This is a genomic window from Rhodococcus ruber (assembly GCF_027270735.1).
In the GTDB taxonomy this organism is placed as follows: domain Bacteria; phylum Actinomycetota; class Actinomycetes; order Mycobacteriales; family Mycobacteriaceae; genus Rhodococcoides; species Rhodococcoides rubrum_A.
Map to the genome: position 1 here is coordinate 113,722 of NZ_JAPWIJ010000009.1, position 57,671 is coordinate 171,392.

Here is a 57,671-nt window from a genome sequence, read left to right on the forward strand (position 1 = left end):
CTGGAACATCGACCCGAAGATGTCGGGGTTGATCTCGCTCCAGTCGAGCGTGCCTAGGGCGATCAGCAAGTCACGCGCGATTTTGGTGAACCTCGGCACTACCTGCTCAGACCCCATAGTGAAGAGACGACCGTTGACGTAAGGGAACGAAGCCAGGTGCGATGCCTTGTCCACCGGATCCTCGGTGTCCAGAGCGGTAAACAGCGACGCCAAGAAGTCGTCCACGTCCGACCCATCAACCTGGGTATGCGAGCCGACTGCATTGGTGAACTGGCTCCTGGCGAATATATCGGTGTCCTCGGCGAAGAAGCAGAACAGCAGCCGCGCGAAGAACACGTTCAGCCCGTGCCGGCCGTGCGTCCCGTCGGTCAGTCCGGGGTTCACGCGCAGCAGCTCGTCGAAGAGCTTGCCCATACGCTCAGCGGCTTTCACGTCGGCGTGGGCCTCGGCGACGTACTGTGCTTTCTCCATGCCTGCCCAGGGGAGGAAAAAGGTGAAGTGCTGATCAATCTCGCGGATCGGGAAACCGATCGTCTCACTTGTCTTTGTGTCCGCGGCGAAGAGATCCACGTAGTCGGTGACGATGACGAATCGGGTGCTGAAGCGCACGACATCCGGTGACGTTTTGAGTTCTTCGAGCACAGCCAGGGGATCGCTGGTCGTCTCTTTGAAGTAGACGACCTTCTTCTGGGCAACCTCGCCCACGGGGTCAGCGGCGACGTTCAGATCGCCATTGCGCAGTCGCGTCATGCTGCTCCGCGGCTTCCCGTAGGCGAGCAGGAGGTCGAAGATGAACTCGCGGTCGTAGGTCTCACGCCCGGCCAGCGGCGCGACGCGTTCTTCGACGGCCCTCAAGTTGCGTCTCGCCATGCCTGTACCTCTCCTCAATCCGCTCGGGCTCCCGCGTGAAATCCTATCCGCACGGTTCGCCCTGGGTTTGGGGCTCGGTTGAAATGTCGCGTGGCCCGGTGTGTATCGAAGCTTTTGCATCGAGCTGAGGGGCACGGGATGTCAATTACGGGGCAGGCTTTGCTACGGGCGTCGAGGACGACCGTGAAGTGACTCGCAGCTACCTCGGCTCAGGACGTCACTCCGCGGGCTCGTAGGTGACGCTCCCCAAGGAAGGGGCCTCGTCCTCGCGAAGCGCCCAAACGGCGATCACGGGAGCCGTCCGATGCGATTCGCCGAGCTTGGGCCGACCAGGATGCATGCTCACCGACGACCTCGTGGCCGCGGTCCCAGCCCCCGGTCTCCGCCATCTTGCGGCGATGGCCGGTCCCGACCAGGCCCTGACAGTGCTCGTCGAGCATGCGTTCCGTTCCAGCCTGTCTGAACCGGGGGATCCGCATCTGCCGCACACACCCGTCGGAGTTACAAAGGTCGACTAGGTGGCGGGTGCTTTGCTCGGTGATGATGCTTAATCTTCAACTCGGCCAAGTGGGTGTGTAAGAGCCGAGCACTGCGTGCTTCGCTACTAGTCCGGTGTCGGCGGTATCCATCTTGGCTACTCTTTGGTCTGCCGCGAAGATTACAGACAACGGAGACGGTTGTTCTCAGGCCGCTATCGCGGACTGCCGTTAACTGAGTGGACATCGTTCGGGGTTCGGCACCCGATCGCCGTGACGGCAGCCTTCGATTCCGTGGCGGACTACCAGCATCGGAAGCGATCGGCCGGTATCGATGCGCGCTCGGCATCGGTTTTCACCCCGCAAGATCGCAGACGAGCGCGAGGGGAGTAGGGGATCTCCTATGGTCCCCCTCGACCCCGCCGGCGATGGTCACCTCGTCATCGAGAGTCCTACCAGGCCACCGATCCGGCGTCGTCGAAGAATCCGCCCCGCGGGCCGTCGTCGGGGAGGGTGGCGAGCTCGAGTGCGATGCGCGCACCTTCCTCCGGCGTGCGAGGGGATGCGAATCCGGTGAAATCCGTTGCCACATAGCCTGGACAGCATGCATTCACGATCACCGCAGTGTTCACGAGTTGCCGTGCGTACTGCACGGTCATCGCGTTCAGCATGGTCTTGGATGGAGCGTATGCCGCCATTATCGGGCCGGTCTGTAGCGCCAGCGAGCCCATGTTGCTCGAGACATTGACAATGCGGGGCGAGGCAGACCGAAGAAGCGTCGGAAGCAACGCGTTCGTCACTCGGATGACCCCGAATACGTTGGTATCCAGCGTAGTCCGCAAAACGTCGATATCCAGCGTCGTCGGATTCTGTTGGTCGCCGCCGGAGATGCCTGCGTTGTTCACCAGTATGTCCAGGTCGTGGATCGAGTCGGCGGCGGCGGCAACGCTGGCGTCGGAGGTGACATCGAGGGGGACTCCGAACGCGTCGATGCCCTCGGCACGAAGCTTGTCGACCGCGTCCTGTCGTCGTGCATCGTTGCGGGCCCCGACTCCCACTCTGATTCCCTGCAGTCCGAGTCCGTGCGCGATGGCAAAGCCGATCCCTTTGTTGGCGCCGGTTACCAGCGCGGTCTTTGTCGTCATGCGATCCATGGTCGGCGTCGAGCGCGGGTGCGTCCAATACCGATCGACCAGCCAGTGATACTCGACGGGTATCACAGCTACGCTGTCGGAGTGGACGATCTCGAAACACGCGAACTCCGGTACTTCATCGCCGTTGCCGAGGAGCTGCACTTCGGACGCGCAGCGCAACGCCTGGGGATCGCCCAGCCACCGCTCTCGCGAGCGATCAGCAGGATGGAGCGCCGACTCGGCGTTGCTCTCCTGGATCGGAATCGCCGCGGAGTCGCACTCACTGCTGCCGGTGCTGTGTTTCTGAGGGACGCTGCGACGGCGCTCGACGCCGTCGCGGCGGCTGCGCAGCGAGCACGAGCCGCCGGTGCCAGAGTCGAGCTGGTGACCAAAGCCGGTGCGTCCCACGAGCTCCTACGCCGCGTTCTCGATGCGTACCCCGCTGACGTGGATGTCATGTTGTGTGAAGTCGGTGAGCAGGCCGAATATCTTCGCCGCGGTGATGCCGACGTGGCGTTGATGCATCGCCCCGTCGATGACCTCGTCGGGTTCGACTCCGAGGACCTTCTCACCGAAGGGCAGGTCGTGATCGTTCCGCGTGATCACCCCTTGGCCTCGAAAGGTGAACTGACCATGGACGATATCCGCGACGTCCCGGATCTGCCGATGGCCCGCTGGCCACAGCTCGACGGAACCTATCCAAAGGGGCCCGGGCCTGAGGTGCGCGCTCAATCGCAGATCGCCCAACTGGTCGCGCTGGGTCAGGCGCTGCTGGTGATCCCGGCGTCGAGTCGCGCGTGGCAGTGGCCCGAGCATGTGGCCGTACCTGTGACCGATGCACCGATGATCACAACGGTCATCGCGTGGCCGGCCGGAGTCCGATCGCCAGCGGTATCGGCACTGGTCCGGTCGGCCGTGGGGATTGCGTTCGAGTGAGGGACCGCAGCCCTCGGCATTCCCGCGGAGTAGCTTGCGCGCGAGGGCTATAGGACCAGAGCGCGGACAGGTGTCGGCTCTCGGCCCAGCAGCGCTGTGGTGACAACGCTACTAGCCAGGAAGTCACGGTCGTTGTAGTACTCGAACATCGCCGAGAGGCGCTGTTGCGCATCGGGACTCAATCCGGTGCCATGAACGCTCATCCACTCGTCGACACCAATGGACTCCATCGACACCGCCCGGCCCGTCATGGCCTCGACCAGACGCACCAGGTCTCGCACGCTCAGCATCTCCGGTCCACCCAGCTCGTATGTTGCCCCGTGATGCCGCTCTGCACCCTCGACCAGAATCCGGGCAGCCACCTCGGCCACATCGTCGAGGCTGACGAAGGAGAACTTGGTGTCGAGGCTATAGGGCACAACGAGACTCGGAGAACCGGTCAGAACTGCCTCGAAGTTCTGCGCATAGGCGCACGGCTGCAGGATGGTCCAGTGCATGCCGCGCTTCGAACCGAAGGCACGCAGCTCGTCTTCGCAACGAGCCTTGTCCATGTGATGCGGCATCCGCGGGCTGTACGGCCAGGCCACCGAGTGGTAGACGACGTGGTCGACGCCTGCCGAAGCCGCTGCTTCCAGCGCCCGCGAAAGTAGAGCGGGCTCATCCGGATGCACGTTGGGTGCAATGAAATACACGCCACGGCACCCGGTGAAGGCCTCGACAAGGCCTGCCCCAGTCTCCAAGTCCACCGGATAGTCCCGCGCAGAACGACTCAGTCGCCGTACGACCGCCACGCCCTCGAGTGCGGCGGCGACGGCTCGTCCGGTCTTGCCCGTGGCACCGACGATCGCGATGTCGGTGCCACGGGAAACATCAAGCTCCATCAGTGAATCTCAGCGATCGATGAAGTCGTACTCGGCGAACTTCGCCCCACCGGAGAGGCGCTCATACCCCGGTCCACGGTCGAAGAACGGCTCGTCGAGTCCGCGTGCATTGCGCATCTCGGCGCGCAGCTTCTCCGATGCCTCGACGTCGGCGCTCGCCGCGGATTCTGCAATGACGACGCCGTAGTCCTTGGCCGCGAACTCGCGAGAGACTTTGCCCCACAGCACGTCCTGCTCGACCGACTCGATCGGGCGTTCCAGGGGATCGCCCCAGCCGCCGCCGCCGGTGGTACGAATGCGGATGGTGTCGCCGGCCAGAATCGGCTCGGCATCGGTCAGTGCGTCGAACTCACGCTCGTTCGGCTGACCCGGATTGAGTGTCACCGAGAAGGATCCGCCGGCCTTGCCGCCCTTGACTCCCCAGCACGCGAGAATCGAACGGTCGGCAATGGACATGAAATGCGCATCCTTGAGCATGCGGATGTGCTTTTCGTAGCCCAGGCCGCCGCGGTAGCGTCCGGCACCACCGGAATCCTTGGCCAGGCCGAGCTTTTCGACGATGAACGGGAAGCGGCTCTCGGTGAACTCGGTGGGCAGGTTCCGGGAATCGGGAACGACGTGAATGGTGTCCTCACCGTCCGCGTAGTGCCGTCCACCCGAGCCGCCACCGAGCACCTCACGCATGAGGTAGGAGTTGCCGTCGAAGTCATCCCCGTACACACCGGTGTAGCGAATGGTCTCCTGATCGGCAGGCATGTTGCCGTCCACAGCCTTTGCCACCACGCCGGCGAGCACACCGAGCAGACGCAGGATGACGAACGTCCGAGCGTTGGTCGGGGCCGGGAAGATCGGAGTGATGAGCGTGCCCTTCTCGGGGAACTTCATCTCGATCAGCGGGATGACGCCCTCGTTGACGTCGAGCTCGGCCATGCGTTCGGGGGAGTCCGCGAGGTTGCGAAGCACCGGCGCAAGCCATTTCGCGAGGAAATTGCCGTCGGCGTAATCACCGCAGTGGTTGATCGGACCCTTGGCCTGCGGTCCGGTTCCGGTGAAGTCGAGGATGAGTCGCTCACCGCGCTCGTCCTCGGGACCGGTCTTGGTGAGCGTGATCCGCTGAACGTGCAACATGGGCTCGTCGACGCCGTCGTGCTCGGCGTAGTCCTCCCAGGTGTATTCACCCTTCGGGATCTTGCTCAGAATCTCACGACGGTAGATCTCGGTGGTCGCATCCATCATGGAGTCGAAGCACGACTCGACGGTATCGATGCCGTACCGCTCGTACAGCTCCGTCATCCGCCGCGCACCCATCAGGCACGCCGAGCACTCGGCATCGAGATCGGCGGCCAGGGCGTCGGGCATCCGGGAATTGCGCGTCATGATGGTCAACGCAGCCTGGTTGGGGACGCCCTGATCCCACAGCTTGATGGGCGGAACCATCAGTCCCTCTTCGTACACGGTGGTCGCACCCGACGGCATCGAGCCGGGGCAGCAGCCACCGATATCGTCGTGATGACCGAATGCCTGAACGAACGCAACAACGCTCGGCTCGGTCTCGCCGGGCTTGGTTGCGAACACCGGCACCGTGACGCACAGGTCGGGCAGGTGGCCGATGCCGCCTTCGGAGAGATAGACGTCGTTGTGGAAGTAGACGTCACCCGGCTTCATGGTCTCGAGCGGGAAGTCGCGGGCAACCGGATGCACCAGTGCTGAGTAGGAACGGCCGGTGAGCTTGCGCAGATTGCGGTCGTGGATGCCGGCGCGGAAATCGTGGGCGTCGCGGATCATCGGTGATCGCGACGTCCGCGAAATCGCCGTCTCCACTTCCATTTCGACACTCGCGAGGTATCCGGCCACGATCTCGACGAGAACGGGATCGGGCGCAGGCGCGTCGACCGGAGACAGTCGGTAGGGCTTGTTGTTCACCTTGTCGATGACGGTCATCAGTTCGCTCCGTTCGAGTCGAGAGTGCGGGTGATGCGGACGTTGCCGAACGTGTCTATGCGGGCCGAGAAGCCCGGATCGATCGGCACGGTGGAGCTGAATTCTTCGATGACGGCCGGTCCGGTGATCGTGTCACCCGCACCGAGATCCGCACGGCTGTATATCGCGGTCTCGTGCCAGCCGTCGAAGTACGCCTGACGCGTTCCGGTTCGGGCACTTTCGGCTCCGGTGCCGGCGGCGATCTCCGACAGCACGGGTCGCTTGATGGGGCCGATACCGCTGACCCGCAGATTGACCCACTCGACGAACTGGCTGTGATCGCCGCGGAAGTCGTAGCCGTACAGCTCGCGGTGTGCTTCGTGGAACGCCTCGGCGGCCTGATCGATGCTCGCCTGGGTGATCTCACCGTCGGCGATCGGGACGCGCACCTCGAAGGCCTGCCCGAAGTAGCGCAGGTCGGCAGAGCGTGCGTAGCGACGATCCTCGGCGGCGAAGCCTTCACCGGCGAGTGCTTCGTCGGCGCGGGCAGCGAGGACAGCAAGTTCCGACTCCAAGTCCTCGGCGCGCAGACGGTCGTGGCGACTGACGTGCGTCTGTACGTAGTCGTTGCGGACATCGACGGTGAGCAGGCCGAATGCCGATACGTTGCCCGGGTTGAGCGGTACCAGAACGTCTTTCAACCCCAGGATGTCCACGAGGCGGCAAGCGAGCAGCGAACCGGAACCACCGAAGGTGACCAGCGTGAAGTCACGAACGTCGAGTCCGCGCTTGACCGAGATCTGGCGCAGCGCATTGGCCTGGTTCCAGGCGGACACTTCGAGGATGCCGGTGCCGCAGGCCTCGACCTCGAGGGACAGCTGGTGCGCCAGATCTTCGATGCCCTTGCGCGCAAGATCGGTATCGAGCGGAATCTCGCCGCCGAGCAGGTGGGGAGGTATCCGTCCGAGCAGAACGTGGGCGTCGGTGATGGTCGGAGCGGAGCCGCCGTTGCCGTAACACATGGGGCCGGGATCGGCTCCGGCCGAATGCGGCCCGACGCGCAGCGTGCCTTCCGGTGTCATCCAGGCGATCGATCCACCGCCTGCGCCGACGGTGACGACGTCGATCATCGGAATCTTCGACGGGTAGTTTCCGACGCGTCCCTCGGTGGTCAGCGCGGGCTCGCCGCGGACCACGACGGTCACGTCGGTGGAGGTGCCTCCGCCGTCGCAGGTGAGGACCTGCTCGACGCCTGCGGCGCTGGCGACCAAGGCCGCGCCGAGGGCACCGGCGGCCGGGCCCGAGAGCACGGTGGTGATGGGCTGGTGCACAACCTCTTTGGCGGACAGAACGCCGCCGTTGGACTTCATCACGTAGAACGGCACGTCGCGGGCGTCGCCGGATTCGGTGGCGAACTCGCGCAGCCGGTTGGCGATGTTGTTGACGTAACTGCGGATATTGGGCTTGACGGCCGCGTCGACCAACGTGGTGATCGCGCGCTCGAATTCGCGGTACTCGCGCAGTACCTCGGTGGAGATGGAGACCGTGGCCTCGGGGTACTCCTCGAGCAGGATGTCGCGGACCCGCTGCTCGTGGTCCGGGTTGGCGTAAGAGTGCACCAGGCACACGCCGAGCGTCTTGACACCTTCGGACTTGAAGAATGCGGCCGCTGCGCGTACGTCGTCATCGTTGAGCGGACGGATCTCGTTGCCGTCGAACGAGAGTCGGCCACGGATGGTGCGGACGCGGTGCGCGGGCACGATGCGATCGGGCTTGACCCAGAAGTACGAGTTGCCGTAGCCGTCGGGTACCGACTGACGCGCGATTTCGAGTACGTGCTCGTAGCCCTCGGTGGTGATGAAACCGAGGTTCTCGACCTTGCCTTCGAGCAGCTTGTTGGTGGCGACGGTGGTGCCGTGGCTGACAGCGCTGAGGGAATCACCCGAGACGCCCAGCTGGCGGAGCACTTTGTCGATGCCTGTCAGAAATCCTTCGGCCGGATCACTGGGAGTCGACGGTGTCTTGGTGGTCACCATGGCACCGGACTCCTCGTCCACTGCCACGACGTCGGTGAATGTGCCACCGGTGTCGATGCCGACCCGAATCTTTCGTGGTTCCACGCTTCCTCCTCAGTATGGTTCGTAGGCCACGCGTCCGAAGCTCGGATCTGCGGGTGCCTGACGTGTACTCATATTCGACCCGTTATGCGCGTCACAATCTTTGGCACAAGGTGCCAAACTCCGACCGCACATTTGAGCTCCGCGCGCCCTGAAGGACCGTCGAATTGGCAGTACTTGCAACGACAAAGGCCGCTCACCCCGCGCTGGGGGTGAGCGGCCTTCTATCTACGAGGCTGCAGCTACCGATTACACGACGAGCGAGTGAGCACGCTGCCCAGGACAACTCCGGCCAAGGCGATGCCCGCGCCCGCCGCGGCGGCGATCAGCGCACCCTTGACCGACGCCGCCGCAGCGGGAGCGCTCGCAGCGCCGGAGTGTCCACCCGACGCGGCGACCGGCAGCGCGATGGAGCCACCCGCTGCGCCGGCGGGGGAGGCCTCGGCCGATGCGGACGCCTCGGGCACCCCGTTGGCGATGACGCCGTCGAGTCCGTTGAAGAACACTCCCGCCATCTTCTTGGCGACACCGGTGATCATGCGCTGCCCGACGCCGCCGACCATTCCGCCGACCACGGCATCGGCGTCGTAGCTGAGGAGTGTGCCGCCGCTCTCGGTCTGCTCGAGCGTGATGGTGACATCGGCGCGCACGGTGCCCGGCGCGCCAGCACCGGAGGCGGTCATGACGAACGACTCGGGCCGATTCTGTTGCGAGAGCAACACTTCACCGTCGTACGTGCCCTTGATCGCTGCGACCCCGGCCGTGATGGAGAGCTTGTAGTGGTCATCGCTCAACTGCTCGAGCGATTGCACACCGGGAATGGTCGCGGCGAGTACTCGGCCGTCCTGCATGCTGTCGTAGACCTCGGCGGGAGGCGCGGTCAGGGTGGCGGTGCCTGCGATTCTCATGAAGTCTCCTGGGATGTCTGGGCGACCGCGTGGATCAGCCGCAGCTCGTAGAGGTCGGACGGGGATATGGGCATCGAGGTGATCGGGAAGCCTTCGGCGTCCTCGACCGCTGCCGCGATGACGGCAGTGGTGGGAATGACGCCGGCTTCACCGGCACCCTTCATTCCCAGCGGGTTGAGTCCGGACGGGGTGACGGTGTGATCCATCTCGATCGTCTCGGGAACCTCGGTCACGAAGGGCATCAGGAAGTCCATGAACGATGCGTTGAGCAGCTGCCCGTGCTCGTCGTACACGATCTTCTCGTAGAGTGCGCCGCCGATTCCCTGCGCGACACCACCGTGGATTTGCCCCTCGACGATTCGAGGATTGATGACGTTGCCGCAGTCATGGACGACGGCGTAGCGCTCGACGTGGATTTCCGCAGTTACCGGGTCGGTCTCGACGATCGCGGCGTGAATGCCCGACGCGAATGTCGACCGCGGGGGCGAGTAGTACCCCGTCGCCTCGAGTCCGGGCTGCTCGCCCTCCGGCACCGGTGGGATGGACATGTCGGTGCCCATCTTCGCGAATCCGGTCGCCTGCCGGGACTCCTTGTCGAACGCGTACCGCAGCGGATTGGACAGCACTGCAACCACTCCGAGGGAGATCGAGGTGCCCTCGGCTCCCGGTTCGGTGCCGATCTTGCTCACGTAGCCACCGCGCAATTCCAGCTCGGCGACGTCCAGGTCCAGAGCGCGGCCGGCGATGATCTTCGCCTTCTCGGCCACCATCTGCGCTGCAACGTGGAATGCCGATCCGGACATGACTGCACCACGAGAGGCGAATGTGCCGACGGCATAACCGAATCGGCGAGTGTCACCGGTGGTGATCTCGATGTCGGCGATCGACACGCCCAGATCATCGGCGACGATCTGCGCGAACGTCGTCTGATGACCCTGTCCCTGGGTGGTCAGGCCCGTTGCGCCCTTGATCTTTCCGGAGTTCTCGATGAGGACGTGCGCACCCTCGTAGGGTCCGGGGCCGGTGCCTTCCACATACGCGCCGACGCCGATGCCGACGGTGCGGCCCTCGGCGGCGGCCTGCTTCTTGTACGCGGGGAAGCCGTCCCAGTCGATGAGCGCCTTGAGCTTGTCGATACCGGCCTGATAGTCGCCGGTGTCGTAGATCAACGGCCGACCGTCCTGGAACATGAGACCGAAGTCGTAGGGCATCTCCTCGGGCCGGATCAGGTTCTTCTCGCGAACTTCGAGCCGATCCTTGCCGAGGTACTGGGCGATGGCGTCCATCGATCGCTCCATCGCGAACACGCCCTGCGGACGGCCGGCCCCACGATAGGGAATGACGATGACGGTGTTGGTGTACAGCGAATAACCGTTGCAGCGGAACGAGACCGGCTTGTACGGCCCGAGCACCTGCGTCGCAGTGTTGATCAGGACGATGATGCCGTACGGGAGGTAGGCGCCGTTGTCGTGCCAGACGGTGAAGTCGAACGCCAGTAGCCGGCCTTCGTCGTCGAACCCTAGCGTGACCTCTTGGACCTGCGCGCGTTCGTGGGCGCTCGAGATGAAATGCTCACGACGGTCTTCGACCCATTTGACCTCGTTGGAGATACCGGCTCGGCCCAACTGCCGCGCGGCCCACGTCACCATGACCTCCTCGGGCCACGGGTGCATGATCTTGACGCCGAAACCGCCACCGACATCCGGTGCGATGCAGTGAATCTTGTTCATTGCCATGCCGAGCCGCGCTGCAACGGCCGCGCGCACCGAGGTGGAGGTCTGCGTCGACGACCAGAAGGTCAGCGTTTCCTCGTCGCTGTCCCACCGCGCATAGACACCCTTGCCCTCCAACGGCATTGCCGCGGAACGCTCCACGTCGAGATTGAGCGTGATTCGGTGCGGTGCCGTCGCCAATTCGCGGTCGATGTCGCCGAAGCTGTGCTGCAGATGCGCAGCAACGTTGTCGGGTACATCGTCGTGCACGTGCCGAGTCGCGGTGCGAGCGGTCTCGATTCCTACGACCGGATCGAGAATGTCGTAGGTGACCTCGATGGCGGCGCAGGCATCTTCGGCCACGTAGCGACTCTGCGCGATGACCATGACGATGGCCTCGCCGACGTGGTTGACCTTGTCCTTGGCCAGTGGAAAACCGTTGCGCGGGGCGATGATTGCTGGGTGCGGAATCAGCAGTGGTAGGCCCTCGGCCATCTCGGGTGAGTCCGCTTCGAGATCGTCGTAGGTGTAGACCGCGTGCACTCCCTGCATGGCGAGCGCGGCGTCGATGTCGATCCCGGTGATCCGCGCGTGTGCGTGCGGAGAGCGAACGAAGGCGGCGATCAGCGCGCCGTGTCCGAGATCGTCGAGATACTTGCCCTTCCCGCTCAGCAACCGCGTGTCCTCGGACCGCGAGAGTGGTTGGCCGAAGAGCGGGGCAGTGTTGGTCGGGGTGTGCGGTGGGGCCGTGCGGGTGGTGCTCATGCTCGGCCCATCCGTCCGCCGACGGGATTGGTGGTTCCCCGTACTTTCCGGTCCAGTGCCGCTCGGCTCGATTCGTCGTCCGGCCCGAGGGGGAATTCGCCCGCTCTCTCGCGCTTGATCTCGGCGGCCCGCAGCACCGAGGCCTTGATGTTCTGATATCCGGTACACCGGCAGATGTTGCCGGCGATGGCCTCGGTGGCTTCTTCCTGCGTCGGAGAGTCGTTCTCCTCGAGGAATGCCGCGATGGTGGTGACGAATCCTGGTGTGCAGAAGCCGCATTGCAGACCGTGGCAGTCCTTGAATGCCTGCTGCACGGGGTGCAACGTGCCGTCCGGCTCGACGAGACCCTCCACCGTGGTGACACTCTGGCCCTCGAGGCTGGCGGCCAACATCAGGCAGGCCCGGACGGGCTTACCGTCGAGCAGAACGGTGCAGGCACCACACACGCCGTGCTCGCACCCTACGTGGGTGCCGGTCTGGCGAAGATTGTGGCGGATGGCATCGGATGCGATCGTTCGGGCCGGAACGACGATCGTTTGTTTGGTCGAGTTGAGCGTGAACGTCACCTGTACGTGTTGTTCGCCGGTCTCGGTCATCAGATCGTCGAGCTGTTGTTCGATATCTGTTGTCGTCATTACTGGTTCACTCCGGAATCGACGTGCAGCGCTGCCTGGTGCGTGGTCAACGAGGATGCGCCGTCGACTGCGGCGGCCATCACCACCCGTGCTGTCAGCGCTGCGACGAGTTGAGATCTGTAGGCGGCTGTGGCGTGAATATCGGGCTCGGTCTCGATGCGATGCCGAGCAGCGTCGGACAGTGCGTTCCACTTCGGATCACGCGCGTCGGATATGCACGCCCCAGCGATGACGTCGGTGAAATCGGTGACTTCACCGAACTCGCCGGCGGAGACATAGGTGACCTGGGCGCTGCGTACCTCGCCGCCCTCGCTCACCTCGGCGCGGGCCACGACTCCGACAAGCGCGTAATCGCCTTGTCTGCGGGCAATTTCGTCGATGGCTGTGCCCACTCCGGGCCGGGCCGCAGGAACGGTCGCCGCGATGGCGATCTCGTCGGTCTCGAGCGAGGACTCCAGGGGTCCGAGAAACAGATCCTTCGCCGAGATCTGGCGGCGTCCCCGCACGGACTGGACCGTCACCGAACCGTCGAGCAAACGGATAACGGCAGGCATCTCGGCCGACGGGTCGGCGTGGACGATGGATCCGACGGTGGTTCCACGGTTCCTGATGGTCGGGTGGGCCACCAACTGCAGTGCCCGTCCGAGCAGCGGCTGTGTCTGAGCAGCAGCGCGGTTCGAGGCCACTGTGGCGTGCGTGGCGAGCGCTGCGAAGGTGACGCCCGACTGCGCCGAGGCGGTGATCTCGTCGAGTCCGGCGATGCCGGTGATGTCGATCAGGTTGCCGGGGGCCGCCAGCCGCATCGAGAGCATCGGGATCAGTGACTGTCCGCCCGCCAGGACCTTGCCGTCGACGCCCGCGAGGATCTGGCACGCCTCCTCGATCGACCGAGGTCGATGGTATTTAAGTGGCGAAGGTTTCATATCCCGATCCTGCCTGCCTGTGCCGATAAGTGTTTCGTCAAGAGGTGACAAACGTCACGCCTCAGTGTGGCAATCGCTCGTTACCGCAACGGCTCGAGGGGTTCGACTGTGTCGGTACCCCGATGAGCCGCCGAACGGCGGGTGGGTGGTTGCTCGTTCCGCGTCCTCATGTGCGCGGGAGCGATACGTGCGCACAGGTGGTAGAGAACGATGACGACGATGGTGCCCAAAGAGATACCGCTCAACGAGAAGGAGTCGCTGAAGACGAGCGAGGTGTCTCCGATGGCGATGATGAGTCCTGCCGCGACGGGCATCATGTTGAGCGGGTTGCCGAAGTCGACGCCGTTCTCGTGCCAGATCTTTGCGCCCAGAAGGCCGATCATTCCGTACAGCACCACGGTGATTCCGCCGAGTACTCCGCCGGGCGTCGCCGAGATCAGTGCGCCGAACTTCGGGGAGAAGCCGAGAAGCATGGCGATGATTCCGGCCGCGGTATATGCGGCCGTCGAGTACACCTTGGTTGCGGCCATGACGCCGATGTTCTCGGCGTAGGTCGTCGTGGGCGAGCCACCGACCGAGCTGGCCATCACGGTAGCCAAACCGTCGGCTGCCAGTGCGCGTCCCATCATGGGGTCGAGGTCGTCTCCGGTCATTTCGGCTACGGCCTTGACGTGTCCGGCGTTCTCGGCAATCAGGGCGATGACGCCGGGGAGCACGAGGACGATGAAGGCCAGGCTGAACGAGGGTGCGTGGATGCCCACGATGCCGTTCGCCTCGTCGCTGAACGGCGGCAGACCGAGCCACGACGACGATTCGACGCCCGACCAGTTGACCCGGAAATGTTCGGTGATCTCTCCGGCAGCCGCGTCGTAGGACGTGATGGGCCCGGAGACGAGATCGAGAATCCAGGACAGTACGTACCCGAAGATCAGGGACAGCAGGATGGCGATTCGTCCGATGAAGCCGCGCAGTGCGACGCTCATGACGACCAGGACGATCATCACTGCGAGAGCGACCCATTGGTCCTGCGGCCAGTACGTGCTGGCGACGACGGGGGCAAGGTTGAACCCGATCAGCATCACCACCGCTCCGGTGACCACCGGCGGGAGCACCTTGACCACCACCCCGCCGCCCATGAGGTGGATGGCGAGGCCGGCGAGGGCGAGAACGACACCGGAGACCAGGATTGCGCCGGTGACCTCGGCCGAGGTGCCACCCTGCGCCCGGATGGCGGCCACACCGCCCACGAACACTGCGGACGTGCCGAGGTAGCTGGGAATCCGGCCCTTGACCATGAGCAGGAAGAAGATGGTGCAGAACCCCGACATGAGAATGGCCAGTTGGGGATTGAGGCCCATGATGATGGGGAAGACGAACGTGGCCCCGAACATCGAGACGACGTGCTGACCGCCGAGGCTGATGGTGCGGCCCCAGTTCAATCGCTCGTTCGGGGCGACAACGTCACCTGGTAATACGTTCTTTCCGTCTCCGTGAATCTTCCAGATCGGCATTTCGAGCCTTCCTCCAACGTACCGAACCGAGGGGGTTCGTGGGGCGTGTAAAGTGTTGTGGTGCAACGCTACTGCGGTATCGTGCGGCCGATATGGGCGCAATCTGCCAAGCGCTCGATGGCTCAGCCGTCACATCTGGTGGTCGGCGGCGCGCATCGCCATGATCTTGAGTGCGAGGGAAAGATCGAGCCGTAGATCGGCGTGATCGGTGAACGGGCCCAGAATTTTTTCGAGCTTCGTGATGCGGTATCGGAGAGTGTTGTAGTGGAAATGCAGTGCGCGAGCAGTTTCCGCGATATTGATGTTCGTGGCCAGCAACATCTCCAGGGTCTTTCGCATGTCCTGCGCTTCGGCGCTGTGGCCCGCAAGATCGTGCAAGGTTTCCCGCGCGAACGATTCGAGCTCGTCCTCGTTGTCCACCAGGCTCAACAAGCGAAAGACGCCGAGCTCGTCGAAGGCAGTGACGGTCCAGTCGCCGCCGATCCGGCGGCCGACTTTCACTGCTGTGCGGGCCTGGCCGTACGTTGCCGGAATGTCTTCCACTGCAGTGCAGGGCCGTGATATACCGACGGTGAAGGGCTGTCGACCGCCACCGCCGTCGCCGTGGACTCGCTCGACGATCTCGTGTACGTCCGACACCGTGGTGGGGCCACTACCCATGATGATGACGGTTTCGGTGCCGAGTGCAGCAATCGCAGCAGACGAATCGCGTTGCGCCAGTGCGCTCGAGAACGCCGCCATCTGTCGATCGACGAGCGGCCGGCGGGTGGGCGACGGGTCGTCGTGACGAGGTATCGGTTCGATCGCGACAACGACGACGGGTCTGCCGATGTCCCAACCGAACCGACGGGCATGAGCCACCGCGTGGTCGTGCTCCCCGCCTCGGCCCAGCAGGAGATCCCGGAGAAAGTTCGACCGGTGCTTCTCCTCCACCGCCGAGAGTGCGAGATCGCGAGTGACGACCATCGCCAACACCCCTGCGGCCGCGTCCGCGGTGAGGAGATCCGATTCCGTCAAGGTGCGAGTCGAGGAGAACAGGACGATACGTCCGTGGTCGATTCCGTTGGCCGTGACGGCGCATACGGCAATCGAATTGTTCTGCTGCGACCGGAGACCGAGGCCGCCGTCGATGGAATCGGTGCGCAGTCTTCCCGTGGCATCGAACGCGATGCCGGTGCGAAGTGCTCGAAGTTCGTCGTCACTTCCGGCGGAAGCGAGTTCTCGTCCATCCACCGTCGTGATGGACACTGCCACGTCGCATTCGACCGCAGTCGCGAAGGCCAGTTGCGCCACCCCACCGCCCGCGAGCGTGATGTCGGTCAGAGAACGACGCAGACGATCCGACCGAAATTTCGCTCGCGCCTGAGTCTTTGCACTGTCGCGAAGGCCTACGGTGAGCTCGTGACCAGGGTCGGGTTCACCGAAAATCTGAAGTAGCGGTAGGCCCAGCTCGTCGGCACACACGCCGACGCACTCGGGAACGGCAAGGTCGTCGTCGGCCCGCACAAGAATTCCGGCGACGCCGAGGGAATGCGCGCGTGACAACAGCGATGCCGTCGGCTCCGTCAGATGTGCGAGAGCCTCGCTCGTGGTCGACAGTAGGTCGCCGGGCCTGATCCAGAACCGGATGCCGGCGGGGTCGTCGACGTGATTGATTCTGCGTACCGGTCGCCCGAGGCCGGCATGACCGGCGAGCACAGTTGCGTGCGCCAACAGGTTCGAGTTCAGGACCGTCTCGACGGTGTGCGGTGCCTCGGTGATGGCCGAGCGTTGCTCGTCCCGCAGTGTCAGCACCGGACAGCCGAGCGTGTGCTGGGTCGATTAGCATTCTCCGACAAAATATCTCGGTGAATCGGACCGGTGAGATCACGCAACTCGAGCCCGGTGGTGCGCCGTGAGACCTTCAATATCTCGGCGACGATGGACACGGCCGTTTCCGCTGGGGTGCTCGCGCCGATATCGAGTCCGATAGGGGAGTGCAACCGGTCCAGCTCGGTCTCGCTCACCCCGCGCTCGCCGAGGAGTTCGATGCGGCGGCGGTGAGTGGACCTGCTTCCCAACGCGCCCACATAGGCAGCACGGCTGCGTAGCGCTCGCTCGAGGAGGGGAATGTCGAACTTCTCGTCGTGCGTGAGCACTGCGATGACTGTTCGCTCGTCGACCGGCGCAGATTCGAGAAACGTGTGCGGCCATGCGACGACGACATCGACTGCCTCGGGGAAACGGGCCGGGGTAGCGAATACGGCGCGGGCGTCGACGACGGTGACGGCGTAGCCGGCGAACGAGCCGAGGTGGCACAGGGCGGCCGCGAAGTCGATGGCACCGAAGACGTACATCCGCGGCGGCGGGCCGAAGACCTCCGCCATGATCGATCGCTCGCTGTCATCGGACAGGTGAATGTCGAGACCGGATTCGCCGCGGTGCAGTTGCTCGCGAACGAACGGCCCCAGCGGCGATCCATCGGAGTGCGCGTCGGCGAGTGAGCCTGCATCCACGGTGAGGTCCGATCCGAGAATTGCGTACCGCGTCGGTGCCCCGGCGCTCAGCTCGGTGAGGACGGCCACCGGCTCGCCCGCAGCGATGCGGCCGGCCACTTCCCGAAGAGAATCGCAGGCGTCGCGGTCGACGAGTCGAACGAACACTTCGATGGTGCCGCCGCAGGTGAGGCCGACGCCGATGGCGTCGTCGTCCGCCACACGGTAGGTCTCACTCCGGGCGTAGCCGTCGGCGAGAACGTCGTTGGCAAGCTCGTACAGGGCACCCTCGATACAACCGCCGGAGACACTGCCGATCACTTGCCCGGATGCCGATACTGCCATCGCTGCCCCGGCCGGACGGGGTGAGGACTGCCAGGTTCGCACAACGGTGGCAAGGACGAACGGCTCACGCTCGAGCAGCCATGGGGCGAGATCGTCGAGGATGTCGCGCATGCCGCCGCCTTCCTACTGGATGAGTGATGCCCATCACGTTAGTGGCCGGTGCTGCTTCGACATGAAACAGAACTCGACCAAATCCGAAGCCGGTCGTTGTAAGAAGTCGCCGTCGCGGTCCGCGTGGACTAGCCCAGAGCGGCGGCGACGGCGAGCGCATGGTGTTCGTGCCACGGCCGAGCGATGATCTGGATACCGATCGGCAGGCTGCTCTCCGAGGTGGCAACGGGAACCACTACCGACGGCAGACCGAGGATGCTGATCGCTCGACTGCTGGCCAACGCCTGCGACCACGACAAGGTGGTGCCGTCGACATCGAAGCTCGTCTGTCCGAGCGGTGGGGCGAGGATCGACGCGACCGGGAGTATCAGGACATCGCCCATCTCGGTCAGCAACCGATGCTGCAGCTCGGCGCGGTGAGCCCACAGTGCCTCGACGTCCGTCGCCGACGTCGGTCGGACCGCGCCGAGGATCGCTGTGATGTTGTCGCTGAATTCGGCGGGACTGTATTGCTCGATGTCGGTTTGCGTTTCGCAGGCCCGCATTCGCGTGAACAGGTCGTTGGCCTCGCGCAGCGCAGTGCCCTTGTAGGGCGTCACCGACCTGACGGACGAGGCGGTGCGCAGGGCGGCCGCTTCGGTGGCGGCGCGAATCTCCGCATCGACCGGAACAGTTCCTTCTTCTGCCGCCCAACGGATATCGAGGCCGCGGGTGTTCACCTCTGCCGGCTCGATCCACCGGTACTGCGGTGACGAGAGCACCTTCAGTACCACGCTCACGTCGTCGAGGGTGCGTGCCATCGGTCCGACGGTCTGAACCGCACCGTGCATGGTGGCCGGGTTGGTCAGCACCCGGTGATCGCTCACGACACCGGGGTATTGCCCATCGGGGTCGATTCGCCCCGGCGTAGGCCTGATCGAGAACAGGCCCGTGCAGTGCGCGGGCCAGCGAACCGAGCCGCCGAAGTCGGTACCCAGTCCCACCACACTCATGCCCGACGCTATCGCCGCTGCCTCGCCGCCGCTGCTGCCTCCCGGCGAAAGTGGTGTTCCCGCAGGAGAAAGCGGGTTGACGGTGTACCCGAAGATGTCGTTGTGCGTGAGACCGCTGGCACCGAACTCGGGGGTGTTGGTCTTCCCCATCAGCACTGCACCTTCGGCGCGCATCCGAGCGACGGCCGGTGCATCGATGCGAGGGACATTGTTCGCCAGAGCGAACGAGCCCGCCGTGGTACGAACACCAGCGGTAGCGATCAGATCCTTGACCGTGAACGGCACTCCGGCAAGCGCGCCGACCGGTTCGCCGCGGACCACGCGCGCGTCGATCTCGTCGGCTTCGCGTCTGGCCGATTCTGCTGCCAGCGTGACGATCGCGTTCAGATCGGCGTTGTTGCGGGCGATGTGGTCGAGGTGTTGCTCGATCACCTCGCGAGCCGAGAGGCTACCGGATCTCACCGATGCGGCGAGCGTGCGAGCATCGGAACCGATCGAATGTCCGTCGAGCACTTGATATCTCCTTGTTGTACGTCACAGGCCCTTCATCTCCGCAACGCGCAGTGCGAGCGCCACATCCAGGCGCAGAATGGGATCGGTGGTGAAGGGGCCGACGATGGATTCCAGCTTGCCGATTCGGTAGCGGAGGGTGTTGTAGTGAAAGTGCAGCACGCGTGCTGTTTCGGCGACATTGCAGTTGGTATCCAACAGTGCTTGCAGCGTTTGGCGCAGATCGAGAGCATCGGCATCGTCGCCCGCGAGTGAGCCCAACACTTCGCTCGCGAACGCCTGCAACTCCGCGGCATCGGTCACCAGGGACAGCAGGCGGTGCACACCCAGGCTGTCGAAATGTGCCACCGACCCGTTACCGCTCATGCGTCGCCCGACCATGACGGCCTTGCGCGCTTGATCGTAGGCGCGTGGAATATCGGCGACGGAGTCGATGACTCGGCTGACCCCTGCGCCGAACGAGTTACGGCCACCGCCCTTGTCGCCGGCCACGGACGCGATCAGATCGTCGACCACCTCGTGCTCGGTGCCCGGTTCGGCCGGCATGAGGGTGACGACCTCGTTGCTGAATCCGACGACGGGTGCCCGTCGATCGCGGCGGCGCACCACCTGTTGCCAGGCTGCGGTGAGCCGTTCCTGGGGTAGTCGTCCGGATACCGCAGGCTTCACCGAATTACTCACGGCCGCTTCGGCAATCTCGTCCAATTGAGCGACGATGACGACCATGCGTCGGTTCACGTCCCAGTCGAGTTGCGCGCAGTACTCGATGATCTGTTCGGGAGACTCGGTAGCGCCGTTGAGAACGTCACGCAAAAAATCGCCGCGGAACTTCGATTCCACGGCAGAGACCGCGAGCTTCTTGATGACCGCCAACGCGACCACTGTGGCCGCCCGCTCGAGAGACTGCATGGTGACCGGTCCGAGGCGTTGCGCCTCGGCCACGGCAACGATGAGGCCGTGGTCGGTGCCGCCCGCGATGATCGGTGCCACCGCGATGCGGTGCGTGTCGTCGCCCGGTACCGGCTGCAGGCCTTCGTGCAGGCGCTCGGTGAGCAGCCTGCCGGAAGGATCGAACAGCGGCATCTCCTCGAGCGCAGCAAGATCGGCATCGGCGCCGGCCGTGGCCTGCACCCTGCCATCGGGAGTGCAGATGAGCACCGATGCCTCGAAGAGTGTGGCCACCTCGTCGGCAATCTGAGGTAGGTCTCCGCCCTCGAGCACGATCGAGGTGAGTGCTCGATGCATTCGGTCGGCGATGTCCAGTGCCCACGCCTGTCGGTCGACGAGGTGGGTGAACACCTCGGAGATGACCTCGTCGAATCCCACGTCGCGGCGAATGAGGAACAGCGGCAGGTCGAGTCGGTCGGCCGCCTCGATCATGGCGGCCGGCACGTCCCCGAAGTACCGGCCCTCCTTGACTCCCAGCGCTGCCGCGCCGCGCTCGGCCAAGCCTTCGACGAGCTCCACCAGGGCACCGGCACCGAACGGTCGACCCGAATCAGCATGTCGCAGAGGGAAACCCGTCGTCAGCAGCAGCTCGTTCTGCTTGACCCACGGCAAGATGTCGGGAACTTCGATGACGTTGACGCGTCGCACGATCTTCTCGAGGCCACGCTCGCCGGCGACAAGGGTGGACTCCGCGAGACTCGGTAGCGCGAGCAGTTCAGCGACAGTGAGGGCATAGCTCGCCGACGAGGGGAAGTCTCGTGTTCGTGGACGAAGTTCACCGACCATGTCATCCATTGTTCAACCGTACGTTGCCGTCCGTTCGCCTGTGGTGGGGGATCAGCGGACCTGCAGAGCAGGTGGGACGACGCGCTCGACCCAGCGGGTGGCCTGCTCGTACGCGTACGCGAGTTGCAGGACCGAACGATCGGCACCGTGCCTGCCGATGATCTGTACCCCCATCGGCAGACCGCGATCGTCGAAACCGACCGGTACGGCCGCGATCGGAACACCGGCCATCGTCCACGGCACCACTGTCTCCATCCACCGGTGGTAGGTGTCCATCGAACGCCCTGCGATGGACTGCGGCCAATGCTGTTCCTTGTCGAACGGGAACACCTGGGCGCTGGGTGCGAGAACGAAGTCGTAGGTCTCGAACAGCGTGTTCAGGGCAGCGTTCCAATCGTTGCGCTTCTGCGCCGCCGCGGTGATGTCGAGAGCGCTGAGTGCGACGGCATGCTCCATCTCCCAGACCATTTCAGGCTTCATCAGCGCGCGCGTTCGAGGATCCGCATAGAGGTCGGCCATTCCGAGCTGAGCCCACCAACGCCACGTCAGGAACGAATCCCAAATATGGGCCGGGTCGTAGTCGGGCAGAGCCGCATCGACCTCGCAACCGAGATCGGCAAAGATGGGAAACGCAGATTCGCACAGGTCGAGCACGCCGGGTTCGGTTGCCAGATAACCGTTCCAGTCACCGACCCAGGCGATCCGGGCCCCCCGAAAGCTGCGTTCGAGAGTGCGCGTGAAGATTTCCGGGTCTTCGTCGAGTGCGAGTGGAGCGTTGGCATCCGGTCCGGCCATCGTCGAGAGCAGGTGAGCGACGTCGGTGACCGATCGTCCCATCGGGCCGGCCACTGCGCCCTGGGCGATGAATCCAGGCTCGGGGATCCGTCCCCAGGACGGACGGAAACCGACAACGTTGTTGAATGCCGCCGGGTTGCGCAGTGAACCCATGTAGTCGGTGCCGTCGGCCACGGGCAGCATGCGCAGCGCGAGCGCCGCCGCCGCACCTCCGCTGCTGCCGCCGGCGGTGAGTGAGTGATCGTAGGGGGAGACGGTGGTGCCGTACACCGGGTTGTAGGTCTGGGATCCGTAGCCGAATTCCGGTGTGTTGGTCTTGCCGATGATGATGGCTCCGGCGGCTCTGATTCGAGCGACGAAGAGATCGTCCGCCTCGGCGATCCGATCCGCGAAAATCGCCGATCCCGAGGTGAACGGTAAGCCCTTCACAGCCGAAAGATCCTTCACCGCATGGGGAAACCCGTGCATCCAACCGAGGTACTGCCCCTGCGCCAGCTGGTCGTCACGCTCCCGCGCCTCGGCGATCAACTCCTCACGGTCACGCAGGGCCACGATGGCATTGACGGTGGGATTGTGGATCTCGATGTGGTCCAGATACGCCGTCATGGTCTCGACACAGGACACCTCCCGACGCTTGATCTTTCCGCTGAGTTCGAGTGCGTCGATCATCAGAAGTTCGGTAGCGGGTCCGGCGGAGGTTGCCATGGGAGTTCCTTCGATCCGAGAGATGCAGTGATGAGGGCCGAATGCCGCGCGGCTCCGAAAGGAATCGGTTCCGCGCGGCGTTCGTTCGGTAGTCGAGCTCTGCGCTATCCGAGGTCGACGATCGCAGCGACGGGTCCGCCGCCTTCGGGTCCCTGGTGTGCGGCCGAGACCGACACGAACACTGCCGGATCGCCCGTCACCGCGGCCGTGACTCCGCCGACGCACGCCTTGATCTGGCGGTGCCAGTGCACGTCGGAGTCGTCCAGCATCGCGTTACGGCGGCCACGAACCGTACCGTCCTGGCTCGCTTCACATTTGAGGAATACGTTGACCAGCTTGCCGTCGAGGTCTGCGGTGCGCGGACGCTCGGGAAGTTCGAGGCCGGCGTCCTTGATGGCATCCCAGATGCCGTCCTGATCGAGCGCATCCTTCATGACACTGTGGCCGATGCGGTACCGACCGCCGATTCCGCGGGTGTTTCCGACGACGACGATCTGCGCACGGTCGAGCTCCACGCCCGAGGAGCACGATGCGACAGACGAATACAGTTCGCGACTGTGCATGACATCCTCGTCCGTCGGCATGTCGATCTCGCCGAGGGCAACAGCGATACCGAGAGCGGTTCCGCCGTTCGAGAGGTCCATCGACTCGTGTGTCTGCTCGGTCCAGACGGTCTTGCCGCGGCTCTTGGCATCGCGAATGGTGTGAATCGTCAGTAGCGGTGTCTTGGTCTGCACGTAGTGCACGTCGGCCGGATCGGTGATTCCTGCGTTGGCCATGGCATCTCTCACTGCCGCAGCAACCTTGGTGATCATGGCGGTGCGACCGATGTCCTCGGGCATGAGCTGCTCGCTCATCGCGACGCCGACCGTCAGACGAGGCTCGTCGGACTGCACGGCCTTGTCGGCCGGCACGGTGGCGAAGATCGTCGCGTGCGGGCTGATGACTCCGTCGGTTCCGCCGGACCACACGATCGGTACCTCGCCGACGTCGTGGGCGCTCCGGGTTCCTTTCGCGGACAACACCTCACGGAAGGCGCGGTCGGCGATGATGCGGGTGTAGTCGTTGACGCCACCGTTGCCCTCGGTCTTGCCGATGACCGCGATGACCCGGTCGGCGTCGAGCACCCCGTCGTCGATGAGCTTCGCCAGCTCGCTGGCGTCGGACACGTTGTGGAGTGGGACCTTGCGGACCTCGATTGCATCGGGCACTGAAATCTCCTTCATCGCGGACTGTGAATACGGCAGAGTCGGCCGGCATGGCGCGGCGGTGCTCTTGCCCCTCGAACGCTATCGACCGTTCGAGGTGGGATGCACTGGCAAGCTTTGCTCAATCAGTGCTTCTTTTTGGTGATCGGACATCCCCAGGTAGCGGTAACGCTGCAGGCGTCGGGTCACCAAATCGGTTGGATCGGCGGCGAGCAGCTTTGCCAATTCGTGTTCGAGCACGGTGCCGAGGCGGGAGAGAAACTGCGCAGGTTCATCGGATGCATCCGGGCGTTCGGCAACGATCCGATCGATGACGCCGTTGCGCAGCAGGTCGATGCTGCGCACGCCCTGCTCCTCGGCCATCTCCGCAGCGCGGTCGGTGGTGTGGAACTTGATCGCCGATGCACCTTCCGGTGGCAGCGGCGAGAGCCAGCCGTGCTGCGCGCACAGCACGCGGTCGGCCGGGAGCAATGCGAGGGCACCGCCGCCTGCGCCCTGGCCCAGCAGCAGGCAGATCGTGGGTGCCTTCAGCGTCGTGAGTTCGACCAGGCACCTGGCTATTTCACCCGCCAGGCCGCCCTCCTCGGCCTCTTTGCTCAATGCGGCACCAGCGGTGTCGATGACGGTGACGAGGGGCAGTTGCAGTTCCTCGGCCAGTCGCATACCGCGGCGCGCTTCGCGCAACCCTGCCGGACCCAACGGTTGATCGGCGAAGGTGCGATCCTGACCGAGCACGACGCACGCAGACGCGCCGAATTTGGCCAACGCGAGAAACAGTCCCGGCTCGATTTCACCGGCTCCGGTGCCTTGCAGTGGCGTGACTGTGTTCGCTGCCGATCGCACGAGTCGGCGCACCCCTGGCCGTTCCGGCCGTCGTGATCGTTGGATGGATTCCCAGGCCGGGACGTCGTCGAGGTGTTCCAACGGAATGTTCGGAACGGGTGGAGGTGGCTCGTGCGGTGCGCACAGCACGGCGAGGGCCGCGATCGCCACCTCACGCAATTTCTCGGGCGGCACAACGGCATCGACAAGGCCTCTGGCCGCGAGGTTTTCAGCGGTTTGCACGCCCGAGGGGAATTTCGCTCCGTAGAGAGCCTCGTACACGCGCGGTCCGAGAAACCCGAGCAGTGCACCCGGTTCGGCCGCGGTCACGTGTCCGAGGGAGCCCCACGAGGCCAGCGCTCCACCGGTGGTGGGATGACGGAGATAGACGGCGTAAGCGAGGCCCGCCGACTTGTGCGCCGCAATTGCCGCCGAGATCTTCACCATCTGCAGAAATGCGACGGTGCCCTCCTGCATGCGTGTTCCACCCGAGGTGGGCACGGCCAGCAGCGGGAGCTTCTGCGCAGTAGCCTTCTCGACGGCCTGCACCAGTCGTTCCGCTGCCGCAGTTCCGATGGACCCTGCGAGAAAGCCGAACTCGCACATGACAAGTGCCACGCGCCGGCCGGCGAGTGTCGCTTCACCGGTCAGGACCGCCTCGTCGCAGCCGCTCGACTCGCGAGCCGCTTCGAGCTCGTCGAGGTAGCTCTGTTGTGGAGGCCCGTGGACTCCGATCGGGGGTAACGGTTCGCCGTCCCAGCGAACGAAACTGCCGTCGTCGACGACCATGTCGACGAGTTCGAGCGCGCCGAGCCGGGAAGGCGCGCCGGTGCGGGTCATCGCGCTGTCTCCAACCACGCACGGATCGAGTCACCGTGTTGATCGAGCGTGGGCGGGGCCGCATGGGTTGTGCGCATACCGGGCCCCTCGCAATCCTCGTCCATGCGTAGCGCCGGTCCGGGCAGGGTGATCGGGCCCAACGCGGAATGGTCGACGTCGATCATGAGTCCTTGCGAGCGTGTTTGTTCCCAGGTGTACACCTCGGCGAGATCGCGAACGCGACCGGCGGGAATACCCAGTTCGCCCAGCAGCCCGAGCAATTTGTCGGTGGGCCAATCCGCGAAGGCGGCTTCGACAGCAGCGATCACCGCGTCCCGATCGGCGACGCGTTGCGGATTGGTCGCCCACTCCGTGCGGTCCAATCCGAAATGGGGTGCGAAGCGTTGCCACAATCCCTCACTGCCGACGGCGATTTGTACGAGTCCCTCGGCCGAGTGGAACAGTCCGTACGGACAGATCGACGGGTGATGCCCGCCGGTGGGACGCGGCACCTCGCCGGCCACCGTGTAACGAGTTCCTTGGAACGCATGCACCCCGACGATGGACGCCAACAGGCTGGTTCGCACCACGCGGCCACGCCCCGTGCTGTGGCGCTCGTGCAGTGCGGCGACGACGCCGTAAGCACCGTTCATACCGGCAAGCAGATCGCCGATGGGGACGCCGACCCGAGTGGGTTCGTCACGGGAAGGACCGGTCAACGACATCAATCCCGCCTCGCCCTGGGCGATTTGGTCGTAACCGGGTCGAGTGCCTTCGGGGCCGTCGTGTCCGAACCCGGTGATCGACAGAATGACCAAACGTGGATTCAGCCGATGCAGGGCGTCCATGCTGTATCCGAGGCGGTCGAGAACACCCGGCCGAAAATTCTCGACGAGCACGTCCGCCCGCTCGATCAGTGCAGTGAGCGTGGCGCGGCCATCGACGGCCTTGAGATCGAGAGCGATGGACTCCTTGTTGCGATTGCAGGAGAGGAAGTACGTCGAGTGTCGGTCTCCGTCTTCGTCGGCGACGAACGGCGGACCCCAACTCCTGGTGTCGTCTCCGCCGGTCGGTGACTCGACCTTGATCACCCGCGCGCCGAGGTCACCGAGCATCATTGCCGCTTGGGGTCCGGCGAGCGCGCGTGAAAGATCGACGACGAGGCAGTCGGAGAGGGGGCCGACGGTCATCGGACTGCCCTGCCCGTGTCGATGAGATGTGGGTCGGCGGGGAGCCCGAAGGAAATGCAGCGAGGGGTCATGCGTCCGAGTCAACGTGCCCGTCGCTACCGAGTCGTTGGCAAATGTTGCCGACGCTGACAGGTCGGTTTCGGACCTCGGTGAGCGCGTGTCGATCGATGACGCAGCAGGTGGACGAACGGTCGATCGACAGCCCATAATCACCGACCATGGACACACGGGTAGTCGACCATCCTTTGACCGCAGCACTTTTGACGACCATGCGCGATGTGCACAGCGACAACGCCACCTTCAGGTCTGCGCTGCGCCAGCTGACTCACACGTTGGTCTACGAAGCGTTGCGTGATGCGCGAGTGGTGGAGTTCGATGTCGAGACTCCGGTTGCCCACACCACCGGGGTTCGGCTCGCACACCCACCTCTGCTCGTGCCGGTGTTGCGCGCGGGACTCGGCATGGTCGAACAGGCGAGCTCGCTGATTCCGCAGTCGGGCGTCGGGTTCATCGGTATGGCGCGCGACGAGGAGACGCTCGAACCCGTGCCGTATCTGGAGTCTCTGCCCGCCGACCTGTCCCATACCCCGGTCTTCGTTCTGGATCCGATGGTGGCAACCGGTGGATCGATGGTGCGGACGATCGATCTGCTGGTGGCGCGCGGAGCAACCGACGTGGTGGTCGTGTGCGTGGTCGTGACCCCCGAAGGCATTGCTGCTCTGGAGAAGTCAGGCCATCCCGTCAGAGTCGTCACCGCTGCCATCGACGATGAGCTCGACGATCGGGGCATCGTCGTGCCCGGTCTCGGTGACGCGGGTGACCGTCAGTTCGGACCTCGCTGAACGGACCTCGTTACCGGCCGCCGTATTTCGAGGTGATGCGACTTTCCAACCACTGCAACGCAATCGTGGGAGGCAGTGCCATCACCAGGATCAACACAACCGTGCCCATGATGTTCTCCATGCGTACCAGGCTGACGTTGCGCAGAAGTTCGTATCCGATGCCGCTGGATGACGAGAACATCTCGGCGAGAAGCAGACCCAGGAACGCCAAACCGAAGGTCATTCGCATACCCGTTGCGAGCGCCGGGAGCACCGCGGGAATGACGATCTGACGGATCAACCTGGGCCAGCTCACCTGAAGCGATGCCGCCATCTTCAGGTGGATTCTCTGGACAGATGCCGTCGCCTCGACCGCGACGAGGAACATCGGGATGAAGGCGGCGTAGAAGGAGAATCCGAATCGGCTCAGTGCGCCGATACCGAGGAACGACAGGAAGATCGGGTACAGCACGATCTTCGGAATGCTGTTGATCGAGTAGACGATCGGGGCGATGGTTCTGGTCCAGAACGGGCTCAGGCCCAGCGTCAGGCCCAGCAGTGAACCCACGACGGTGCTGGCCAGAAACGCGAGCACGAGGATCCGCAGCGAGTCGCCGACATTGGCGCGGAAGTCCGCCTTGCCCAGGTCCTCGATGAGCGAGGCCATGGCCTCGGCCGGCGTCGGGAAGATGAGACTGTCGACGAGAACGGCCGCGACCCACCAGATCAGGACTGCAACGACGGCCACGACCAGTGGTGGGAGAAACCGTCGGGCGTTGGTGCGGCCCGCGGACGAGGTGACCTTCGGGGGAGCGGTGGGTGTGGTGGCTACTCTGTCCAAGGTGCTGCTCATCAGCGGCGCCTCCAATCGAATCGGTTGAGCGCGAGAGAGATCAGCGAGGTCGAGAGCAGAGCGATCAGCGCCACGATGAGGATCCCGGCGTACATGTCGGCGATGTCGAACCCGTCGTAGGCAATGGATATGAAGTGGCCCAGACCCTGCGTCGACAGGATGAACTCACTGGCCAATACCGAGATCACGGCGTACGAGAGCCCGAGCTTGAGTCCGGTCACGATGCTCGGCAACGCGTACGGCAGCAGTACCGATCGGAAGTACTGCCACCGCGTGAGCATCAGTGTGGTGCCGAGCTTGGTGACGATCGGCGATACCGAGTTGAAACCGGTGCGGGCGTTCAACGCCACCACACCGAACGCGAAGATCGTGGACAGAATGGCGATCGGAGCCACACCGGCACCGAACAGCACCACCATGATCGGGTACAGCGCGAACGTCGGGACGGCGTAATAGACGTTAAGGTACGGCTGAAACGCTCTGTCCCACAACTCGTACCGCCACAGCACGTAGGCGGCGGCGACACCGAGTACGGAGCTGAGCACAAACGCGAGGACGATGATCCCCAGCGTCCGGCCCAACTCGTCGATCAGGAAGTCAGGGTCGGTCAGCAGGCTCAGCGACGTCGAGATCATGTCGGTCACCGGAACGATGTCCAGGGGTGATGCGAAGAACCGTGCCGAGATGTCGATGGCCACCAATGCCGCGACGAGGATGAGCACGGTCCATCCCCATGCGGGGAGACCGAGTTGTCTGGAGGGGGCCGGCCGGATGTATCCGGGGACCACGGAGGCGCGCGTGCTCTCGCGCGTGGGGGCACTCATGGTTCGATGCTCATGGTCTTCTTGGCCTCGTCCCGCAGCCGCGACCAAATGCGTTCGTGCAGAGCCACAGCCTCGGGACTCGCCAGTACGTCTTCGGATCGCGGTCGCGGGAGGTCGATGTCTACCTCGTCGATGAATCGGCCGGGCCGCGCACTCATCACCAGTACGCGATCGGACAGCAGTACCGCTTCCTGGATGCTGTGAGTGATGAACAGGACTCCGCACGTGAGCTTTTCGACGATCTTGAGTAGCTCGTACGACATGACCAGTCGCGTCTGCTCGTCGAGTGCACCGAACGGCTCGTCCGCGAGAATGAGATCGGGCTCCATGGACAGGCAGCGCGCGATAGCCACACGCTGGCGCATACCGCCGGACAACTGGGTGGGGTAGTGGTCGCCGAACTTGCTCAGCCCCACGGTGTTCAGCAGCTCGTCGGCGCGTGACCGACGTTCCTTCTTGCCGACGCCGCGGACTTCGAGAGCGAACGCGACGTTGTCGCGGACGGTCCGCCAGGGCAGCGTCGCCGATTCCTGGAAGATCACCGCAGTCTTGGACCGAGGGCCGGTCAGTGGTTGGCCGTCGACGTGGACGGTGCCGCCGTCGTGGTCCTGTAGGCCGGCGAACACTTCGAGGAGGGTGGACTTACCGCAGCCACTGGGCCCGACGACGGAGACGAATTCGCCTCGGCCGATGGACAAGTCGATCTCGTGCAGGGCAGTCACATCACCGAAGCGCCGCGATACCGACGAGGCGACGGCGATGGCGGAGGTGGTGTCGGGGCGGGGTCGAGTCGCTGCGTGAGTCACGTCGATACCTTTTGGTGGTGGGAAATTTCGGTCAGGAGTCGCAGTCGCCGGGGACATCGTTCTCGACTCCTTCGGCGAGGAACTCCGGGTCGAACAGAGTGCAGAAATTGGGTACGCGATCGCTCCCCGACGCTTCCACGCCGTCCTGGGCGGATTCGACGGACGCTGTGTCGAAGCCGCCGCCCCAGGTGCCGACCGAGGACGCGCGTTCGACCACCGCGGTGGCCGACTCGACGTCGAATCCCGTGTACGCCGCGTAGATCTCTGCGGCGGCAACAGGATCGGCCTTGATGGATGCGACCGCCTCGGTGTAGCCGGCATTGATCGCGCGCACGACGCCGGGATTACTCGCGGCGTAATCCTTGGTCGTGGTGATCGTCGACTGCAGGAACCGCGACATGTAATCGGGGCTGCTGACGATCAGCTTGAAGTCCTCGGGTCGCTGTTCGGCGACAATGGAGGGGACGAGGGCAATATCGACGTTGCCTGCTTCGAGCAGTGCAAACCCCTCGCCGATTCCGCCAGAGGCAACCCGCTCGATTCGGCTCGGGTCGACGCCTGCAACGGAGGGAAGCAGACGCGTCAGAGCATCGGACGCCGAGTTGGGCCGGGTGTAAGCCCAGCGGCGGACGTCCTCGATGGAATTGATGTCGGTGTTGGAGGCGAGCGCGTAGAAATTCATCGGGTACGGCCCCTGCGTGCCACCGCCGACGATGCGCAGTTCGGAACCGGCCGCGTCCGCCTGCACGATCGACGGGTAGCTGACCTCACCGATGGGGATGTTGCCGTCGAGCAGTGTGCGCATCGTCGCGCTGCCGCCCTTGCCCGGCACGATGTTCTCCACGATCACGCCGTGCTTCTCGAACAGTCCCTGCTTCTGCGCGACAAGCCAAGGGATGCTGTAGATTTCGGCCGCTGCCGAGACGGTGACGTCGATCGTGACCGGGTTGGCCGGGTCCGCGTCGGGGCCGGGATCCGATCCGCATGCCACCAGCGCGCCGGATAGCGCCACTGCTGTCATGATCGAGGTGATTCGGCGTAAATGCATCTGCGTCCTCGCTTGCTGATCGGCGTGACGATGCCGAAGTGGGAGTGTCGGCTGTCGCAGGCCCACACGTAGTGAGACGTACGTAACAGCTGCTGACCACTTAAACATAAGATGTTTTAGGCGTCAAGGTGAGGTAAATACGGACAATGCCCGCCGATTGACCGCGCAGCGCGGTTTAAAGATCAGATGTATACGGTGGTGTCGCCCGATGCCAGTCGGTCACCGACTGATAGCGCTCACCCACGCCGAACAGTGCACCCTCACGGTGCGCAGCAGCGGTCAGCTGCGCCCCCACCGGCGTGCCCGAGGATGGGTGGAAGCCGACCGGTAGAGCCAGCGTCGGGCCGTCGTGCAACGACCACGGGTACGTGAATTGTCCCATCCGGCGTGAGAGCGCGACCACGTCGTCACCCCCGTCCCTCGGGGGAACGTCGACAGGCATGGCCGGGGTCAGCACCGCGTCGACACTCTCGAACGTGGCGGTCATGGCCTGACGGAACAGATCGCGGCCGGTGAATGCACGGGCACGGTCGGACTCGGAGATGCTCAGGCCCAACGCTATTCGCTCATAGGTCGCGGGCTGGAAACGAGAAGGCTCGGCGTCGAGCCGGTACCGATGGCGGCGAGCGAGGTCGCTGTAGACGATCGTGTAGACGATATCCTGGGCATCTGAGGCATGCCCCAGCTCGATGGGGACGATCTCGTACCCCAGGTCGGTGAGCGTGCGCACCGCGGCTGCGACGGTCTGCGCGACGCCCGGATCCACGTCCGCGGTGAGGAACACGGTCGGGACACCGATACGCGTGACGGCTGATGGTTCGGACGGGCTGGGGGACAGGACGTCGAACAGAGCCTTGACTTCCACGACCGACCGCGCCATCGGCCCGACGGTGTCGAATTGCTCGCTCACCGGGAACACGCCGTCGTTGCTGATCGATCCCCAACTCGGGCGTAGACCGGTGATCCCGCATGCCGCGGCGGGGAGGCGCACCGACCCGCCGGTGTCGGTGCCCAGGGACGCGTCGACCAATCCAGCGGCGACGGCAATCCCGGAGCCGCCACTCGATCCACCGGGGACGCGCGCGCGATTCCACGGGTTGTACGACGGGCCGGCGGCCGAGTTCTGCGAGGTGACGCCGACGGCGAACTCGGCCATGTTCAGTTTCGCGATCACCGACCCGCCTGCGCGTCGCAGACGGGTGACGACCTCGGCGTCCGACGCGGCGACGTTGTGCTCGAAGAACTCCGACGCGCAGGTGGTCTCGACGCCGGCCACGTCGATGTTGTCCTTGACGCCGATACGCAGGCCGGACAGGGGCCCCGGGGTGTCGTTCCGGTCGTCGATCCACCGGACGACACCGCCGAAGGTCCCGTCCTCGATCAGGCTGCGCTCCGGGCACGCAGCTCGGCCGTCGCGTCCTCGTCGACCGTCCACGAATCGGTGTTCACGACCACACCGTAGTCGCGTCGAGCATCGTCCTCGGTGAGGTACTCGTCCCAGACGTCGCTGAGCACCTGGAAAGGATCACGCTCGAACGGATTTCCGAATCCACCGCCCGAGGGCAGTTTGATCTCCAGCGTCTCACCGGAACGAATCGTCTCCTGAGTGACTTTGGAGTACAACACTTCCTCGCGGTCGGTCCCGACGTTCCTGGTGAACGAGCCGGACACCCCGTTGTGGCCACCGAGGGCTCCGGCCGGCGGATCCGACCGGTTGTCGGCCTCGGACCCGAGGAACGTATCGGTCTCCATCAACCACTTGCGCACACTGCCGATACCGCCGCGCCACTTCCCTGGCGCGGGTGCCTCGTCGCGCAGCTCGTACCGCAACGCGCGCATGGCGTGGTTGAGCTCGAGCTCTTCGATGGGGTTGTTGCGGGTGTTGGCCATCAGGGCGTCGACGGCGTCCATACCGTCCTTGCCGTTGCGGCCGCCGTACGATCCCTCGTTGATTTCGATGTAGACCCAATAGGATTCGCCGTCCGGAGCGATTCCGGAGTAGGCGATGGCGCACAGAGCGGCGGACGAGCCGGCGATCGCGTGATCCGGAAGCACCGGGGCCAGAGCGAGATTGATCGAGTCGAACACACGGTTCACCTGCGAGAACCGCGCGAAACATGATGCGGGGAAGTCCGGGTTGAAGATCGTCCCCTCGGGAGCATAGGCCTTGACGGGTCGGAAGCACCCGTCGTTCTGCGGAACGAATTCCTCGGTGAGGTCCTCATCGAGCAGAATCGTACGAATGGCCGAGACGGCCACAGGGAGAACCGAACCCTCGAACGGGACGTTGAACGCGGTGGGGACCTGGCTGTTCGAGCCGGTGAGGTCGATGAGAATGTCCTCGCCCTCGACCTGCACCCGAACGGCGACCTTGAGCGGTTCGTCGCGGTTCTTACCGTCGTCGTCGAGGTATCCGATGGGTGCGGTGTAGCTGCCGTCGGGAATCTCGCGAATCTTTTTGCGCAGCATGGATTCGGAGTAGTCCATCCAGCGTTCGCCCGCGCTCATGACGGTGTCGAGGCCGTACTTCTCGAGCAGCTCGGTGAATCGCTTCTCGCCTATTCGCGAGCACGCGATCAGTGCTTCGAGGTCGCCGCGGTTCTGCTCGGGCGTACGAACGTTGTCGAGAATGTGCTGGATCAGGTAGTCGTTGCGGACCCCGGCCTCGTAGATCTTCATCGAGTCCATCAGCTTGCCCTCGGCCCACACGTCGACGACGTCCATGCACAGGCCGGGGAAGTTGCCGCCGACGTCGGACACGTGACCGGTACACCCGGCGAAGCCGATGTGCTCGCCCTGCCAGAAGATCGGGATGATCACGCCGTAATCGGGGGAATGGGCCGCTCCGTGGTACGGATGGTTGTGCAGCACCACGTCTCCGGGCTTGTACGTTCCGGCGAGGCGACGGTTGACCCCTTTGATGTAGGCGGGAATCGAACCACAGTGCATCGGAGTCGAATCCGATTCACACAGCTCACGTCCGTTGATGTCGAAGATGCCCGCGCCGAGGTCCTCGGACTCTCGGATGAGCGACGAGTACGCCATGCGGTAGAGCACCTGGGCCATCTCCTTGGCCATCGACTGCAGGGCTCCGCCGATGACGCGCAGCGTGATGGGATCGACCTCGACGTCGTTCCAGGTTCGAGTGGATTCGCCCGCCAGTGACACTCCGGTGGTGGGCATCAGCGCCTTGCTCATGCGGGGTTCCTCTCGATGATGATGTGGCCGACGGCGTCGACGGTGGCGTGCTGGTTCATGCCGATGATCGTGGTGGAATCGAACTGCTCGACGATCGCTGGACCGTCGATCTCGTTGTTCGCCAACAACAACGACCGCTCGTAGACCGGGGTGTCCACCCACTGCGGCGCGCACGTCTCGTCCTGCCAGAACAGTGCGTTGGTGGTCGTCTTGATCGCGGCGGAGGAGTCGGCGGTGCCCACGGCGATGTCGGCGATCTGTACGTGCGGGACCGCACCCACGCCGGTGACGCGGACGTTGATCAGCTGCACGGGCTTGTCGTCGAACCGCTGTGAGTAGGTGCGGCCGTGCACTTCGTGGAACGCCTCCGCGACGGTCTTGACCCACACGTCGTCGATCTCGCCGTCCGGCGCAGCGACGCGCAATTCGTAGCCCTGGCCGACGTAACGGCAGTCGACGCTGCGTTCGAGCGAAATGTTCTCGGCCGCAACACCGTCCTTCTCGAGCTGTGCGACGGCGAGGGCAGACAGGCGCTCGACCTGCTCCTGCAGGAGTTCGATGTTCGGGTCGGCAGACGACGTCCACACCGTCGTCGGCTCCTCGTAGCGGATGTCGGTGGTGAGCAGCCCGACGGCGGAGGTGATGCCGGGGTGACCGGGCACGATCACCCGCGGGATACCGAGTTGGTCGGCGATCTGCCAGGCGAACAGCGGCCCCGCGCCGCCTTCGGCGATCAGTGAGAAGTCGCGTGGGTCATAGCCTTTGCGCACCGAGTGCAGGCTGATCGCCTCGGTCATGGAATGGGCGAGGATCTTGAAGATGCCCATCGCGGCGTCGTCGAGTGGGGTGTCGAGTTTGTCGGCAATGTGAGTCTGAATCGCCTCGCGTGCCAGCTCGGGCTTGACCTCCATGGTTCCGGACAGGAAGCTCTTCTCGCGCAGCCATCCCATCATCACCATGGCGTCGGTGGAGGTCGGTTCGGTGCCGCCGTGTCCGTAACAGGCGGGTCCGGGTACGGCACCCGCACTGCGTGGTCCGACGCGGAACATGCCGCCGTCGTCGACCACGGCGATGGAGCCGCCTCCGGCACCGATGGTGTCGACCTCGGCCATGGGCACCATCGCGTGATAGTCACCGATTCGGGTGTCGAGCAGATGCTTCATCCGCAGCGCGCCGTCCGGGGCCACGCCGACATCCGCGGAGGTGCCGCCGACATCGAGAGTGATGACGCTGGGGTACCCGGAGGCCTTACCGATGGCGCAGCCACCGAGCAGCCCGGCGACCACACCGCTGGTCAGGAGTGAGACGGGGATTTCGCTGGCGCTGCGCGAGGTCACGAGTCCGCCGGCGGACGTCATCAGATGCACGTCCTCGCCGACCTGCGCCGCCTTGGCTTTACCGGCGAGGTTCTCGATGTACTTGGAGGTCTTCGGTCCGATGAAAGCGTTGAGCGCTGCGGTCGAAAAGCGTTCGTACTCGCGGTATTGCGGAGCCACCTCGCTGGACAGGGAGATGAAGACGCCCGGAAACTCCTCCTCGATGATGGCTCTGACCCGCTGCTCGTGCGTGGGGTTGCGGTACGCGTGCAGGAACGCGACGGCGATGGCCTGTACGCCTCGCTCACGCAACAGTCGAACCTGTTCGCGCACAGCATCTTCGTCGAGCGGGGTCAGAACATTTCCTGCGGCGTCGATTCGTTCCGGGACCACCCGCCGGTTGCGTCGCGGCACGAGCTGCCACTTCTGCCACGGAAGATCCTGGTAGTTCGAGTAATTGAGAGGACGCTTCTTACGCGCGATGTGCAGCAGGTCGCGGAAGCCCTCGGTGGTGATCATGCCGACGTCGCAGCCGTTGTGCTCGAGCACGATGTTGGTGGCCACGGTGGTGCCGTGGAAGAACATGTCGATTTCGGACGGGTCGATCCCGGCACGTTCGGCGAGAACCTTGATGCCGTCCATCGTGCCGATCGAGGGGTCGTGATTGGTGGACGGGGTCTTGTGCACGACGACCGTGCCGTCGTCGTCCCACAGGACGAGGTCGGTGAACGTGCCGCCGACGTCGACTCCAATGCGTTTCATGCTGCGTCCGTTCTGTCGGTGCCCGAGGGGAGCGGGAAGGCGTGCTCCGCGTGTCCTACGAAGTCGTGGGGTCACTGCTGAGGTGACATGAGTCATAGTGCTGATGATCGACGGGAAAAGCAATACCTCTGACGTATTGCGTCGACTTTGTCCAGATATCCAGTCTCGCCCTTGTCGATATCGGTGTTTTCCTACGAAAGAGCGGATGTATCGAGGGTTGCGATCCCTGCATCTCTGAGCATCGGCCAGGCTAAGCTCGAGCCGACCAGTACCCGTCGTCGACAACTAGGGGGCAGAAGTGGCTCAATCGGCTCCGCTCAAGGCGACCGCCAAGAGTGTCCCCGCGTATGCGGTTCTCGCCGGCCATCTGCGCAGCCGCATCCTCTCCGGTGAGCTGCAACCAGGGGAGCGGCTCCCCGGCGAAGCCGAGCTCACCGCCGAATTCGGCGTCGGGCGCAGCACCATTCGGGAAGCCCTCCGATCCCTGGCCAGTCAGAATCTGATCGAGACGACCCGGGGAGTGACCGGGGGAAGCTTCGTTGCCGTCCCCAGCGTCGGGCACATCAGCGAGCACCTGGAAACAGGTGTCGCACTGATGGCCGCCGCCGAGACCGTCACGGTCGACCAGCTCATGGAAGTGCGCAACCTGATGGAGGTTCCGGCCGCAGGCATCGCTGCGTTCCGCCGCACCGACGAGCATCTCGAGCAGCTCAACGAGACCATCTTCGACCCCAACCAAGTGCAGGGGCCCGAAACCTTCGCCAAGAACCAGGAATTTCACCTCGTCTTGCTGCGCGCAGCCCACAACCCCCTGCTCGAGCTCATCACCGCACCTGTCTTCCGTGTCCTGTCCGGCCGCTTCGGCCGCGACCACGCACCTGAGGGCTTCTGGCAGTGCGTCGACAGCGACCACCGGGGACTGCTCGACGTGGTGGAGGCCGGTGACTCGATGGCTGCCATGGATCTCATGCGCAAGCATCTCGATCACCTCGGTGACTCGTACCGACAGATGGATCGACTCCGCAACCCGTAAACATCTGCTCTTTATCGAGTCGATTCCGGTGAAGTCTGCCGATTACCGGTTTTCGCGAACCCTTGACGCCGTAAACATCTGATGTTTATGGTCTAGGTAAGGCACTCGCCAAACCGACACGAGGAGACACGGTGGCAATCCATCCGGCCGTTCTGGGGCGCTTCTTCGACGACTACGCCGTGGGGGACGTCTACCAACATCCCTTCGGGCGGACGATCTCGGAGACCGACAACACGTGGGTCACGCTGCTGTCGCTCAACACCAACCAGAACCATTTCAACGCGCATCTGGCGTCGCAGAACCCCATCACCGATGGGAAGGTCATCGTCAACTCCGGCTTCACAGTCTCTGTGGTGCTGGGACTTTCGGTGATCGACATGAGCCAGAACGCGATCTCGAATCTCGCCTTCACCGACATCAAGATGTCCCACCCGGTCTATGCAGGCGACACGCTGTACGCCGAAAGCATCTGCACCGGGCTGCGCAAGTCCGAGTCACGTCCCTACGCCGGCATCGTCTCGATGATCACCCGCGGCCTCAATCAGGATGGCGTCGAGGTCATTTCGTGGAAGCGCTCGGTCATGGTCGCAACCCGCGACAGTGGCATCGGGCAGAACTACTTCCCCGAAGCTCAGAACGGACCGCTCGAACTTCCCCAGACTAAGGATTCCGACGCATGAGGCCACTCGAAGACGTACGCATCATTTCCCTCGAGCAGTACGGCGCAGGCCCGTTCGGTAGCTTGCACCTCGCCGACCTCGGCGCGGACGTCATCAAGATCGAGGACCCCAGCGTCGGCGGCGACGTCGGACGCTACGTCCCGCCCTACAACGAGGGTGAGGACTCGCTGTTCTTCGAGAGCTTCAATCGCAACAAACGCTCTCTCTCACTGGACCTTTCGACCCCGAGCGGGCGAGCGGTGTTCGAGGACCTCGTCCGTACCAGCGACGCCGTCTATTCCAACCTCCGCGGTGACGTGCCGGAGAAGATCGGCATCACCTACGACCAGCTCAAGCATCTCAATCCCGCGATCGTGTGCTGCAGTCTCACCGGCTTCGGTATGACCGGCCCGCGCGCGAAAGAGCCTGGCTACGACTACATTCTGCAAGGCCTCGCCGGCTGGATGAGCGTCACCGGCGACCCGGACGGCCCGCCCACCAAATCCGGTCTGTCGCTGGTCGATTACTCCGGTGGATTCGTTGCCGCGATCTCGTTGCTGTCGGGACTGCACGCTGCCCGACGCGACGGCATCGGTGGTGACTGCGACGTCTCGCTGTACGACACGGCGATGTCGCTGCTGACGTATCCCGCGACGTGGCATCTCAACGCCGGCTTCGAGCCGATCCGCACGAAGAACTCGGCTCACCCGTCCCTGGTGCCGTTCCAGGCTTTCGAGGCAACGGACGGCTGGCTCATCGTCGGCTGCGCGAAGGAGAAGTTCTGGGACCGGCTCGTCGTCGCCATCGATCGCCCGGATCTCGGTGCCGATCCGCGGTTCACCAACTTCTCGTTGCGTGGCAAGCATCAGGACGTGCTCTTGCCGATCCTGGAAGAGGTGTTCGCCACGAATACCGTCGAGCACTGGCTCTCGAAGCTCGGCCCGGCCGGGGTGCCGACCGGACCGATCAACGACGTCGAGCATGCGCTGACCGAACCCCACACGATTGCGCGCAATCTCGTTGTCGAGACCGAGCATCCGGTGTACAACACGGTGCGTCAGGTCGCGTCCCCGGTGAACTTCGGTTCCGAGGCCAAGCAGTACCGCCGGGCACCGCAGCGCAACGAGCACTTCGACGACATCGTGCGCGAGCAACTGGGCTACGACGACGAACGGATCGCGACATTGAAGGCGGAGGGAGCCTTCGGTACGGCGAAGGACGAGGTGCGGGCGTGACCTCGACGATCTTGGCGGAGTGGGCATCGAGTGTCACCGTTGCCGACCTGCCGGAGAACGTCCGGCACGCGGCCGCGCGCCACCTACTCGATGGCGTCGGCAATACCGTTGCGGCCCAAAGACTCGGCTACGGCCGACCGGGCTGGACAGTGGCCGACGCTCTCGGCGGCCCACCGGAGGCGCGGCCTCTCACCGGCACCCGAGGCCTGTCCGCGCCCGCAGCCGCCTTCGCGACCGGGGTGATGCTGCATTCTCTGGACTTCGACGACACGCATGCGGGCGCACTGGTGCACGCGACGGCCGTATCTCTTCCCGCGGCATTCGCTGTGGGGCAGCAGGTGTCGGCTTCGGGTTCGGATGTGCTGACCGCCGCGGCTCTCGGTCTCGAAACCGCCTGTCGCCTGGGTGAAGTCAGTCCGCACGGCTTCCACGCTCGTGGCGTGCACGCCACGGCAGCGGTGGGTCCGTTGACGGCCGCACTCGTTGCCGGACACCTCTCGAAATTCGACACCGAGACGTTGGTCAACGCTCTGGGGATCGCCGGGTCGTCGAGTTCGGGACTGCTCGAGTTTCTCGATACCGATGCCGACACCAAAGCGCTGCATCCCGGATCAGCCAGCATGAACGGTGTGCTGGCTGCCCGACTCGCCGCCGCCGGTGCCACCGGACCCTCGTCGGTTCTCGAAGGTCGACGCGGAATCTACGCTGCGTTGACCGATCGGCCGACGAATTTCGCGGCACTGACGGAGGGACTCGGCACGCGGTGGGAAGCCACCCGGATCGGCATCAAGCCGTACCCCAGTTGCCAGCTGATGCACGTCACGCTCGACGCTGTCTCGGAGGCGCTCGGCGACGAAGCGGTTCAGGTGGGCGACATTGCCGACATCGAGGTCTTCGTTCACCCCGATTCCAGTCCGTTCGTCTGCGGACCCAACACCGGAGTCGCGTCGCCGCGCAGCACATACGACGGCAAGTTCGATCTGCCGTGGAGTGTGGCGGCATTACTGCACGACGGCGCGATCACCGTCTCGACCTACACGGACGAGTCCATCGCACGTGAGGACGTCCTCGTCACTGCGCGCAAGGTGCGGGTGACGAACCTGCCGTCCGAGGTTCCCGCGGCCGCCGCGTCGGGCAGGGCGGTTCTCACCCTCACCGACGGACGAGTGCTCGACGCCTCCGTCGGCGGCAGCCAAGGTTCCGCCGGGTTCCCGTTGAGCGACGACCGTCTGCTGGAGAAGTTCCTCGGCAACTGCGGCAACGACTCTCGTGCCAGCGAGCTCGCCGACCGCATCCTCGGACTGGTCGACGAAACCGACCTGACCGCCATTCTCGATCTCGCCGCAGCCATCGCGCCGGCACCCTGACACTTTGATCGACGACACCCCAATCGACAGGACATCATCATGGACTTCACGTACGACGAACAGCAGATGGCATTCCGTAAAGCGTTGCGCACCTTCGTCGACAAGGAAATCATCCCGGTAGCGAACGAGTGGGAGAAGACCGGACGGTACCCCACAGAGATCGTCGAGCACATGAAGGCCATGGGCCTGTTCGGGATCACGACGCCGGAGGAGTACGGCGGCCTCGACCTCGACAAGGTCTCGTTCACCCTCGTCTACGAGGAGCTGGCCCGGGGATGGATGGGCGTCGCCGGCATTCTCGGTAGCCACAACCTCTCGTGCTGGATGATCGGCAAGCACGGTACCGAGGAGCAGAAGAAGACGTTGCTGCCCAAGCTCGCGTCCGGTGAATGGCGAACGGGTGTCGGCCTGACCGAGCCCGGTGCCGGCACCGACCTGCAGGGCATCAAGACCACAGCGAAGCGGGACGGCGACCACTACGTCGTCAACGGTGCGAAGACGTGGATCACCAACGCACGGCATGCGAATGTGCTTCCGGTACTGGTCAAGACCGACACCACCACGACCCCCGCGCACAAGGGAATGTCGCTGCTGCTGATCGACACCACCACCGACGGGTTCGAGGTGCAGCGCGACATGGGCAAGCTCGGCTACAAGGGCACCGAATCGTGTGAGATCACCTTCACCGATGTGCGCGTCCCCGTCGACGCAGTGCTCGGTGGTGTGGAGGGTCGGGGCTTGCAGCAGGCACTGTCCGGTCTCGAGATCGGCCGTCTCAACATCGCCGGCCGCAGCGTCGGCATCGCGCAGGCTGCCTACGACGCCGCACTCGAATACGCGAAGCAGCGCACCGCATTCGGCCAGCCCATCGCCGAGTTCCAGGCCATTCAGCTCAAGATCGCCGACATCGCGACCCAGCTGCAGGCTGCACGCCTGATGACGTACTGGGCTGCATCGCAGGCGGATTCGGGCAAGCGCGTGGACATGGAAGCCGGCATGGCGAAGTACTTCGCCTCCGAAGCCGCCATCACCGCCAGCCTCGAAGCCATGCGTATCCACGGTGGGTACGGCTACTCCACCGAGTTCGTCGTCGAGCGCCTCTACCGGGACGCCCCGCTGATGGCCATCGGTGAGGGCACCAACGACATCATGCGTACCGTCATCGCGAAGTCCCTGGTCGCGGGTACGGGGGTCATCGGATGAGGTCGGCCCTGACGTACCTCTACGTTCCCGGGGACGTGCCGGAGCGTTTCGACAAAGCACTGGCATCGGGTACCGACGCGGTAGTGCTTGATCTCGAGGACGCAGTCACCGCGGCAAACAAGGACCATGCCCGTGCGATGGTGGCCGAGTGGGTTGCGGCCTGCGAACCGGGTGACGTGCAGATCTGGGTGCGGGTCAACCCAGGGCCGTTGCAGGAGGACGATATTCGTGCAGTTCTGCACCCGAACCTGACGGGTATCTGGCTGCCGAAGGTGTCGTCGGCTCGCGAGGTGGAGCAAGCCGATGCTCTGCTGAGTGGCTGTAGCGCGGCGGTCTCGCCCCTCATCGAGACGGCCGCCGGAGTGTTCGCCGCTCTGGAGATTGCCCGTGCGCCTCGGGTGCGGTTCCTTCAGATAGGGGAAGTGGACCTCGCCGCCGATCTGGGTGTCGACGGCTCGGCGGAGTCACTGTCGTTCGTGCGCGCTCAGGTGGTGGCAGCCAGCGTGGCAGCGGGTATCGATCCACCGCCGGCTGCTGTGTCGCGCAACTTCCGCGATGCCGATGCGTTCGAGGCCGATACTCGCACTCTGGCCGGTCTCGGTTTTGTCGGGCGTGCGTGTATCCATCCGGCTCAACTCGCTCCTGTACGAACGGTGTTCGTGCCCTCCGAGTTGGAAGTACGCGAAGCCGAGGAACTGTTGGCCGACTTGGAACGTGCCGAGTCCGGTGTGGCGGTCGACAGCAAGGGGTTTCTGATCGACGAGGCAGTGGCCCGAACCGCTCGACGAGTGGTCGAGCGAGGTGCCGCACGGGAGACGATGGCGCGGAGCTGACAAGCGCGACGTCTGAGAACAATTCGAACGTCGAATTCGGCTGTCACGACGGCAGGTAGCCCTGCAGACCATTGCGGTCTGCAGGGCTACCTACCGTGGTGATCAGTCCGCGCTCGTCGTCGCTCCCAGGAGATCACGCACAGTATTTGCAACACTGATGAATTCGGGCTTCTCCATCGTCGCGCTGTAATCGCGGTGTGCCGGTAGGTCCACGTCGAGGATGTCGACTATTCGTCCGGGCCGCGGGCTCATGACGACTACTCGATTGGCGAGGTACACCGCTTCGGCGACAGAGTGGGTGACGAGCATGACCGTCGTCCCGGTTTCCCGCCAGATGCGGTGCAGCTCGACGTTCATCTTCTCGCGGGTGAGAGCGTCCAGAGCTCCGAAAGGCTCGTCCATGAGCAACACCTCGGGTTCGTGAAGCAATGCGCGGCACAGGGATACGCGCTGCTGCATGCCGCCGGACAGCTCGTGGGGGAGTGCTCCCTCGAAACCGGTCAACCCGGTCATCTCGATGAGCTGATCGGCCTTCGCGGCCGCTGCCTTCTTGTTCATCCCGCGCATCTCACCCTGAAGCAGAATGTTCTTGCGCACGGTCCGCCATTCGAGCAGTGCAGCACGTTGGAAGACGTAGCCGATGTTGCGTTGCGGGCCCTTGACCTCCTTGCCGACCAGCTGGACCGACCCACGTGAGGCACCGGTGAGACCGGCGACCACTTTGAGAAGGGTGGACTTACCGCAACCGGAAGGCCCTGCAATGGAGACGAACTCACCCTTCCCGACCTGGAGGTCGACATCGGAGAGAGCGGTGACATCACCTCGTTTGGACGAGAACTGGACGCTGAGGTTGTCGACGGAGACCGCGGTCTCCGTCACGGTGGGAGGCCGTTCGCTGGTGATCGCATTCATGGTCACGTCTCATTCCTCGTTGGAGGTGAAAGTCGAGTCCCAGTAGGTCGAGGACTCGGCTCCAGCCTCGGTGAGTCCGGCATCGCTGAGGATGCTGATGGTGTTGGCCCAGTCCTCGTCGCTGTTGACACCCGGAGCCATTCCTTCGGTGTTGTCTGTGGTGAGCAGCGGAATGGTTTCCTGCCACTGCTGCAGAAGCACCGACTCCGGCGGAGTCTGCGGGTCCTTACCGACCATCGATGCCACGGCCGCTTCAGGATTGGCGATGGCTGCCTCGAACGATTCGCGGGTGGCGTCGACCATGGCCTGAACGAGTTCGGGGGAGCGCTCGATGGTCGACGTGTTGGCGATGAGGCCGTTGCTGTAGAAGTTCAAGCCCTCGTCGGAGTAGCGGAGGTAGCGCATCTCGCGTCCGGACTTGTTCGCGATGTTGGGCCCCTGGTCGTGTGCGAAGCCGATGAGACCGTCGACCTGACCCGAGAGCATCGCGGCGATCTTGCCCGCGGAGTCCAGACTCTGCTGCTGAACTTGGTCCTCGGGAACGCCGACGCGGTCGAGGAAGATGGGGAATGTAGTGGTGGGCGCATCCCCGGCGGAGACGGCGATGGTCTTTCCGGCGAGGTCGGCGGTGGTCTGGATCGGTCCGTCTGCGTAGACCTGCACAGCCGACGGCGTCGTCTGCAGGAATACGCCGAGGCTCTTGACCTTGACCCCCTTGTCGATGTTGGACATCACGGCCGCAGTGTCGGCCCAGCCGAAATCGGTCTGGTTGGAGCCCGCGGCCTGTGCGGTCTTGGTCGATCCCTGGCCCGCAGTGATGGTGAGGTCGATACCGTGCTCGGCGAAGATGCCTTCTTGCACTCCGTAGTAGAACGGGGCGTGCTCGCCGTAGGGATACCAATTGAGCATCAGCGAGGTCGCGGTGGTTTCACCGTCGGCACCCGGGGCCTTCTCCTCGCCTCCACCTCCTCCGCTGCATCCGGCGAGTACGAGAGCGGACGACGCGACGGTCGCCACCAGAACGTTTTTGAGCTTCATGGAATGTGTCCTTCGATGGAGGGAGAGCAAGCGGGTCAGACAGCGCCGACGGACGCGGTGGAGCGACGCGATGCGTGCCAGGGGATCAGGAACTTCTCGGCGATCTCGATGATCAGGAAGAGCACGATGCCGAGCAGGGACATGATGATCAGAGAGGCGAAAAGCATTGCAGTGTCGATGTTTCCGTTGGCCTGGAGGATCACGTACCCCAGACCTTCGTTGGCCCCGACGAATTCACCGACCACAGCTCCGGTCACAGCGAGTGTTGCGGCGATCTTGAGGCCGGACATCAGCTGCGGCAACGACGCGGGAAAACGAACCTTGCAGAACGTCTTCCACTTGCTCGCACCCATGGTCGATGTGAGTTCGAGGATCTCGGGGTCGACGGAACGCAATCCCGCCATTCCGGCGATGACGATGGGGAAGAAGGCCATGAGGACGGCCACGAGGATCTTGGGGCTGGGACCGAATCCGAGCCATACGACGAACAGCGGCGCAATGGCGATCTTCGGGATCACCTGGGCGAACAGAATGAGCGGGTACATCGTCTTCTCGATCGAGGACGAGTAGATCATCACCACTGCAACGGCGATACCGACGCCGCTGGCGATGATGAAGCCGGCGACGGTTTCGTACGTTGTCACCCAGGTGTGGCCGGCGAGGTAGGACGCATTGTCCACCATCGTCGACCACGTGTCACCGGGTGACGGAAGAATATAGGGCGCAACGAGTTCGGAGGCGGTGACGGCCCACCATGCGGCGACGAGCACAGCCACCAGGGCCAGGGGTCGCCAGAGGCCGGACCAGGTATTGCGGAGCGAAGGGAACCGTCGACGACGGGTCGGTGCGGGTTGAGGAACCGACGCAGTGGCAGAACGGACTTCGACCGACGATGTTGTCGTCATAAGGAGTCCTCGATCTAGTAGGAGGCGGGTCCGTCTACTCCCCGCTGGAATGCGCTTTCCGAAGCTGTCGCCCAACGTAGTGTGATCGCGCCCACAGTGTCAAGCAATTCGGACAATCAGCTGGTCAGAGAGGTGCTGCGCCGCAGGACGACGGTGCCCGGTGCCCACTCCCGGCTTCCAGGGCGACTGTCCGAATCCAGGGCGAGCTGCACGGCTCGCTCGCCGATATCGACCAAGGAGAGCGCGACTGTGGTCAGGCTCGGGGAGTGATCGCGCAGTGTGGGGATGTCGTCGAATCCGGCGACGCAGACGTCCTCTGGCACGCTCAGGCCCAGCTCGCGCCACGCTGCGATTGCTCCGATGGCCATGACGTCGGTGACTGCGAACACGCACGGTGGAGCGCCGTGGCCGGGGGAGAGTTCGAGCGCAGCCGCCAGGCGTCGCGCGGCGCTGTAGCCACCGTCTCGCGAGAAGTCCCCGGCCACTTCGATTTCCGGTGTGATGCCGTGGGTGCACAGGGTCTCGACGAAGCCGTTACGACGATCGGCCGAGGTCCGGATGTTTCCTGGGCCGCCGATGATCGCAAAGCGACGATGGCCGTGTTCGTACAGGGCCTTTGCCAAAGCCGCTGATGCCGCAAAATTCTCGGGTTCGACCGCAGAGGCGAACGGTACCGGTTGCCCGATCACCACCACCCTGCCGCCGTTGTCGCGGTATGCCGCGAACTCCTGTTCCAGTGCTCGGTCCAAGTCGCCGCTCTGCCTCGAGCCGGCCAGGATGATGGCGTCGGCGCGGTGCGAGATGAAGGTGGCGACCGACTGCCGTTCGAGAGCGAAGTCGCGCTCCGTGCTGGCCAGGAGTACCAGCTTGCCTGCGTCGCGCGCCTCGTTCTGCACGCCGCGGACGATGGATGAGAAGTACGGATCGGCCACGTCGTGCACCACCAGCCCGATCAAGCCGGTCGACGCCCGAGCCAGCGCTTGGGCCTGCGCGTTCGCGACGTACCCGAGGTCCGCCGCGGCTGCGCGGACGCGATCGGCGACACCCTCGCCGGGTACTCGTGACGAGCCGTTGAGCACCCGCGACGCTGTGGCCTGCGAGACGCCCGCCGCCGCGGCCACATCGCTCAGTCGTACTGCGGCCATACACCCTCACCCCCCTGCGAAATCGTTGCGATCAACAGTCGACTATTGACCGATCGACTCCGACAGCATAGCTTGGAAAGCGCATTCCGAAGCTGACTTTCCCTCACGACGCGTAGTGGACTTTCCGCCACACCGTCGATCCGGCCCCATCCGTCATGGAGCGCCGTCGTCCCACGTCCTTCGTCATCAGTGCACAGAAAGGGCAATCTCTCATGCCCACACCCACCCGTACCTTGCGCATCGCCATGAACGGCGTCACCGGCCGCATGGGCTACCGTCAGCATCTCCTTCGCTCCATCCTGCCCATCCGCGACGCCGGCGGACTTCTGCTCGACGACGGCACACGCGTCCAGGTCGAGCCGATCCTGGTCGGCCGCAACGAAGCCAAGCTCCAAGAGCTCTGCACCCGGCACGGTATCTCCGAGTACACCACCGACAGCGCATCCGTCATCGACGACGCGTCCATCGACATCTACTTCGACGCTCAGGTCACCTCGCGGCGCGCCGAGGCGCTCTCGTCGGCGATGAAGGCCGGCAAGCACATCTTCACCGAGAAGCCGACCGCCGAAACGCTGACGCAAGCCATCGAATTGGCCCGCATCGGGCAGAACGCGGGCATCACGGCCGGCGTTGTTCACGACAAGCTCTACCTCCCAGGACTGGTCAAGCTCAAGCGACTCGTCGACGAAGGATTCTTCGGTCGCATCCTCTCCCTGCGAGGTGAATTCGGCTACTGGGTCTTCGAGGGCGACGGTCAGCCCGCCCAGCGTCCCAGCTGGAACTACCGGGCCGAGGACGGCGGCGGCATTGTCGTCGACATGTTCTGCCACTGGAACTATGTGCTCGAAGGCATCCTCGGCAAGGTCGAGACGGTCACCGCGAAGACCGCCACTCACATCCCGACGCGCTGGGACGAGCAGGGCCACGAGTATGCCGCCACCGCCGACGACGCCGCCTACGGCATCTTCGAGATGGAGAACGGCGTTGTCGCCCAGATCAACTCGTCATGGGCGGTGCGAGTGTTCCGAGACGAACTGGTCGAATTCCAGATCGACGGCACGCACGGATCGGCGGTTGCGGGGTTGCGCAACTGCGTCGCCCAGCATCGTTCGCACACCCCCAAGCCTGTGTGGAATCCAGATCTGCCCGTCACCGAACCGTTCCGCGACCAGTGGCTCGAGGTCCCCGCCAACGCCGACCTGGACAACGGTTTCAAGTTGCAGTGGGAAGAGTTCCTGCGCGACGTCGTCGCCGAACGGCCGCACCGCTACGGTCTGCTCTCTGCCGCCCGCGGTGTGCAGCTGGCCGAGCTCGGTCTGCGATCCTCTGCCGAGGGCCGTCGCCTCGACGTCCCGGAGATCGCGCTGTGACCGCCGTCGACTCCCGGGTGTCGATCACCCTCCCCGGCCACGGGGTCTACGCGCTCGGCGTACCGGGCGAATGGACCAAGCCCACCGCCGCCATCACCTCACGCGTCGCATATGCCGCCGCGCATGTTATTCCGCGGGCCGCGGGGGACAACACTCCTGGCGCTCCCGCCGACATCGACTGGGACGCCACCCTCGCGTACCGCCACGAACTCTGGTCCTACGGACTGGGCGTCGCCGACGCGATGGATACCGCCCAGCGCGGCATGGGCCTGGACTGGGCCGCAACGTCCGAGCTGATCCGCCGCTCCGGAGCCGAAGCCGCTCGCGTCGGCGGGTCACTCGCCTGCGGTGCGGGCACGGACCAACTCGACCTGGATGCGCTGCCGTCGGGCAAGGACGGTCTCGCGGCTGTACTCGACGCTTACCGCGAGCAGATCGCGGTGGTTACCGAGTCGGGCGCGAAGGTCATTGTCATGGCCTCGCGCGCCCTGGCTCGGGTAGCGACGTCTGCCGACGACTATCTGTCCGTCTACTCGACCCTGCTCAACGAGGTCGACGATACCGTCGTATTGCATTGGCTCGGAACGATGTTCGATCCGGCGCTCGCCGGGTACTGGGGAAGCACGGACATTCCCTCGGCCACTGCGACTTTCGAGAGCCTGATCGCCTCGCACTCATCCAAGGTCGACGGGGTGAAGGTGTCGTTGCTCGACGCCCAGCACGAGATCGCCCTGCGAGCCGGGCTACCCGACGGCGTCCGCCTCTACACCGGCGACGACTTCAACTACCCCGAGCTGATCATCGGTGACGGACAACATCATTCGGATGCACTACTCGGCATCTTCGCCGGCATCTACCCAGCGGCGTCGACGGCGTTGCAGGAGCTCGACCGCGGTAATGTCGATCGCGCCGAGAACATTCTGCGCTCGACGCAGGAGCTCGGCCGGCATATCTTCGCTGCGCCCACGTATTACTACAAGACCGGAATTGCGTTCCTGTCGTGGCTCAACGGCAAGCAGGCTGGGTTCTCGATGGTGGGCGGCTTGGCATCTGGACGCAGCGTGAAGCATCTGACGACGCTGTTCGTCCTGGCCGATCGCGCAGGGTTGCTGGCGGATCCATCGCTGGCCGCGCACCGCATGGGGCTCTACCTCGAACTGAACGGGGCAGCGTCGTGAGTATCGCACCGTTCGACCTCGACAACCCCTACGCTGCACTGTCTCTCAACACCAAGACGACGAACACCTGGACGCTGAAGCAAGCCGTCGACGGTGCCGCGCGAGCCGGGCTGGGTGCAGTAGGTCCGTGGCGGGATCGAATTCAGGAAGCCGGTGTGAGCGAGTCGGCCAAGCTGATCTCGGACGCCGGTCTGCGGGTGTCGAGCCTGTGCCGCGGCGGGTTCCTCACGGCGATCGACGACGACGGTCTCGACGACAACCGTCGCGCTCTCGACGAAGCCGCCGAACTCGGGGCACCCGAGCTCGTGATGGTCATGGGTGGCATCCCCGATCGCGACCTCGTCGGAGCCCGGGCCCGAGTGGAGGAGAGGCTGGCCCTGCTCGTTCCGTACGCACTCGAGCGGGGTGTGCGCATCGCGCTCGAACCCTTGCACCCGATGTTCGCGGCCGACCGCGCCGTCATCTCCACACTGGGACAGGCACTGTCGATGGCCGAGCCACATCCGGTGGAAGCGGTGGGCGTCGTTGTCGACACCTTTCACGTGTGGTGGGATCCAGATCTGGAGTCACTGATCCGAACCGCAGGTGAACGTGGCCGCATCAGCTCGTACCAGGTGTGCGACTGGCTGGTGCCGATGGAAGCTGACCCCCTCCTCTCGCGCGGGATGATGGGTGACGGTGTGATCGACTTCGATTCCATCGGCCGATGGGTACGAACCGCCGGGTACCGAGGTGATGTGGAAGTGGAGATCTTCAATGCTGCGGTGTGGGCGACCGACGGGGACAAAGTGATCGAGACGATGAAGCAGCGCTACCGCGATCTGGTTCTGCCCAGTCTGATCGCATGAGAGTTCTCTTCGCCCCCGATTCCTTCAAAGGCACCATCGACGCTGTCGATGCCGCCGCGGCACTGGTTGAGGGGTGGGCGGCTGTCCGCAACGGCGACGACCTGGTGTCGATGCCACAGGCAGATGGGGGCGAAGGGACGCTCGACGTGCTCGCCGCATGCTCAGCGGAATCGACGTGGTCGTCGGTGCGCGGCGTCTGGGGCCCGGACGGTCGACCGGTCGACGCGCGATGGTTGATGCTCGACAACGGCCGGGCGGTGATCGAGCTTGCGGAGTCGTCGGGCATCGCGATGATGGAGTCGCTCGATGCATTGGCTGCGACGACCCGCGGGCTCGGTGAGGTCATTCGAGGCTGCGGTTCGGATCGAATCTCGGTAGCTCTCGGGGGCTCGGCGTCGACCGACGGCGGGCTGGGAGTGCTTCGCGCGCTCGGGGTTCGGGTGCTGGACGAATCGGGTCGGGACGTTCCGGAGGGCGGTGCCGGTCTGGTGGCCGCCCGGTCGGTGGATGCGTCGGGCCTCGAGGGAGTGCCGTCCGACATCGAATTGCTGACCGATACGCGCGCGGTGCTCTTCGGACCCGACGGTGCCGCGCACGTCTTCGGGCCGCAGAAGGGTGCGTCGGCCGCCGACGTCGAGGTACTCGACGAGGCGTTGAAGCATTGGGCCGATCTGCTCGCCGATGCAGGCTTGCCGGCCGACCCGTCCATGCCGGGAACCGGTGCTGCGGGCGGAGTCGCATTCGGGCTGTGCGCGCTGGGGGCTCGTGTATCCGGTGGGGCGGAACGGGTGTCGGAGCTGACAGGATTGTCGGCTGCTGTTCCTACCGCCGACCTCGTGGTGACGGGTGAAGGGATGTTCGATCGCACGTCGCTGACGGGCAAACTCGTTGGACATGTAGTCCAGATGTGTTCGGACGCTTCGATTCCGGTGGCGGTGGTCGCCGGGGCGGTGTATTCGGACGTCGAGGTGCGGACCGTGTCGTTGACTGACCTTGCCGGCGGCAGTGAAGCGGCCATGGCGGATCCGCGACGATGGTTGATCGACGCTGGACGGCGTCTGGCACACGAAGTTCGCTAGCGAGGGGCTACGAGAACGCCGCCGGGATCGGATGGCGGCGCGGCCATGAGCGGCGCGGCCCGACATCAGCCGAAGGCGATCCGAAGCCCCACGCTCGCTGTGGCCCCACCGGCGCTGAGGATGAAGTTGTGCCGTCCTTCGTCGCGGAACACCAGTTGCATCGGTAGGAACCAGAACCGATTCTCGCCGGTGAAGCCGGCACCGGGGATCTGAAGGCCACGCTGATTCACGATGTGCTCGCCGTTCGCGTCGAGCACTTCGAGAGTCGCGGGAAAGTCCTTACCGATGTCGTCGGGCCCCGTTTGTAGCAGCGCGACCAGGCGGCATTCGAGCATGCGGGTGTCGCGAGGGACCGTGCAGGAGTCCCAGACGCCGCCGAGAATGTCGAGCATGTCGTTGGAGGCTCGCGCATACTCCGCGAAGAACAACCCGGTGATGATCATCGGCTTCCTCTCTCGTTCTTGAATTGTCTCGAGGTAGAACGGCCTGGCGAAGTTCGTCTGTACCGACGACGCCCTCTGCCACTCGATCGCGACCAATCCGACTGACGTTGGCGACTTCCGTTGTGCGGGTGGTCATGCGTGTCAGTCGGGAACTATGAACAGGGCGTTGCTGAATGATTCGTCGAGCACCACATTGCTGAGTTCTTCGGTGCGATGGGTGCTTTCAGCGCGGAGGGGGATGCCGGTGTGAGCGTCGAAAGCGACCGTGAGTGGCCCGCCCCAGAACCCGGGCGGGAAGACGAACTCCCACGCTCGTCGGCCGCTGACCTCGGTAGGCGTCGCCTGACTGGTGGGGTCGATGGCGACGTGAAATGGTGTTTCCGGCTCCCAACGACGGTGTATGGCCAGGAGGCCCTCGGGCGAGGTGATGGGGTTGAAGGGGCCGCGGTGCCAGTGGTCGGCGTTGCTGACGACCGATAGCAGTCCGTGAGCGTCGACTTGGCGTGTGCCGTCGAAGGGCGAATATAAGAACTCGACCTCGTGGCGTTCCTCGGTGCAGCCTTGGGGTTCGGAGAGCACCATCGTTGCGTGAACAGTCGCTTCGGCCGCGGATCGGTAGAGCTGATGTACCTCACCCCAGGTTGTGTGATTCCCGAGGAGCGGGGTTCGTGGGGGCAGTTCGTGAGCGTATGGGTCCTCCGGTTCTCCGGTGGTAGGCACCATGGCGACGGTGAACACGGCGGACCGGAGTAATTCTTTGCTCACTTCGACCCCGGTGAGTCGTTCAGCGAGGGCAAAGGATCCCTCGATGTGAAAGAACTCGGTTCTGGTTCCGTGATAGTCGTCGAGATCGATGCCACCGACTTCGGTGATGAGTGCCAGCACGGTCGCAGCTTCGGCGGGTGAAGCTGTGTGAGCACGCTCGAGGTCCCCCGTGGGGATCATCGGCTCGAACGAGACCTTGCGCTTCCCATCACGCCACCACACGAACCGTGAGAGGGCGTTGACGTTGCTGAAATGGCTGACCACCTCGTGGTGCTCGGTCACGGAGCCGAAAAGCTTGTCATCGACGCCCAGGTAGTCACTGTTCTGCTGGATCAATAGCACCCACCCCTTCCCTATGTCGGCAACGCCCACGGTCTGCACGGTCTGATCCGCGCCCGAGTCCGGTCGGACCAGCCCCAGCCTCTCGAACTCCGTCGACCGTTGACCGAAGCCGGCATAGCCCACACCGGTGCGCCGCCTACCGACGGCGCCTAATGCATCCAGAACACCGTCGGCGGTGGCATCCCGGATCAAGCTCACGACATGTCCGTTGGATCGCCATCCGCCGAATTCCTCGTCTCTGAACCATAGGTAGTCCCGGTACGTAGTCGCCATCGATCCAGCATTGCAGAACTACATCGCGACATTCAGCTTGCGACCGGCACGTACGCCCACGGAGTTGCGAACGAGATAGAAGCACTCGAGCTTCTACGCTGTCGTCTGCAACGCCCGCGCCCGCGCGAGCGCAAAGGTTGCCACGAGTACGCACAGCACTGCCACGATCACGGCGACGAAGGTGGGTGCCGTCGTGGAGAACCCGAGAATCCAGGCAGTCCCCATTCCGACGAGAGTGGCGAGGACACCGCCAACCGGGAGAAAGGCAGCCACCACCTTGGTCGTCCGAGATGGCAACGGATCATGGGTTGCTTTGAGCAGCAACCGAACCGAGGCGATTCCGAACAGGTAGGCCAACGCTCCGGTGCCTGCGTATATCGGTAGCAAGTAGTCGCTCGATGCGCTCGAATTCAGACCGGCAAAGCTCGTCCCGACCAGAATCAGCACGGGCGTCATCCCCAGCGTCACTCCGATCAGACCGGCAACGACGACGAGCCCTACTTTCCGAGAGGGCTCGACAGTGAAGCGAAAGCCACACAGGTGCAGCACCAGACCTGCGAGCATGCCGACCACTGCGCCGGCTGACGCAGCGACAATGGGCTGCACCCACGGCCCCAGCATGGTGTCCGGACCATAGAACGACCCGCCGGAGACGTACGCCGAGTACCCCGCAGTTCCGGTCGCCGAGTAACCCAGCACTGCGATCACTGCGCCGAGCAAAGCAAAACCGATTCCCTGTTTGATCACGCGTCAATGATGACGGATGTCCGATCTGCGTAGAGAAGTTCAGCCGGAGTGTTGCCCGGTCATCGAGGGATGGTTCGGTCACTGCCGCACCGATCGGCACACGCCAGGCGCACCTGCGTCCGATCCGATGGAACCGATGCGCCGGTAGCTGCGTCCAACACCAAGGACGGGTTCCGAGGACGGAGTGCTGTGAGCAAGATGCGATTGCTGATCGGGAGCGCGGTCGGACTGACGTTGGTGGCAACCGGATGCGGAGGGGCGACCGAGGGCATTCCCGCTGCGGCCCCGTCGATGACGTCGGTGATGACAACCGCTCGGGCGAATGGTGCGTGGGATCCGTGCACCATCCCAGACGCTGCCATCGAGGACGCGGGCTTGGCGGTAGAGACGAAGTCCTCGAACTTGGTGGGGGATCTGCCGATCTCGGAGGACTGGATGACGTGTATCTGGACCAACCCCCTGCCGACGCCGTGGTATCACCTCGGCATCTTCTCCTCCGATGAGAGCTTGAAATATCTGCGTGGCAGTGGGCGCTTCGGGCAGTTCGAGCCGATCGAGGGCCTCGACGGTTTACGGTTCCGCCGAACTACTCAGTACGACGAGGTCAACTGCGGCGTCGCTTTCGGACACCCGAATGGCGTTTACTACCTCATCCTCGACGGCTTTCTAGCGACCGAGCCCCTAGGAGACCCGTGTGTCGAGGTCGAACGGTTGGCGCGTTCGCTCCGACCGTCCATGCCTTCATCGAACTAGTTGGGGAAGAATCGATGGGTTCAGATACGAACGAACTTGCGGCATCGATGCAGCAGTGGCAGTCGCTGTCGAGTCAGGCCGAGTCCGGGCAACTCGAGATTCCCGGAGGCGTGGCGTTTCAGTGCGACGAGGTCTGCGCTGCCTACATCAGGCACTTGCAAGATATGGCGCGTAAGACGGAATATTTGGTCGACGTCACGGCATTCGGCACCTTGGATTCGGCCAGGCAGCTCGGCGAGAAGTTCGAGAGGATTGCATTCAGTGGTGATCGATCGCTGCGCGTCGTGCTGATGCAACACATCGAGGTCATCGAGCTGATGCGGTCGGTGTTCAAGCGCTATTTCGATGAAGCCGAGTACGCCGATCAGCGGACACTGAAGTCCATCGGGGAGATCGCGGAGGGTCTGGGCAGGTGACCTCTTGATACCCAGCCTGGTTCTACTGGTGGTCGTCCCTCATCTGGGCGGTATCGATCACGTTCCTACTCTGCGTGACATGCACTGGACTGACTCTGACGATCGCGGATGCAACCGGCGGTGACGAGCACTCCGCGTACGGGTGCTGCCTTGATCGGATTCTTCTGGGGCACAGTCGTATTCGTCGGAACATTCTGGTTTCTGATTCCGTCCTGACGTTCCTCCGCACTGATCCGCTACCCGTACAGGAAACATCGGACCGGGTGGACGTGACCGTCGACCCTAGATGTCATCGCTCGTTGATGATGGCGGCATCAGGATTCGCCGGCTCAGAGCCCCAGTCATGTGCGAAATTTGTCGAGCGCTGCGCCGTTTTAGATAATCGTCCAAGCCGTGCCCCTCGGCTATTGCCGAGGAAGGTTCAAGAGCGACAGCCGTAGGTACCTGGCCGGCTGTCCGGCAACCCCGTCTCCATCGACAGGGTGCCCCAGGGGAAGAACCGGCGCATCTCGCTACCGCAGGTGCGCAAGTCGATGGAGGGTTGCACCTCCAGGACGAGGTGAACGATGTTTGCAGGTGAAGGACTCGAAGCAGCACAAGCCAAAGGGGGAACCCATTCCGCCGGAGCGTCGTCGTGCCTGGTGCCAGACGCTGTTGAGTGACCCGCCGATATGGTTCGGGGTATTTCCGATGCTCGAAACCCGGAGGCTCGTACTCGAAGGCGGATACGCGAACAGTGAGGCCTGGACCGACCTCGCGAAACGTGCTGAAGCAGTGGGCTTCACACCGCAGACGTGGCTGATATTTCGGCAGAGTCTCGCGCCCGCGTACCTGAAGGATCGGTTCCCGTCGCATCCAGAGAACATGCCTAAGCGGTGCGGGAACGGCGGTGTCGAGACGGTGGTGGTCGACCCCGAAGATTTCTCCGAATGGCCATGGTTGTTCGAGGCGGGATATCGCGCGGGCGAGGCGACCTGGCAGGCGCTGTCTCGCTGAGGCCGTCCACCAGGCCTCCGAAACGGTCTGCCTGCCAGTGGAACGGCGGAGATCGCTGCTGCGTCTGACAGTTAGGAACGGTGATCACTATCGACCGATTCCGGAAGGATGGATACGCGTGGAACTTCCTCTCGTACGGCACACGATTGTCTCATTGGAGTTCGGGTTCTCCCTCACGTTGCGTACAGATCGTGATTTCGAGATTCGCATCGAGTCGACCTTTCGAGTCAGTGAGCCCGGGACCGAGGTGTTCCGGGGCGTGCCTCACACGCTGCTATCCGAAAACGGTACAGTCCAGCGCCTTATAGGCAGGCTGGTCGCGCACGCGAATGCATCCGATGATGGCGGTTTACTGGTGGAGTTCGCCGACGGTACAAGCTTGGTAGTTCCCTTCGGCGCTGATTTCGAGGCGTGGACCATCGCAGCTGCGGAGGGCTTCAAGGCTGTCAGTGTGGCTGGAGGCGGGCTTACGGTGTGGGACTGAAACAACGATCTGGCGAGTGCTCCACCGCGGCTGGGCATTCGACATTCAAGCACCGTCGGTGGACATCCGAGACACCGCTGTGGTCGTGGAGTCCCACCCGTTGGTTCTGGTGAGGGTCGATGAGTTGGCGAAGGTGAACCGGCGATTCACAACCTTGCTCTGGAGAATCGAAAGTATGCCGAAAGGCAAGTACATCGAACGATTCAGCAGCAAAGAGGTTGACGAGCGTCGGTGTTTAGCGCGCATGATGATCTGACTCATTTTGCGGAGACCCTATTCGGCGTCCATGGCTGAGCTACGGCCGGGTGGGGTTGCGGTTCGCGTCGCGCCGGTTCAAAACCATGGTCAGTGCGATAGCGACGACGATTCCGATCAAAGGCGGGATTCCGATCTCGAGCTCCCCGGACAACCACGCGAGAAGCGCTGCAAGGGCGTAGACCGCCAGATGTCGCCAGTGCACGAGTGGGGGAGTGTGTCCCTCGGGGATACCCCGACGCCAGCGGCACAGGAAGTCTCCGATGAGAACACCGCCCAACGGGGGAATGAAGGTGCCGAGCAAGCTCAGGTAGTCGACCAGATGGTTGTGCACGCCGACGAGCGCGAGCAGGGTCCCGATTACGCACCCGCCGATGATGAACGGGGCTTTGCGCGGGTGTCGAAACATTTCTGCGCCGGCCACTCCGAACGCATATGCGGTGTCGGCGTTGCTCTTCCACAGGTTGCCGAACAGCAGGATCAAGCCCCAGCCGACGAGTCCCAGGTTGTAGAGGACCAGAACGAAATCGCCCTCACCAAAGGTGATTGCTCCGATCGCCCCGAAGAGAATCATCATTCCGTTGCCGACGAGGAACCCGATGATGCACGCCCATGCTGCTTGCGACCCGGATCGCGCGAACCGAGTCCAGTTGGGTGCCTGTGTTCCGGCCGAGACGAAGGTGCCGACAACCGTCGTGATGGCAAGAGTGACCGTCATGGTCGTCGTGGGTGCGATCGACGTCAGACCGGAGAACCCGCCGACCTCGTCGAGGGATCGGGAGACCACCCAACATGCCAAGGCAATGATCAATGGCGTGGAAACGACCGAGACCCAATACATCCCGCGGTATCCGTAGCACGCGGTGATGCACATCAGGATGCTCGCCACGATCATCACCGCAGCCCGGGCACCATACGATTCCCAGCCCAACGCCTGCGAGGTGAGCTCTCCGATGGTGCCGATGATGACGCCGTACCACCCCACTTGGGTGCCGCCGAGGAGCAACGACGCGAGCTTGGCTCCGCGAGTGCCGAAGCTGTACCGCGCCATGAGCACGGTCGTCAGACCCGTTCGCGCTCCGGCAAATCCCATCATGGCCACGTACGCGCCCAAGATGGCAGAGCCGGCGGCGATCACCAGGATGAGCTTCCAGAACGTGAACGCGGTGCCGAGCGCAGCGCCGGCAAGCATGGTCGGTGTGAAGATCGTGAACCCCAGCAGCACGATGGCCAACGAGAAGAACGGCTTGCGGGCACTTCGGGGCACCGGCG

50 protein-coding genes and 1 riboswitch (2 of these 51 only partly in view) are annotated in these 57,671 nt (G+C 64.1%); of the genes, 17 read left to right on the plus strand and 33 right to left on the minus strand.

Features of this window, described 5'->3' with window-relative positions:
• Positions 1 to 870, minus strand: partial view of a DNA methyltransferase gene (locus tag O4220_RS20820; RefSeq protein WP_269607380.1) — the beginning only. 1,842 nt of this gene lie to the left of the window's left edge; 870 of the gene's 2,712 nt are visible here — the first part of the coding sequence; its start codon is at positions 868 to 870; the stop codon falls past the left edge of the window.
• 338 nt (positions 871 to 1,208) lie between these two features.
• Here O4220_RS20820 and O4220_RS20825 point away from each other — a divergent pair, with 338 nt between their 5' ends.
• Positions 1,209 to 1,388, plus strand: coding sequence for a hypothetical protein (locus tag O4220_RS20825; protein WP_269607381.1), 180 nt, complete (start codon positions 1,209 to 1,211; stop codon positions 1,386 to 1,388).
• Positions 1,389 to 1,798: 410 nt separating this feature from the next.
• Here the strand turns inward: O4220_RS20825 and O4220_RS20830 are convergent, their stop codons facing one another.
• Positions 1,799 to 2,491 carry an SDR family NAD(P)-dependent oxidoreductase gene (locus O4220_RS20830; RefSeq protein WP_269607382.1) on the minus strand — a complete coding sequence of 231 codons (693 nt, stop codon included), beginning with the start codon at positions 2,489 to 2,491 and terminating at the stop codon, positions 1,799 to 1,801.
• A gap of 90 nt (positions 2,492 to 2,581) precedes the next feature.
• On the opposite strand from O4220_RS20830, the gene O4220_RS20835 reads away from it, so the two are divergent.
• Positions 2,582 to 3,415, plus strand: a complete 834-nt coding sequence (locus O4220_RS20835) for a LysR family transcriptional regulator (protein WP_269607383.1) — start codon at positions 2,582 to 2,584, stop codon at positions 3,413 to 3,415.
• Positions 3,416 to 3,462: 47 nt separating this feature from the next.
• On the opposite strand, the gene O4220_RS20840 is transcribed toward O4220_RS20835, so the two are convergent.
• The 16 genes from O4220_RS20840 to O4220_RS20915 form a co-directional block, all read right to left on the minus strand.
• Complete coding sequence (locus O4220_RS20840) at positions 3,463 to 4,296, minus strand: NmrA family NAD(P)-binding protein (protein ID WP_269607384.1); 834 nt, start codon at positions 4,294 to 4,296, stop codon at positions 3,463 to 3,465.
• Between the two features lie 9 nt (positions 4,297 to 4,305).
• On the minus strand, positions 4,306 to 6,237 hold the full coding sequence (locus tag O4220_RS20845) for a hydantoinase B/oxoprolinase family protein (protein ID WP_269607385.1): 1,932 nt from the start codon (positions 6,235 to 6,237) through the stop codon (positions 4,306 to 4,308).
• On the minus strand, positions 6,237 to 8,336 hold the full coding sequence (locus O4220_RS20850; protein ID WP_269607386.1) for a hydantoinase/oxoprolinase family protein: 2,100 nt from the start codon (positions 8,334 to 8,336) through the stop codon (positions 6,237 to 6,239). Before O4220_RS20850 ends, O4220_RS20845 begins: the two co-directional genes overlap by 1 nt.
• A 239-nt stretch (positions 8,337 to 8,575) precedes the next feature.
• The gene (locus O4220_RS20855; RefSeq protein ID WP_269607387.1) at positions 8,576 to 9,241 is read right to left on the minus strand and encodes an SRPBCC family protein; all 666 of its coding nucleotides are present in this window, start codon (positions 9,239 to 9,241) and stop codon (positions 8,576 to 8,578) included.
• A complete protein-coding gene (cutA, locus tag O4220_RS20860) occupies positions 9,238 to 11,718 on the minus strand; it encodes an aerobic carbon-monoxide dehydrogenase large subunit (RefSeq protein WP_269607388.1) in 2,481 nt (826 codons plus the stop codon). Before cutA ends, O4220_RS20855 begins: the two co-directional genes overlap by 4 nt.
• Positions 11,715 to 12,353 carry a (2Fe-2S)-binding protein gene (locus O4220_RS20865; protein WP_094609937.1) on the minus strand — a complete coding sequence of 213 codons (639 nt, stop codon included), beginning with the start codon at positions 12,351 to 12,353 and terminating at the stop codon, positions 11,715 to 11,717. Before O4220_RS20865 ends, cutA begins: the two co-directional genes overlap by 4 nt.
• Complete coding sequence (locus O4220_RS20870; RefSeq protein WP_269607389.1) at positions 12,353 to 13,276, minus strand: FAD binding domain-containing protein; 924 nt, start codon at positions 13,274 to 13,276, stop codon at positions 12,353 to 12,355. Before O4220_RS20870 ends, O4220_RS20865 begins: the two co-directional genes overlap by 1 nt.
• A gap of 80 nt (positions 13,277 to 13,356) precedes the next feature.
• On the minus strand, positions 13,357 to 14,787 hold the full coding sequence (locus O4220_RS20875; protein ID WP_269607390.1) for a uracil-xanthine permease family protein: 1,431 nt from the start codon (positions 14,785 to 14,787) through the stop codon (positions 13,357 to 13,359).
• A 129-nt stretch (positions 14,788 to 14,916) separates the two neighbouring features.
• On the minus strand, positions 14,917 to 16,581 hold the full coding sequence (locus tag O4220_RS20880) for a helix-turn-helix domain-containing protein (RefSeq protein WP_269607391.1): 1,665 nt from the start codon (positions 16,579 to 16,581) through the stop codon (positions 14,917 to 14,919).
• Positions 16,575 to 17,717 carry an XdhC family protein gene (locus O4220_RS20885; protein WP_269607392.1) on the minus strand — a complete coding sequence of 381 codons (1,143 nt, stop codon included), beginning with the start codon at positions 17,715 to 17,717 and terminating at the stop codon, positions 16,575 to 16,577. The genes O4220_RS20880 and O4220_RS20885 overlap by 7 nt, the downstream gene beginning before the upstream one ends.
• A 128-nt stretch (positions 17,718 to 17,845) precedes the next feature.
• Entirely contained in the window at positions 17,846 to 19,222 is a 1,377-nt protein-coding gene (locus tag O4220_RS20890; protein ID WP_269607393.1) for an amidase, read from the minus strand.
• Between the two features lie 21 nt (positions 19,223 to 19,243).
• Positions 19,244 to 20,962: a PucR family transcriptional regulator gene (locus tag O4220_RS20895; protein ID WP_269607394.1), complete on the minus strand. Its 1,719-nt coding sequence runs from the start codon at positions 20,960 to 20,962 to the stop codon at positions 19,244 to 19,246.
• Positions 20,963 to 21,004: 42 nt separating this feature from the next.
• The gene (locus O4220_RS20900) at positions 21,005 to 22,453 is read right to left on the minus strand and encodes an amidase (protein WP_269607395.1); all 1,449 of its coding nucleotides are present in this window, start codon (positions 22,451 to 22,453) and stop codon (positions 21,005 to 21,007) included.
• A gap of 104 nt (positions 22,454 to 22,557) precedes the next feature.
• Positions 22,558 to 23,664 carry a ring-opening amidohydrolase gene (locus tag O4220_RS20905; protein WP_269607396.1) on the minus strand — a complete coding sequence of 369 codons (1,107 nt, stop codon included), beginning with the start codon at positions 23,662 to 23,664 and terminating at the stop codon, positions 22,558 to 22,560.
• Between the two features lie 78 nt (positions 23,665 to 23,742).
• Entirely contained in the window at positions 23,743 to 25,323 is a 1,581-nt protein-coding gene (locus tag O4220_RS20910; RefSeq protein WP_269607398.1) for a carboxyl transferase domain-containing protein, read from the minus strand.
• Positions 25,320 to 26,492, minus strand: coding sequence for a CaiB/BaiF CoA transferase family protein (locus O4220_RS20915; RefSeq protein ID WP_269607399.1), 1,173 nt, complete (start codon positions 26,490 to 26,492; stop codon positions 25,320 to 25,322). The genes O4220_RS20910 and O4220_RS20915 overlap by 4 nt, the downstream gene beginning before the upstream one ends.
• 218 nt (positions 26,493 to 26,710) lie before the next feature.
• Between O4220_RS20915 and upp the strand changes: the two genes are divergently transcribed.
• Positions 26,711 to 27,334, plus strand: a complete 624-nt coding sequence (gene upp / locus O4220_RS20920) for a uracil phosphoribosyltransferase (protein ID WP_269607401.1) — start codon at positions 26,711 to 26,713, stop codon at positions 27,332 to 27,334.
• Between the two features lie 10 nt (positions 27,335 to 27,344).
• Here the strand turns inward: upp and O4220_RS20925 are convergent, their stop codons facing one another.
• The 7 genes from O4220_RS20925 to O4220_RS20955 all read right to left on the minus strand — a co-directional run bounded on the left by O4220_RS20925 (position 27,345) and on the right by O4220_RS20955 (position 36,120).
• Positions 27,345 to 28,166, minus strand: coding sequence for an ABC transporter permease (locus tag O4220_RS20925; RefSeq protein WP_269607402.1), 822 nt, complete (start codon positions 28,164 to 28,166; stop codon positions 27,345 to 27,347).
• On the minus strand, positions 28,166 to 28,990 hold the full coding sequence (locus tag O4220_RS20930; RefSeq protein ID WP_037148404.1) for an ABC transporter permease: 825 nt from the start codon (positions 28,988 to 28,990) through the stop codon (positions 28,166 to 28,168). The genes O4220_RS20925 and O4220_RS20930 overlap by 1 nt, the downstream gene beginning before the upstream one ends.
• A complete protein-coding gene (locus tag O4220_RS20935; protein ID WP_179274419.1) occupies positions 28,987 to 29,751 on the minus strand; it encodes an ABC transporter ATP-binding protein in 765 nt (254 codons plus the stop codon). The genes O4220_RS20930 and O4220_RS20935 overlap by 4 nt, the downstream gene beginning before the upstream one ends.
• A gap of 76 nt (positions 29,752 to 29,827) precedes the next feature.
• A complete protein-coding gene (locus tag O4220_RS20940; protein WP_269607404.1) occupies positions 29,828 to 30,844 on the minus strand; it encodes an ABC transporter substrate-binding protein in 1,017 nt (338 codons plus the stop codon).
• A gap of 175 nt (positions 30,845 to 31,019) precedes the next feature.
• Positions 31,020 to 32,279, minus strand: coding sequence for an amidase (locus O4220_RS20945; protein WP_269607405.1), 1,260 nt, complete (start codon positions 32,277 to 32,279; stop codon positions 31,020 to 31,022).
• A complete protein-coding gene (locus O4220_RS20950; protein WP_269607406.1) occupies positions 32,225 to 34,042 on the minus strand; it encodes a hydantoinase B/oxoprolinase family protein in 1,818 nt (605 codons plus the stop codon). The genes O4220_RS20945 and O4220_RS20950 overlap by 55 nt, the downstream gene beginning before the upstream one ends.
• On the minus strand, positions 34,039 to 36,120 hold the full coding sequence (locus tag O4220_RS20955) for a hydantoinase/oxoprolinase family protein (protein WP_269607407.1): 2,082 nt from the start codon (positions 36,118 to 36,120) through the stop codon (positions 34,039 to 34,041). The genes O4220_RS20950 and O4220_RS20955 overlap by 4 nt, the downstream gene beginning before the upstream one ends.
• A 298-nt stretch (positions 36,121 to 36,418) precedes the next feature.
• Here O4220_RS20955 and O4220_RS20960 point away from each other — a divergent pair, with 298 nt between their 5' ends.
• The 6 genes from O4220_RS20960 to O4220_RS20985 all read left to right on the plus strand — a co-directional run bounded on the left by O4220_RS20960 (position 36,419) and on the right by O4220_RS20985 (position 42,450).
• On the plus strand, positions 36,419 to 37,153 hold the full coding sequence (locus O4220_RS20960) for a FadR/GntR family transcriptional regulator (protein WP_269607408.1): 735 nt from the start codon (positions 36,419 to 36,421) through the stop codon (positions 37,151 to 37,153).
• A gap of 131 nt (positions 37,154 to 37,284) precedes the next feature.
• Positions 37,285 to 37,833, plus strand: coding sequence for a MaoC family dehydratase (locus O4220_RS20965; RefSeq protein ID WP_032364337.1), 549 nt, complete (start codon positions 37,285 to 37,287; stop codon positions 37,831 to 37,833).
• A complete protein-coding gene (locus O4220_RS20970; protein ID WP_269607410.1) occupies positions 37,830 to 39,047 on the plus strand; it encodes a CaiB/BaiF CoA transferase family protein in 1,218 nt (405 codons plus the stop codon). Before O4220_RS20965 ends, O4220_RS20970 begins: the two co-directional genes overlap by 4 nt.
• A complete protein-coding gene (locus O4220_RS20975; RefSeq protein WP_269607411.1) occupies positions 39,044 to 40,414 on the plus strand; it encodes an MmgE/PrpD family protein in 1,371 nt (456 codons plus the stop codon). Before O4220_RS20970 ends, O4220_RS20975 begins: the two co-directional genes overlap by 4 nt.
• 39 nt (positions 40,415 to 40,453) lie before the next feature.
• Complete coding sequence (locus O4220_RS20980) at positions 40,454 to 41,617, plus strand: acyl-CoA dehydrogenase family protein (protein WP_269607412.1); 1,164 nt, start codon at positions 40,454 to 40,456, stop codon at positions 41,615 to 41,617.
• A complete protein-coding gene (locus O4220_RS20985; protein ID WP_269607414.1) occupies positions 41,614 to 42,450 on the plus strand; it encodes an HpcH/HpaI aldolase/citrate lyase family protein in 837 nt (278 codons plus the stop codon). Before O4220_RS20980 ends, O4220_RS20985 begins: the two co-directional genes overlap by 4 nt.
• A gap of 102 nt (positions 42,451 to 42,552) precedes the next feature.
• On the opposite strand, the gene O4220_RS20990 is transcribed toward O4220_RS20985, so the two are convergent.
• From O4220_RS20990 to O4220_RS21005, 4 genes are all read right to left on the minus strand, one after another.
• Positions 42,553 to 43,362 (minus strand): ABC transporter ATP-binding protein, encoded by an 810-nt coding sequence (locus O4220_RS20990; RefSeq protein WP_269607521.1) that lies wholly within the window; start codon positions 43,360 to 43,362, stop codon positions 42,553 to 42,555.
• Between the two features lie 9 nt (positions 43,363 to 43,371).
• Positions 43,372 to 44,400: an ABC transporter substrate-binding protein gene (locus O4220_RS20995; RefSeq protein WP_032406920.1), complete on the minus strand. Its 1,029-nt coding sequence runs from the start codon at positions 44,398 to 44,400 to the stop codon at positions 43,372 to 43,374.
• Positions 44,401 to 44,435: 35 nt separating this feature from the next.
• Positions 44,436 to 45,305 (minus strand): ABC transporter permease, encoded by an 870-nt coding sequence (locus O4220_RS21000; RefSeq protein WP_032406919.1) that lies wholly within the window; start codon positions 45,303 to 45,305, stop codon positions 44,436 to 44,438.
• A gap of 116 nt (positions 45,306 to 45,421) precedes the next feature.
• Complete coding sequence (locus O4220_RS21005; RefSeq protein ID WP_269607415.1) at positions 45,422 to 46,450, minus strand: LacI family DNA-binding transcriptional regulator; 1,029 nt, start codon at positions 46,448 to 46,450, stop codon at positions 45,422 to 45,424.
• Between the two features lie 212 nt (positions 46,451 to 46,662).
• Here O4220_RS21005 and O4220_RS21010 point away from each other — a divergent pair, with 212 nt between their 5' ends.
• From O4220_RS21010 to O4220_RS21025, 4 genes are read left to right on the plus strand one after another with little or no spacing between them, the layout of a single operon-like run.
• Positions 46,663 to 47,820: a Gfo/Idh/MocA family protein gene (locus tag O4220_RS21010; RefSeq protein ID WP_269607416.1), complete on the plus strand. Its 1,158-nt coding sequence runs from the start codon at positions 46,663 to 46,665 to the stop codon at positions 47,818 to 47,820.
• Positions 47,817 to 48,998 carry a dihydrodipicolinate synthase family protein gene (locus O4220_RS21015; RefSeq protein WP_269607417.1) on the plus strand — a complete coding sequence of 394 codons (1,182 nt, stop codon included), beginning with the start codon at positions 47,817 to 47,819 and terminating at the stop codon, positions 48,996 to 48,998. Before O4220_RS21010 ends, O4220_RS21015 begins: the two co-directional genes overlap by 4 nt.
• Entirely contained in the window at positions 48,995 to 49,846 is an 852-nt protein-coding gene (locus O4220_RS21020) for a sugar phosphate isomerase/epimerase family protein (RefSeq protein ID WP_269607418.1), read from the plus strand. The genes O4220_RS21015 and O4220_RS21020 overlap by 4 nt, the downstream gene beginning before the upstream one ends.
• On the plus strand, positions 49,843 to 50,925 hold the full coding sequence (locus O4220_RS21025) for a glycerate kinase (protein ID WP_269607419.1): 1,083 nt from the start codon (positions 49,843 to 49,845) through the stop codon (positions 50,923 to 50,925). Before O4220_RS21020 ends, O4220_RS21025 begins: the two co-directional genes overlap by 4 nt.
• Positions 50,926 to 50,990: 65 nt before the next feature.
• Here the strand turns inward: O4220_RS21025 and O4220_RS21030 are convergent, their stop codons facing one another.
• From O4220_RS21030 to O4220_RS21040, 3 genes are all read right to left on the minus strand, one after another.
• Positions 50,991 to 51,368 (minus strand): DUF6941 family protein, encoded by a 378-nt coding sequence (locus O4220_RS21030; protein WP_269607420.1) that lies wholly within the window; start codon positions 51,366 to 51,368, stop codon positions 50,991 to 50,993.
• A gap of 141 nt (positions 51,369 to 51,509) precedes the next feature.
• Positions 51,510 to 52,748 (minus strand): DUF6461 domain-containing protein, encoded by a 1,239-nt coding sequence (locus O4220_RS21035; protein WP_269607421.1) that lies wholly within the window; start codon positions 52,746 to 52,748, stop codon positions 51,510 to 51,512.
• Between the two features lie 93 nt (positions 52,749 to 52,841).
• Positions 52,842 to 53,495: a hypothetical protein gene (locus O4220_RS21040; protein ID WP_269607422.1), complete on the minus strand. Its 654-nt coding sequence runs from the start codon at positions 53,493 to 53,495 to the stop codon at positions 52,842 to 52,844.
• Positions 53,496 to 53,693: 198 nt separating this feature from the next.
• On the opposite strand from O4220_RS21040, the gene O4220_RS21045 reads away from it, so the two are divergent.
• The 4 genes from O4220_RS21045 to O4220_RS21060 all read left to right on the plus strand — a co-directional run bounded on the left by O4220_RS21045 (position 53,694) and on the right by O4220_RS21060 (position 56,144).
• Positions 53,694 to 54,248 (plus strand): DUF3558 family protein, encoded by a 555-nt coding sequence (locus O4220_RS21045; RefSeq protein ID WP_269607522.1) that lies wholly within the window; start codon positions 53,694 to 53,696, stop codon positions 54,246 to 54,248.
• Between the two features lie 14 nt (positions 54,249 to 54,262).
• Entirely contained in the window at positions 54,263 to 54,664 is a 402-nt protein-coding gene (locus O4220_RS21050; RefSeq protein ID WP_269607423.1) for a hypothetical protein, read from the plus strand.
• Positions 54,665 to 55,083: 419 nt separating this feature from the next.
• Positions 55,084 to 55,202: riboswitch (SAM riboswitch) on the plus strand.
• A 152-nt stretch (positions 55,203 to 55,354) separates the two neighbouring features.
• Positions 55,355 to 55,660 carry a mandelate racemase/muconate lactonizing protein gene (locus O4220_RS21055; protein ID WP_269607424.1) on the plus strand — a complete coding sequence of 102 codons (306 nt, stop codon included), beginning with the start codon at positions 55,355 to 55,357 and terminating at the stop codon, positions 55,658 to 55,660.
• 118 nt (positions 55,661 to 55,778) lie between these two features.
• Entirely contained in the window at positions 55,779 to 56,144 is a 366-nt protein-coding gene (locus O4220_RS21060) for a DUF6188 family protein (RefSeq protein WP_269607425.1), read from the plus strand.
• 295 nt (positions 56,145 to 56,439) lie between these two features.
• Here the strand turns inward: O4220_RS21060 and codB are convergent, their stop codons facing one another.
• Positions 56,440 to 57,671, minus strand: partial view of a cytosine permease gene (gene codB, locus O4220_RS21065; protein WP_269607426.1) — the 3' portion only. It continues 82 nt past the right edge of the window; 1,232 of the gene's 1,314 nt are visible here — the last part of the coding sequence; its start codon lies off the right edge, out of view; its stop codon occupies positions 56,440 to 56,442.

What these genes read in the sequence shown, in the direction of transcription:
- O4220_RS20825 (WP_269607381.1), top strand. Translation starts at nt 1,209, where the DNA reads ATGCTCACCGACGACCTCGTGGCCGCGGTCCCAGCCCCCGGTCTCCGC.
- O4220_RS20830 (WP_269607382.1), bottom strand. Translation starts at nt 2,491, where the DNA reads ATGACGACAAAGACCGCGCTGGTAACCGGCGCCAACAAAGGGATCGGC.
- O4220_RS20840 (WP_269607384.1), bottom strand. Translation starts at nt 4,296, where the DNA reads ATGGAGCTTGATGTTTCCCGTGGCACCGACATCGCGATCGTCGGTGCC.
- O4220_RS20845 (WP_269607385.1), bottom strand. Translation starts at nt 6,237, where the DNA reads ATGACCGTCATCGACAAGGTGAACAACAAGCCCTACCGACTGTCTCCG.
- O4220_RS20855 (WP_269607387.1), bottom strand. Translation starts at nt 9,241, where the DNA reads ATGAGAATCGCAGGCACCGCCACCCTGACCGCGCCTCCCGCCGAGGTC.
- cutA (WP_269607388.1), bottom strand. Translation starts at nt 11,718, where the DNA reads ATGAGCACCACCCGCACGGCCCCACCGCACACCCCGACCAACACTGCC.
- O4220_RS20865 (WP_094609937.1), bottom strand. Translation starts at nt 12,353, where the DNA reads ATGACGACAACAGATATCGAACAACAGCTCGACGATCTGATGACCGAG.
- O4220_RS20870 (WP_269607389.1), bottom strand. Translation starts at nt 13,276, where the DNA reads ATGAAACCTTCGCCACTTAAATACCATCGACCTCGGTCGATCGAGGAG.
- O4220_RS20875 (WP_269607390.1), bottom strand. Translation starts at nt 14,787, where the DNA reads ATGCCGATCTGGAAGATTCACGGAGACGGAAAGAACGTATTACCAGGT.
- O4220_RS20885 (WP_269607392.1), bottom strand. Translation starts at nt 17,717, where the DNA reads ATGCGCGACATCCTCGACGATCTCGCCCCATGGCTGCTCGAGCGTGAG.
- O4220_RS20895 (WP_269607394.1), bottom strand. Translation starts at nt 20,962, where the DNA reads ATGGATGACATGGTCGGTGAACTTCGTCCACGAACACGAGACTTCCCC.
- O4220_RS20900 (WP_269607395.1), bottom strand. Translation starts at nt 22,453, where the DNA reads ATGGCAACCTCCGCCGGACCCGCTACCGAACTTCTGATGATCGACGCA.
- O4220_RS20910 (WP_269607398.1), bottom strand. Translation starts at nt 25,323, where the DNA reads ATGACCCGCACCGGCGCGCCTTCCCGGCTCGGCGCGCTCGAACTCGTC.
- O4220_RS20915 (WP_269607399.1), bottom strand. Translation starts at nt 26,492, where the DNA reads ATGACCGTCGGCCCCCTCTCCGACTGCCTCGTCGTCGATCTTTCACGC.
- upp (WP_269607401.1), top strand. Translation starts at nt 26,711, where the DNA reads ATGGACACACGGGTAGTCGACCATCCTTTGACCGCAGCACTTTTGACG.
- O4220_RS20925 (WP_269607402.1), bottom strand. Translation starts at nt 28,166, where the DNA reads ATGAGCAGCACCTTGGACAGAGTAGCCACCACACCCACCGCTCCCCCG.
- O4220_RS20930 (WP_037148404.1), bottom strand. Translation starts at nt 28,990, where the DNA reads ATGAGTGCCCCCACGCGCGAGAGCACGCGCGCCTCCGTGGTCCCCGGA.
- O4220_RS20940 (WP_269607404.1), bottom strand. Translation starts at nt 30,844, where the DNA reads ATGCATTTACGCCGAATCACCTCGATCATGACAGCAGTGGCGCTATCC.
- O4220_RS20950 (WP_269607406.1), bottom strand. Translation starts at nt 34,042, where the DNA reads ATGAGCAAGGCGCTGATGCCCACCACCGGAGTGTCACTGGCGGGCGAA.
- O4220_RS20955 (WP_269607407.1), bottom strand. Translation starts at nt 36,120, where the DNA reads ATGAAACGCATTGGAGTCGACGTCGGCGGCACGTTCACCGACCTCGTC.
- O4220_RS20970 (WP_269607410.1), top strand. Translation starts at nt 37,830, where the DNA reads ATGAGGCCACTCGAAGACGTACGCATCATTTCCCTCGAGCAGTACGGC.
- O4220_RS20980 (WP_269607412.1), top strand. Translation starts at nt 40,454, where the DNA reads ATGGACTTCACGTACGACGAACAGCAGATGGCATTCCGTAAAGCGTTG.
- O4220_RS20985 (WP_269607414.1), top strand. Translation starts at nt 41,614, where the DNA reads ATGAGGTCGGCCCTGACGTACCTCTACGTTCCCGGGGACGTGCCGGAG.
- O4220_RS20990 (WP_269607521.1), bottom strand. Translation starts at nt 43,362, where the DNA reads ATGAATGCGATCACCAGCGAACGGCCTCCCACCGTGACGGAGACCGCG.
- O4220_RS20995 (WP_032406920.1), bottom strand. Translation starts at nt 44,400, where the DNA reads ATGAAGCTCAAAAACGTTCTGGTGGCGACCGTCGCGTCGTCCGCTCTC.
- O4220_RS21000 (WP_032406919.1), bottom strand. Translation starts at nt 45,305, where the DNA reads ATGACGACAACATCGTCGGTCGAAGTCCGTTCTGCCACTGCGTCGGTT.
- O4220_RS21005 (WP_269607415.1), bottom strand. Translation starts at nt 46,450, where the DNA reads ATGGCCGCAGTACGACTGAGCGATGTGGCCGCGGCGGCGGGCGTCTCG.
- O4220_RS21010 (WP_269607416.1), top strand. Translation starts at nt 46,663, where the DNA reads ATGCCCACACCCACCCGTACCTTGCGCATCGCCATGAACGGCGTCACC.
- O4220_RS21025 (WP_269607419.1), top strand. Translation starts at nt 49,843, where the DNA reads ATGAGAGTTCTCTTCGCCCCCGATTCCTTCAAAGGCACCATCGACGCT.
- O4220_RS21030 (WP_269607420.1), bottom strand. Translation starts at nt 51,368, where the DNA reads ATGATCATCACCGGGTTGTTCTTCGCGGAGTATGCGCGAGCCTCCAAC.
- O4220_RS21035 (WP_269607421.1), bottom strand. Translation starts at nt 52,748, where the DNA reads ATGGCGACTACGTACCGGGACTACCTATGGTTCAGAGACGAGGAATTC.
- O4220_RS21045 (WP_269607522.1), top strand. Translation starts at nt 53,694, where the DNA reads ATGCGATTGCTGATCGGGAGCGCGGTCGGACTGACGTTGGTGGCAACC.
- O4220_RS21050 (WP_269607423.1), top strand. Translation starts at nt 54,263, where the DNA reads ATGGGTTCAGATACGAACGAACTTGCGGCATCGATGCAGCAGTGGCAG.
- O4220_RS21055 (WP_269607424.1), top strand. Translation starts at nt 55,355, where the DNA reads ATGCTCGAAACCCGGAGGCTCGTACTCGAAGGCGGATACGCGAACAGT.